The sequence below is a fragment of the Ensifer sp. Root142 genome, assembly GCF_001426785.1.
GTDB classification, from domain to species: Bacteria; Pseudomonadota; Alphaproteobacteria; order Rhizobiales; family Rhizobiaceae; genus Ensifer; species Ensifer canadensis.
In genome coordinates this window covers 603272-660034 of sequence record NZ_LMFK01000012.1, presented here as the reverse complement: position 1 = coordinate 660034, position 56763 = coordinate 603272, and the positions used below count along the sequence as shown (strand labels likewise).

The 56763-nt window shown below is 61.7% G+C and carries 51 protein-coding genes (2 of these 51 only partly in view); 20 read left to right on the top strand and 31 right to left on the bottom strand.

Features of this window, described 5'->3' with window-relative positions; translation table 11 throughout:
• Positions 1 to 2421, bottom strand: the 5' portion of a protein-coding gene (locus ASD52_RS15660; protein WP_025426131.1) for a DUF1217 domain-containing protein. It extends 30 nt beyond the left edge of the window; the window shows 2421 of its 2451 coding nt (coding positions 1–2421); its start codon is at positions 2419 to 2421; its stop codon lies beyond the left edge, outside the window.
• A gap of 327 nt (positions 2422 to 2748) precedes the next feature.
• Between ASD52_RS15660 and ASD52_RS15655 the strand changes: the two genes are divergently transcribed.
• The gene (locus ASD52_RS15655) at positions 2749 to 3315 is read left to right on the top strand and encodes a DUF6101 family protein (protein ID WP_025426130.1); all 567 of its coding nucleotides are present in this window, start codon (positions 2749 to 2751) and stop codon (positions 3313 to 3315) included.
• A 433-nt stretch (positions 3316 to 3748) separates the two neighbouring features.
• Here the strand turns inward: ASD52_RS15655 and ubiA are convergent, their stop codons facing one another.
• From ubiA to ASD52_RS15640, 3 genes are all read right to left on the bottom strand, one after another.
• Positions 3749 to 4708: a 4-hydroxybenzoate octaprenyltransferase gene (ubiA, locus tag ASD52_RS15650; protein ID WP_025426129.1), complete on the bottom strand. Its 960-nt coding sequence runs from the start codon at positions 4706 to 4708 to the stop codon at positions 3749 to 3751.
• 76 nt (positions 4709 to 4784) lie between these two features.
• Positions 4785 to 5552, bottom strand: a complete 768-nt coding sequence (locus ASD52_RS15645; RefSeq protein WP_225906245.1) for a MipA/OmpV family protein — start codon at positions 5550 to 5552, stop codon at positions 4785 to 4787.
• 205 nt (positions 5553 to 5757) lie between these two features.
• On the bottom strand, positions 5758 to 6573 hold the full coding sequence (locus tag ASD52_RS15640; RefSeq protein WP_025426127.1) for a helix-turn-helix transcriptional regulator: 816 nt from the start codon (positions 6571 to 6573) through the stop codon (positions 5758 to 5760).
• Between the two features lie 108 nt (positions 6574 to 6681).
• Between ASD52_RS15640 and ASD52_RS15635 the strand changes: the two genes are divergently transcribed.
• The 5 genes from ASD52_RS15635 to ASD52_RS15615 all read left to right on the top strand — a co-directional run bounded on the left by ASD52_RS15635 (position 6682) and on the right by ASD52_RS15615 (position 13609).
• Positions 6682 to 7881, top strand: coding sequence for an MFS transporter (locus ASD52_RS15635; protein ID WP_057211584.1), 1200 nt, complete (start codon positions 6682 to 6684; stop codon positions 7879 to 7881).
• A 170-nt stretch (positions 7882 to 8051) separates the two neighbouring features.
• On the top strand, positions 8052 to 9092 hold the full coding sequence (locus ASD52_RS15630; protein ID WP_057211582.1) for a spermidine/putrescine ABC transporter substrate-binding protein: 1041 nt from the start codon (positions 8052 to 8054) through the stop codon (positions 9090 to 9092).
• Positions 9089 to 11452: a bifunctional diguanylate cyclase/phosphodiesterase gene (locus tag ASD52_RS15625; RefSeq protein ID WP_025426124.1), complete on the top strand. Its 2364-nt coding sequence runs from the start codon at positions 9089 to 9091 to the stop codon at positions 11450 to 11452. The genes ASD52_RS15630 and ASD52_RS15625 overlap by 4 nt, the downstream gene beginning before the upstream one ends.
• Before the next feature lie 148 nt (positions 11453 to 11600).
• A complete protein-coding gene (gene purD, locus ASD52_RS15620; protein WP_025426123.1) occupies positions 11601 to 12872 on the top strand; it encodes a phosphoribosylamine--glycine ligase in 1272 nt (423 codons plus the stop codon).
• A gap of 209 nt (positions 12873 to 13081) precedes the next feature.
• Complete coding sequence (locus ASD52_RS15615; RefSeq protein ID WP_025426122.1) at positions 13082 to 13609, top strand: plant virulence effector HPE1-like domain-containing protein; 528 nt, start codon at positions 13082 to 13084, stop codon at positions 13607 to 13609.
• A 133-nt stretch (positions 13610 to 13742) separates the two neighbouring features.
• Here ASD52_RS15615 and ASD52_RS15610 read toward each other — a convergent pair whose 3' ends face one another.
• The 5 genes from ASD52_RS15610 to ASD52_RS15590 all read right to left on the bottom strand — a co-directional run bounded on the left by ASD52_RS15610 (position 13743) and on the right by ASD52_RS15590 (position 20499).
• Positions 13743 to 14246, bottom strand: a complete 504-nt coding sequence (locus ASD52_RS15610) for a DUF523 domain-containing protein (RefSeq protein WP_025426121.1) — start codon at positions 14244 to 14246, stop codon at positions 13743 to 13745.
• 14 nt (positions 14247 to 14260) lie between these two features.
• Positions 14261 to 16426, bottom strand: a complete 2166-nt coding sequence (glyS, locus tag ASD52_RS15605; protein WP_025426120.1) for a glycine--tRNA ligase subunit beta — start codon at positions 16424 to 16426, stop codon at positions 14261 to 14263.
• A 113-nt stretch (positions 16427 to 16539) separates the two neighbouring features.
• A complete protein-coding gene (locus ASD52_RS15600) occupies positions 16540 to 18480 on the bottom strand; it encodes a DUF2207 domain-containing protein (protein ID WP_025426119.1) in 1941 nt (646 codons plus the stop codon).
• A gap of 108 nt (positions 18481 to 18588) precedes the next feature.
• Positions 18589 to 19857 (bottom strand): 3-phosphoshikimate 1-carboxyvinyltransferase, encoded by a 1269-nt coding sequence (aroA, locus tag ASD52_RS15595; RefSeq protein ID WP_025426118.1) that lies wholly within the window; start codon positions 19855 to 19857, stop codon positions 18589 to 18591.
• A gap of 93 nt (positions 19858 to 19950) precedes the next feature.
• Positions 19951 to 20499 carry a LemA family protein gene (locus ASD52_RS15590; protein ID WP_025426117.1) on the bottom strand — a complete coding sequence of 183 codons (549 nt, stop codon included), beginning with the start codon at positions 20497 to 20499 and terminating at the stop codon, positions 19951 to 19953.
• 248 nt (positions 20500 to 20747) lie between these two features.
• Between ASD52_RS15590 and ASD52_RS15585 the strand changes: the two genes are divergently transcribed.
• On the top strand, positions 20748 to 20945 hold the full coding sequence (locus ASD52_RS15585) for a hypothetical protein (RefSeq protein WP_025426116.1): 198 nt from the start codon (positions 20748 to 20750) through the stop codon (positions 20943 to 20945).
• Between the two features lie 87 nt (positions 20946 to 21032).
• On the opposite strand, the gene ASD52_RS15580 is transcribed toward ASD52_RS15585, so the two are convergent.
• The 6 genes from ASD52_RS15580 to ASD52_RS15555 all read right to left on the bottom strand — a co-directional run bounded on the left by ASD52_RS15580 (position 21033) and on the right by ASD52_RS15555 (position 24998).
• Complete coding sequence (locus ASD52_RS15580) at positions 21033 to 21602, bottom strand: AAA family ATPase (protein ID WP_025426115.1); 570 nt, start codon at positions 21600 to 21602, stop codon at positions 21033 to 21035.
• Positions 21599 to 22561, bottom strand: a complete 963-nt coding sequence (locus ASD52_RS15575) for a glycine--tRNA ligase subunit alpha (protein WP_025426114.1) — start codon at positions 22559 to 22561, stop codon at positions 21599 to 21601. Before ASD52_RS15575 ends, ASD52_RS15580 begins: the two co-directional genes overlap by 4 nt.
• Positions 22562 to 22671: 110 nt before the next feature.
• On the bottom strand, positions 22672 to 22863 hold the full coding sequence (locus ASD52_RS15570; RefSeq protein WP_025426113.1) for a membrane protein: 192 nt from the start codon (positions 22861 to 22863) through the stop codon (positions 22672 to 22674).
• 141 nt (positions 22864 to 23004) lie between these two features.
• The gene (locus ASD52_RS15565; protein WP_025426112.1) at positions 23005 to 23871 is read right to left on the bottom strand and encodes a S49 family peptidase; all 867 of its coding nucleotides are present in this window, start codon (positions 23869 to 23871) and stop codon (positions 23005 to 23007) included.
• A 76-nt stretch (positions 23872 to 23947) separates the two neighbouring features.
• Positions 23948 to 24724: a methyltransferase gene (locus ASD52_RS15560; RefSeq protein WP_025426111.1), complete on the bottom strand. Its 777-nt coding sequence runs from the start codon at positions 24722 to 24724 to the stop codon at positions 23948 to 23950.
• 52 nt (positions 24725 to 24776) lie between these two features.
• Positions 24777 to 24998: a DUF2007 domain-containing protein gene (locus ASD52_RS15555; protein WP_025426110.1), complete on the bottom strand. Its 222-nt coding sequence runs from the start codon at positions 24996 to 24998 to the stop codon at positions 24777 to 24779.
• A gap of 108 nt (positions 24999 to 25106) precedes the next feature.
• On the opposite strand from ASD52_RS15555, the gene ASD52_RS15550 reads away from it, so the two are divergent.
• The 4 genes from ASD52_RS15550 (at position 25107) to moaB (ending at position 29583) form a co-directional block, all read left to right on the top strand.
• Positions 25107 to 26123 (top strand): polyprenyl synthetase family protein, encoded by a 1017-nt coding sequence (locus ASD52_RS15550; RefSeq protein ID WP_025426109.1) that lies wholly within the window; start codon positions 25107 to 25109, stop codon positions 26121 to 26123.
• 164 nt (positions 26124 to 26287) lie between these two features.
• The gene (locus tag ASD52_RS15545; RefSeq protein ID WP_025426108.1) at positions 26288 to 28120 is read left to right on the top strand and encodes a tetratricopeptide repeat protein; all 1833 of its coding nucleotides are present in this window, start codon (positions 26288 to 26290) and stop codon (positions 28118 to 28120) included.
• 7 nt (positions 28121 to 28127) lie between these two features.
• Positions 28128 to 29039, top strand: coding sequence for a 4-(cytidine 5'-diphospho)-2-C-methyl-D-erythritol kinase (locus ASD52_RS15540; protein ID WP_025426107.1), 912 nt, complete (start codon positions 28128 to 28130; stop codon positions 29037 to 29039).
• Between the two features lies 1 nt (position 29040).
• Positions 29041 to 29583, top strand: coding sequence for a molybdenum cofactor biosynthesis protein B (gene moaB / locus ASD52_RS15535; protein ID WP_025426106.1), 543 nt, complete (start codon positions 29041 to 29043; stop codon positions 29581 to 29583).
• A gap of 308 nt (positions 29584 to 29891) precedes the next feature.
• Here moaB and ASD52_RS15530 read toward each other — a convergent pair whose 3' ends face one another.
• Positions 29892 to 30419 (bottom strand): glycosyl transferase, encoded by a 528-nt coding sequence (locus tag ASD52_RS15530; protein ID WP_025426105.1) that lies wholly within the window; start codon positions 30417 to 30419, stop codon positions 29892 to 29894.
• A gap of 199 nt (positions 30420 to 30618) precedes the next feature.
• Between ASD52_RS15530 and ASD52_RS15525 the strand changes: the two genes are divergently transcribed.
• Both ASD52_RS15525 and ASD52_RS15520 read left to right on the top strand, forming a co-directional pair.
• Positions 30619 to 31776: a PA0069 family radical SAM protein gene (locus ASD52_RS15525; RefSeq protein ID WP_025426104.1), complete on the top strand. Its 1158-nt coding sequence runs from the start codon at positions 30619 to 30621 to the stop codon at positions 31774 to 31776.
• Positions 31777 to 32226: 450 nt separating this feature from the next.
• A complete protein-coding gene (locus ASD52_RS15520; protein ID WP_025426103.1) occupies positions 32227 to 32877 on the top strand; it encodes a ribonuclease HII in 651 nt (216 codons plus the stop codon).
• Positions 32878 to 33252: 375 nt separating this feature from the next.
• Here the strand turns inward: ASD52_RS15520 and ASD52_RS15515 are convergent, their stop codons facing one another.
• The 12 genes from ASD52_RS15515 to ASD52_RS15455 all read right to left on the bottom strand — a co-directional run bounded on the left by ASD52_RS15515 (position 33253) and on the right by ASD52_RS15455 (position 45239).
• Positions 33253 to 33738: a F0F1 ATP synthase subunit B gene (locus ASD52_RS15515; protein ID WP_025426102.1), complete on the bottom strand. Its 486-nt coding sequence runs from the start codon at positions 33736 to 33738 to the stop codon at positions 33253 to 33255.
• Positions 33739 to 33751: 13 nt separating this feature from the next.
• Positions 33752 to 34369, bottom strand: a complete 618-nt coding sequence (locus ASD52_RS15510; RefSeq protein ID WP_025426101.1) for a F0F1 ATP synthase subunit B — start codon at positions 34367 to 34369, stop codon at positions 33752 to 33754.
• A gap of 76 nt (positions 34370 to 34445) precedes the next feature.
• Entirely contained in the window at positions 34446 to 34673 is a 228-nt protein-coding gene (locus ASD52_RS15505) for a F0F1 ATP synthase subunit C (protein WP_025426100.1), read from the bottom strand.
• Positions 34674 to 34754: 81 nt separating this feature from the next.
• Positions 34755 to 35507, bottom strand: coding sequence for a F0F1 ATP synthase subunit A (locus tag ASD52_RS15500; RefSeq protein WP_025426099.1), 753 nt, complete (start codon positions 35505 to 35507; stop codon positions 34755 to 34757).
• Between the two features lie 60 nt (positions 35508 to 35567).
• Positions 35568 to 35927, bottom strand: a complete 360-nt coding sequence (locus tag ASD52_RS15495; RefSeq protein ID WP_025426098.1) for an AtpZ/AtpI family protein — start codon at positions 35925 to 35927, stop codon at positions 35568 to 35570.
• A 297-nt stretch (positions 35928 to 36224) separates the two neighbouring features.
• The gene (locus tag ASD52_RS15490) at positions 36225 to 37400 is read right to left on the bottom strand and encodes a cell wall hydrolase (RefSeq protein WP_025426097.1); all 1176 of its coding nucleotides are present in this window, start codon (positions 37398 to 37400) and stop codon (positions 36225 to 36227) included.
• Between the two features lie 237 nt (positions 37401 to 37637).
• Complete coding sequence (locus tag ASD52_RS15485; protein ID WP_025426096.1) at positions 37638 to 39539, bottom strand: potassium transporter Kup; 1902 nt, start codon at positions 39537 to 39539, stop codon at positions 37638 to 37640.
• Between the two features lie 17 nt (positions 39540 to 39556).
• Entirely contained in the window at positions 39557 to 40534 is a 978-nt protein-coding gene (locus tag ASD52_RS15480; RefSeq protein WP_057224785.1) for a magnesium transporter CorA family protein, read from the bottom strand.
• Between the two features lie 423 nt (positions 40535 to 40957).
• Positions 40958 to 42118, bottom strand: coding sequence for an iron-sulfur cluster carrier protein ApbC (gene apbC / locus ASD52_RS15470; protein WP_025426093.1), 1161 nt, complete (start codon positions 42116 to 42118; stop codon positions 40958 to 40960).
• A 449-nt stretch (positions 42119 to 42567) separates the two neighbouring features.
• Complete coding sequence (locus tag ASD52_RS15465) at positions 42568 to 43323, bottom strand: LuxR family transcriptional regulator (protein ID WP_025426092.1); 756 nt, start codon at positions 43321 to 43323, stop codon at positions 42568 to 42570.
• Positions 43324 to 43492: 169 nt separating this feature from the next.
• Entirely contained in the window at positions 43493 to 44233 is a 741-nt protein-coding gene (locus ASD52_RS15460) for an autoinducer binding domain-containing protein (protein WP_025426091.1), read from the bottom strand.
• Between the two features lie 193 nt (positions 44234 to 44426).
• Complete coding sequence (locus tag ASD52_RS15455; protein WP_025426090.1) at positions 44427 to 45239, bottom strand: IclR family transcriptional regulator; 813 nt, start codon at positions 45237 to 45239, stop codon at positions 44427 to 44429.
• A 167-nt stretch (positions 45240 to 45406) separates the two neighbouring features.
• Between ASD52_RS15455 and ASD52_RS15450 the strand changes: the two genes are divergently transcribed.
• From ASD52_RS15450 to ASD52_RS15430, 5 genes are all read left to right on the top strand, one after another.
• Positions 45407 to 46177, top strand: coding sequence for an SDR family oxidoreductase (locus ASD52_RS15450; protein ID WP_057211578.1), 771 nt, complete (start codon positions 45407 to 45409; stop codon positions 46175 to 46177).
• Complete coding sequence (locus tag ASD52_RS15445) at positions 46174 to 47094, top strand: 2-dehydro-3-deoxygalactonokinase (protein ID WP_025426088.1); 921 nt, start codon at positions 46174 to 46176, stop codon at positions 47092 to 47094. Before ASD52_RS15450 ends, ASD52_RS15445 begins: the two co-directional genes overlap by 4 nt.
• Before the next feature lie 16 nt (positions 47095 to 47110).
• Entirely contained in the window at positions 47111 to 47746 is a 636-nt protein-coding gene (locus ASD52_RS15440) for a 2-dehydro-3-deoxy-6-phosphogalactonate aldolase (protein WP_025426087.1), read from the top strand.
• Complete coding sequence (locus tag ASD52_RS15435) at positions 47746 to 48630, top strand: SMP-30/gluconolactonase/LRE family protein (RefSeq protein WP_025426086.1); 885 nt, start codon at positions 47746 to 47748, stop codon at positions 48628 to 48630. Before ASD52_RS15440 ends, ASD52_RS15435 begins: the two co-directional genes overlap by 1 nt.
• A 183-nt stretch (positions 48631 to 48813) precedes the next feature.
• Positions 48814 to 50538, top strand: a complete 1725-nt coding sequence (locus tag ASD52_RS15430; protein ID WP_025426085.1) for an IlvD/Edd family dehydratase — start codon at positions 48814 to 48816, stop codon at positions 50536 to 50538.
• A 61-nt stretch (positions 50539 to 50599) separates the two neighbouring features.
• On the opposite strand, the gene ASD52_RS15425 is transcribed toward ASD52_RS15430, so the two are convergent.
• Positions 50600 to 51697, bottom strand: coding sequence for a hypothetical protein (locus ASD52_RS15425; protein ID WP_057224783.1), 1098 nt, complete (start codon positions 51695 to 51697; stop codon positions 50600 to 50602).
• Between the two features lie 365 nt (positions 51698 to 52062).
• On the opposite strand from ASD52_RS15425, the gene ASD52_RS15420 reads away from it, so the two are divergent.
• Entirely contained in the window at positions 52063 to 52704 is a 642-nt protein-coding gene (locus tag ASD52_RS15420; RefSeq protein ID WP_025426083.1) for a PRC-barrel domain-containing protein, read from the top strand.
• A gap of 60 nt (positions 52705 to 52764) precedes the next feature.
• On the opposite strand, the gene ASD52_RS15415 is transcribed toward ASD52_RS15420, so the two are convergent.
• Both ASD52_RS15415 and ASD52_RS15410 read right to left on the bottom strand, forming a co-directional pair.
• Complete coding sequence (locus tag ASD52_RS15415; RefSeq protein ID WP_025426082.1) at positions 52765 to 54813, bottom strand: NADH:flavin oxidoreductase; 2049 nt, start codon at positions 54811 to 54813, stop codon at positions 52765 to 52767.
• A 95-nt stretch (positions 54814 to 54908) separates the two neighbouring features.
• Positions 54909 to 56459: a trimethylamine methyltransferase family protein gene (locus tag ASD52_RS15410; RefSeq protein WP_025426081.1), complete on the bottom strand. Its 1551-nt coding sequence runs from the start codon at positions 56457 to 56459 to the stop codon at positions 54909 to 54911.
• Between the two features lie 90 nt (positions 56460 to 56549).
• Between ASD52_RS15410 and ASD52_RS15405 the strand changes: the two genes are divergently transcribed.
• On the top strand, positions 56550 to 56763 hold the beginning of the coding sequence (locus ASD52_RS15405) for a LysR substrate-binding domain-containing protein (RefSeq protein WP_025426080.1). It continues 719 nt past the right edge of the window; only the first 214 of its 933 coding nucleotides appear in the window; the start codon lies at positions 56550 to 56552; its stop codon lies beyond the right edge, outside the window.

The following is a 56763-nucleotide window of genomic DNA, read 5'->3' as shown; positions in this document are numbered from 1 at the left end:
CGAGAACAATGCGTCGGCACTGATGCCGCCGCCGCTGCCGCCCGTCAGGATGGCAAGCCCCGGATTGACGTCGGTGTTGTTCTCGACGTCATAAAGCGCGGTAAAACGCTTCAGCAGCTTTTCGAGTTCCTCGGGATCCTGAAGGTCCTTGATATCCATGAGGCGCTCGATGTAAGCGGCCTGCATCTCGATCTTGGCGCTCGCGAGGCCCTCGGGCATGCTGTAGGCGGTCCGAACAACCTGCATCAGTGCGTTGTCGGCGAGCAGGTCGTAGGGTGTGGTGATTTCCGGCGCCTTGCGCTTGAAATAAAGCGCCAGCCGAACACCGGCATTGTCCTCGCCCTCGCTCTCCTCAAGCGTCTGGTTGAGGTAGAGGTCGAACGTCATAGTGAGCCCACGCCGCGTCTGTATCTGCCCGGCTTCGCCTGTAACTATCTTTCCGTCCTTGTCGAAATTGAAGGCGGAAACGATCTCGCGATACTTCAAGCCGTTCGGATCGGTGTTGATGAAGCTCTTGCGATCGTTGAGGTCGGAGGTGAACATCTGCTTGAGGTAGTCGGTTTTGACACCCTCCGGGTCAATGCCGGCGCCGATCAGCACGATATCGACGAGGCGCTTGTCCTTGAGGAAATCGTCAAGCGTCTCGATCTTCTGAATCTGCGTCGTGTAGTACTTGCTTTCCCCTTCCGCCTTCGCCTTGGCGGTCTTCTTTTCGTCCTCCGTGCCGAAGCGCGATTTCTCGACGATGTAGGCCTTGGCAGTATTGACGATGTCGGCCTCGTTCTGCGCCAGCTTGGGTGAGCCAAGCGTACCGTCCGCGTTGAAATTAAACGCTTTCACCAGCTTGATATAGCGTTCATCACGCAAGGAGTTGGCGTAGCTCGTCGGATTGTTGAGATCACTGGTCAGAATCTGCTTCAGCTTGCGCGGTGTCAGGTCTTCGTTTTCGAGGCCAAAGGCGCTGAGTACGAAGGACCGCAATTCGCTGTTGCCAACGAGACTATCGACGTTGCTCATGGTCTTGATCAGCAGCTTGTAGCGGCTGATCTTGCCCTCGTCCTCTGCATCGTCCGCGTCGTTGTAGTGGACCATATAGCCGCTGGTGGTGGTATTGGTCTGTTCGGCGGTCTGTGCCTTGGCGCCTGCCGGCAGCGTCCCGTCGGGCTGGAAATTGAACGCGGCATGCAGGGCCTTGTAGGCCTTGTTGTATTCACCGCCAAACTTGTTGACGTAGCTGTTCGGGTCGTTGATGTCGCTGGTGAGAATGTTCTCGATCGTCGCGCTCACGGTGGTGGTGGGCAAGCCGAAAGCCGTTCTGACGTAGTCCGCGATGCGCGGGTCGGCCACAAGCTCCGCAACGGTCGTGATCGAACCGATCTTCTGCTCGAAATAATCCCGGTTAAGGATGGCTCCCGATGGCGTCAGCCGAGGGCTGCTGAAGATATAGGCCTCATTCAGCATCTTCTTCTTTTCGTCGGTGATCGCCTTGCTGCCCGCGGCCACGCTACCATCGGCTTCGAAGTTGAAGGCGCCGTTCAATTGCCTGTAGGCATCGAGCATGCTGATCTGCCTATTCAGCATGTTCACTTCGGTCGAAAGTTGATTCATCAATGCGGTCGACTCGTTACCGACCGGCGGCAGCTTGGTGTTGAGATCGGCGACGATGGCGTTCTTGGCGTCGATCTGCGCCTGGATCCCAGGCTTGTCCGCCGCTGGCGCCTCTGCAAGCTGTGCCGTCAGCGTCGCGATGTCCTTCATCGCAGTTGCCCGCGTGTCAAAGTCAGTCAGCGTCTTCGTGGCTTCGGTAAGCCGGGTCTGCGCCGTGGTCTGGGAATTGGCAAGATCCGCCGGCTCGGCGGTCAACGCGTATCTGACCTGATCATAGGAGTAGTTGCGCGCATCGATGCCAAAGATGCCGAAGGCATAGGAACGCAAACGTTCATTTCCGAGGAACTGATCGACGTTGGTGACGAGATCCATAGCTGCGTTGAAATAGGCGTTGTCTCCTTTGAGAACAGTGTCGAGATTGGCGACCCGTTCATTATAGAGACCGATCAGTGCATCCTGTTGCGCCGTCGTCTGTGCCGCGGCTGACGATGTGCTGAAGCTGAACGCTTCGGCAAAGTTGCGATAGCGTTCGTCCGTGAGGCGGTTGGCAAAACTGTCCGTATCCTTCAGATCGCTTTCAAGCACCTTGCGCATGAAGGCCTTGGCATAGGTCATGTCTTCGAGACCGTGTGCCTTCATGGCGTAGGAATAGAGCCGGTAATCGTCGAGGAAATCGTCGACCGTTTTCACGTTGCCGATATTTTCCTTGTAGTACTGCGCTTCGCGCGCGACCAGCGGCCGGTCGGCAACACGATCGAGGCTGGTCCTCAAGTCGCTCGTGATCCGGCTGTAATTGAGATAGGTCGAAACCATGCCTGCTGCCCCGTCGCTTAACCCAGGGGCGGGTCACACCAATCCCCCGAAACAGAATTCTGACACGGCATGATTGCACGACAGGCTTGTGTGTGGCTTTTCGCCGGCCGCGACCAGGCCATTGCCAAGAATGCGAGCCACCGCGTTGACGAAACGGAAACCTTGGCTGCTCGGCTTTTGCTAACCATCGAAAAACGCAAAGTTTTCTTAACCGCGATTTTTAAGTCGGCCGGAAGGGGAGCCGCCTATTCTCCAGCCCATAGAGGACGAAAAGTCCCGAAGAGAAGACCGGAAATCGGCTCTCAAGGAAAAACAAGGGCGATTGAAATGCGCAATACACTCTCTCAACCCGCATGGGTCGAAAACACGCTCCGGCTCGATCCGAAGCGCTTTCCTCAGCAGGCAAGCTACGTCCTGCGTGGCCACACAGGCAATGTCACGATCAGCCTGGACGAGCGTGGCGCGGTTCTGCGCAAGGTGCTACCATCAAGCGGCCTGCCGCTTTCGATCGCACTGCCGGCGCGGGCATTCAAAGGGGTCGCGGCACGCGCGATCGACCACGGCGACGGAGACGTTACAGTGACGCTTGAACTTCATCATGACGATCCGGACCTTTGTGTTCCGCTGCTCGTTGCACATGATCTTTCCGACATTGCTGCCGATTGGCGCGCCTGGGCCGAAGCCTATCGCATTCCGATGCTGATGGTCGAAGCCGATGGCGTCGCTCGCGCCCTCGAAGAGCATCTCGGCGAGGTTCGCACCGCACCGCTCAAGCCGCGGCGCCGCCACTCCTTCTTTGCCGACCGCAGGCCGCGCTTCCTCGTGCGCCGCTCCACCGGCCGGCTTGGCGTCAACATGAAGATCGACGGGCGCGAAATCATCGCCCGCAGCTAGGGCTTAACCGAATACCTCCAGTGCAAAAGCCGGCCGTTCCCTGCGGCCGGTTTTTGTATGCAGCAAGTCTGAAGTGCTACAGCGTCCTTAGCGCGTCATACTTGACGCGCGGCGCTGTAACGCCAAAACGTTCACAGCCAAATCGCGGGTGTTCCTTCGGAAACAGCCGCCTCGCCTTCTTCGTGCCATATCCGACCCATAGCCAAGGTCACGAAAGAAGGAGATACCCGATGCGCAAGTCTCTTGCCGCCACCATTGACGCAATCGTTGCGATTTTCCGTGCGCGCACCGAGGCGAAGAAGCGCAAGGCTGCCAGCGCAATCAGCTGGGGCTGAGCGATCAGGCTCTCGCAGATCTCTCGGGAAAGTGCCGGCGGACGTGTATCAAACATTTCGGATAGACTGCAGGATCCTCCGCCAAAACGGAGGGTTTTTCATATCAGCCGAACGAAAAGGGCCGCGACCAGCCCGGCGAAAATGATCAATCCCACGACACCATTGAACTTGAACAATGCGAGGCATTGCGAAGGGTCGTGGATGTTCAGCACCAGGATCTGATAGATCAGCAACACGGCCGCGATCAGCAAACCGAGATAGGCAAACAGCCCGGCCCCTGCGGCGAGAAACGCCAGAAGCATCAGCGCGATGGCAAGTCCATAGAGCCCGATCAACCAAGGGCGTGGATTGTCGCCGAAGCGGCGAGCCGTCGACCGCACCCCGATAAGTTCGTCATCTTCCCTATCCTGGTAGGCGTAGATCGTGTCGTAGCCGATCGTCCAGGCGATCGCCGCGCCGTAGAGCAGCACGGGCGCAAACGAAAGCGTCCCGAACTCGGCCGACCAGCCCATGATCGCCCCCCAGGAAAACGCAAGGCCGAGGAAGAACTGCGGCCAGTCGGTAAACCGCTTGGCGAAGGGATAGATTGCGACAAGCCCCAGCGACAGGATACCGAGCCAAATGGTGACGGCATTGAATTGTAGCAGCACCACCAGCCCGACAAGTGCCTGCAGCACCATGAAGGCCTTTGCCTGAAAGCGGGAGACCCGGCCCGATGGCAAGGGGCGCGAGCGCGTTCGCGCCACTTCCATGTCGATGTCATGATCGACGATGTCGTTGAAGGTGCAGCCCGCGCCGCGCATGGCGATGGCGCCGGCGATGAAGAGGAAGCTATGAAAAACGAACCGGCCGAGCGAAAATTGCCCCGCTGCCGCCGCCGTGCCCGAGGCCAGAGCGACCGACCACAGACAGGGCCACATCAGCAATTGCCAGCCGATCGGGCGGTCCCAGCGAGCAAGTTGCGCATAGGGCCACAGCGCACGCGGCAGCACGCGGTAGACCCAGTTGTTCGACGGCGCGTCGTGGACGCGCCCGGAATCGGCGGAGGACGTGTTCATGCCTCCTGTTTGACGCTACGCGCCGGGGCGGTCAAGCGGTTCGATGCCGCACCGTCCCGCCGCTTGGCGCCACCGTTCAGGGAAGCGTGAAGTCGAAGCGATAGGTGGCCGACAGGCCAACGAGGAACTGGTTGCGGCTGCCGCGCTCGCGCACGAGGCTCGAGTCGGCCGCCGGGCCCATCAGGCGGCGATATTCGGCATAGGCACCGGTCTCAAGCTTTTCCGTTGCCTGCCAATTGATCGCCGCACCAACACCGACGGAATCAATGCCGCCATGCGGATTATAGGTGCTGAGGCCTGATGCTGCCGATTCGGCATCGTTCACGCCGTAATAGGCGCTGAAATAGTCGCTGGTGGCGGCCGTCATACGCGGACCGGCAGAAATGCGCACATTGCTGCTGATGTCGGTAAAGGCATCGGCGGTGACATCGGCGACGATACCGTGGTGGCTGCGAATGCCCTGTCGGACTTCCGCGCGCACGCGCAGCCAATCGGTCGGATAGACCTCGGCGAAGCCGCCGAGTTCTCCACCGAACTTGACGGGGGCGAGCCCCCTAAGGTCGCTGGAGGTATTCTCGTCGCGCTCGAAGATCAGCTTGCCGGCGACGCCGGCGCGGAACCCGCCCTGGTCCAGCAGCGCATAGGACATGTTGTCGTTGCGCGACGAGAAGCGAACGGTGCTGCCGGCCTTGCCGAGCGATATCAGCGGCGCGGCCTGGAACATGCGCTTGGAGGCGCCTTCGTATTTCGGGCCGAGAAAGCCGGTGGCGCCGACCTTCAAGTACCAGTCGCCCGACCAGAAATACTGGCCGTCAGCAGCCGAGGCGGTGCCTGCGGACAACAAAAGGGTTCCAGAAAGGAGAAGAAAAGAACGGATACGCAAGGAACAACTCCGGAAGAATCATTCGCCGGGGCGAAGTTTGAACGTGCCCTGCGCGCCGGCCATTGGCGCCATCTGAAAGGACACGGGGGCGACTTATTGCCCCTTGTTCCTACGATTCCGTTAACCAGGTCAATTCAACTCCCGTTTGCCATGCCGGCGACGATGCCTACCGGCCCTGGTACATTTTCAGGTAGTGACTGGGGGCGCTTCCAAGCATGCGGCGAAACATCGTGGTGAAGGCCGCAACGTTCTCGTAGCCGGCATCAAGCGCGACATTGGTGACGGATTCACCGTCCGCAAGGCGCGGCAACGATGCGAAGATGCAGGCCTGTTGGCGCCAGGTGACGAAACTGACCCCTGTCTCGTTGCGGAACATCCGCGTGAATGTCCGTCGGCTGAGACCCAGGCGATCGGCCCACTGGTCGATATTGGCGGTCGCCGACGGTGCCTCCAGGAACTGCCGGCAGAGAAGCGCCAGTTTCTGCTCACGCGGGAAAGGCAGGCCGAGCGGCCGCTCATGCAGAAGAGCGATCTCTTCGAGCAGGAGATCCATGATCAGCTGTTCCCGCCGTTCCGACATGGTCTCGCTCTCGACGCTGACAAGCGCATCGACCAGGCTGCCCGCAAGCGGGGTGATTTCCATTACCATCGGCCGTTCGGCGCGCAGCAGCGATGGGGTGAAATAGATCGAGTGCATGCGCACATCGCTGATCATCTCGGTCGAATGCTCGACCCCCGCGGGGATCAGTAAGGCGTGCCCCGGCGGGACGAGCCAACGTCCGTGGGCGGTACGCACAAGGACAACGCCTTGCCGCGCCCACCACAATTGCGTGCGGGTATGGCTGTGGAGTGGAACGGTCAGGCCCGCGCCATAATCGCGGCCGAGAGCGAGCACGGCGGAGTTTCCGGTCTCGATCCAGTCCAGGTTCCTGAAATGGTCGGCGTCGGGCAGTTCGGGCAAATTTATTCGATGGATCGGCATTGGCCCACTCGCGAAAGAACTCGACCACATCACAAAAGCAGGCCATGGGCAAGATCAGTAGAGATATCCGTCGCCGCACACAACCATCGAGACGGCAAGGAAACATCCATGGCAACGGTTACTTCAACGGGGAGCATAACCCCGGAAAAGACGGCATTCTCCGTCATCCTGGCAGTCAGCTTCTGCCACATGCTGAACGACATCATGCAGTCGCTGCTGACGGCGCTCTATCCCTTGCTCAAGGCGAACTATTCGCTCGATTTCGTGCAGATCGGGCTTCTGACCTTCACCTTCCAGTTGACAGCCTCGATGCTGCAGCCGGCCGTCGGCATCATCACCGACCGCTGGGCACTGCCCTATTCGCTGCCGGTAGCGATGCTTTCCACCTGCTCCGGCCTCATCCTGCTCGCCAACGCGCATGATTTCCCGATGCTGCTTCTGGCTGCAAGCATGATCGGCGTCGGCTCGGCGATCTTCCATCCGGAATCTTCGCGGATCGCTCGCCTCGCTTCGGGCGGGCGGCATGGCCTGGCGCAATCGCTGTTCCAGGTCGGCGGCAATGCCGGTAGCGCCATGGGGCCGCTGCTCGCAGCCTTCATCGTCATCCCCTTCGGCCAGGGCAGCCTCAGCTGGTTCTCGATCGTCGCGGTCATCGGATTCTTCGTGCTCACCTGGGTCAGCACCTGGTATGTGCGCCACCGTCGCTCGTCGATGAGCAAGCCGGCGCCGAGCCGCGCCTTGCCGCTGCCGAAGAACCGCGTGATCTGGGCCGTCGCCGTGCTGGTGCTGCTGACCGCCACCAAGAACGTCTACATGGCCAGCATCTCCAGCTATTTCACCTTCTTCGTCATCGAGAAGTTCAGCGTTACCGTTCAGCAAGCACAGCTGATGCTGTTCCTGTTCCTGGGCGCTGCCGCCGCCGGCACTTTCCTCGGCGGTCCGATCGGCGACCGTTACGGCGCGCGCTTCGTCATCTGGTTCTCGATCCTCGGCGTCATCCCCTTCGCGCTGATGCTGCCCTATGCGAACCTCTTCTGGACGGGCGTGCTGTCGATCATCATCGGCTTCATCTTCTCCTCGGCGTTTTCGGCGATCGTCGTTTTCGCGCAGGAACTAGTGCCGGGACGCGTGGGGCTGATTGCCGGTGTCTTCTTTGGTTTCGCCTTCGGCTTCGGCGGCATGGGTGCGGCTCTTCTCGGCATTTTTGCTGACCGGCAGGGCATCGAGTTCGTCTACACGGTCTGCTCGTATCTACCGCTGCTCGGCATTCTGACGATCCTTCTGCCGAGGATGCCCGCGCGGCATTAGGCAGACATCCAGCAGCAGACTTTTCAACGGGCGCCGCCATGCGGCGCCCGTTCTGTTTTTCCGCCCGGCAACGCCTTGCTCCAACCATGCTATTTCCCGCAGCCCTGCGTAATCATTCATCAATTTTTGCGCGCTACGGTCGCTGGATGGGGCTTGGGCAGGGGTAGACAATGCGAGGGCGATCGGCGATTCCCGCCTTTTTGACGACGTTGCTCCTGGCAACGGCGGGGCAAGCCGAAACGCTCAACCTGCTGATCTGGGAATCCTATATCGATCAGGCGATCCTCGACCGCTGGACGGCAATAACCGGCGTAGGAATCCATCAGGTCTACTACGACAACGGCGATACCCGCGACGAGGTGTTGGCCGACCCGAACAGCATCGTCGATCTGGTGGTGACCGGCGAGAACGGCGCCGCGCTCTTTGGGCGCAGAGGCGTGCTCGAGGCTGTCGACGAGACCAATGTCGCCTCGCTCAGGGATTATGACGAAAGCTGGCGCAAGCGCTGCTCGAACCATGGCCTGCCCTATCTCTGGGGCACGATGGGCCTTCTCTACCGATCGGACATGCTGCCTGAAGCGCCCACGTCCTGGCGCGACCTGATGCAGCCGGCTCCGGCGCTGACCAAGCACGTCGCCATGTACGACGACCACAACGAGGCCTTTGTCGCCCCCCTCATGCTGCTCGGCGAGTCGATCAACACCAACGACCAGGCAACGCTCAAGACCGCCTTCAACCTGATGAAGCAACAGGCACCGGCGGTTCTGACCTATGAATACGTCATAAGCTCGATCCAGAACCAGGCCATCGGCAAGGACATCCATCTGGCGCTTGGCTATAGCGGCGATCAGCACGTCCTAAACGAAAAGGCCGGTACACCGGGCATCTGGCGCTATGTCGTGCCCAAGGAAGGCACGCTTTCCTGGCTCGATTGCATGTCGGTCGTCGCCAAGTCGCCGAACAAGGCACGGGCGCTCGCCTTCCTGGACTATATCGGCTCGCCCGGAAGTGCCGCCGCAAACGCACAGGCGCTCAATATGCCGACGCCGAGCAAAGCCGCCTTTGCGTTGTTGCCGGAGGCGATGCGCGCGGACCAGGCGATCTACCCGTCGCCAGACATTCTGGCCAAGAGTCAGTACCAGCAGGAACTGTCAACGACGTCGGTGCAGCTGCGCCGGCGCATCATCAGCACATTGGCGAATTTCCAGTGACCCTCGGCAAGCGCGCACTCATCCTGATCTTTCCCGTGGTGCTGGCCGGCTATCTGCTGGCGGCGATCTCGGTCCATGTCACCCAGAGCCGATCGATCCGGGCGCTGGAACATGCCAAGCTGTCCCAGCGGCTGGAACATGCCGCCGCCGTCTTCCAGAACGAGATCGGCCGCAGCAAGGGCTTTCTCAATGCGCTCCTGAACAGCAATTCGCTGCGCCAGTACATCTCTGAAACCGACAAGAACTACCGGGCCAATGCGCTCGGCGTCCGGCTGCAGGAAAGTGTCAAGTCGCTCTCCGACGACCCGACGGGCTACGTGTCCCTGTCGATCCTGACATCGAACCTGCAATCAGAATACTATTTCGAAAACAGCTGGGATCCCTTCGCCGAAATCGACGAGGCGCAGCTCAATCTGGCACGGCGACTGATACGCGAAGAAAAGCTTGTCGACTGGACCTACCTCTACGACGGCGGGCACAAGGCGCGGATCGTCTATTCCTACTTCCTCGATCCCGTTACCTTCACGCGACCGCTGCCGAGCAAGAAATCGGGCGCGCTGCTTATCCAGGTGGCGATCCAGCCGGATCGTTTCCTCGACATGCAGGAAACACTCAAGCAGGAATACGGCGCCGACGTCGTCCTTCAGCCGTGGCCGCTCGCGATTACCGACGACCTTTCGGCAAGCGTGCATCTCGGGCCATCGCTCTATGCGACGCTGACGGTTTCGAGCAATCATTTCGACCGGCTGATGGCCCAGCAGAAACTGCTGCTGGCATTTGGTGCCGTGGCGATGAGCCTGTTTTCGATCTGGCTGATCATCGTTCTCATCCGTCGGTTCATCACCGACCCGATCGCCAAGCTCGACGCCAACGTTATGGCCGTCATGGTCGGCGCCCATGACGAGATCCGCAACATGGAGGAGAAGGGCGAGATCGGGCGACTGACGGAAAACATCAGAGAGCTGCATCGCCAGTCCGAACAATCGCTCAAGCTGGTGCAGCGCAGCTCCTGGACCGACACGCTGACCGGCATCAGCAATCGCGGTCATTTCAACGCGGTTGCCGCCGGCATCGTGCGCGAGGCCATTGTCTCGGGTGAAAAATGCAGCCTGCTGTTCATCGACATCGACAACTTCAAATTCGTCAATGACAAGCATGGCCACGAGATCGGCGACGAACTCTTAAAGACCCTGGCAACGCGCATCGCCGAGAATGTCGAAGCGATCACCGAGCGACGCGGCCAGAAGCCGGCGATCCTGGCGCGGCTCTCAGGCGACGAATTCGCGGTGCTGGTCCGCTCCCGACCGGGCGACGGCACGGTCCGCGAAGTCGCTGCGGCCATCCTGGCGCTGTTCGAAGATGGCTTCGAAGTCTCCGGCAAGAGCTATCCGGTGACGGCCAGCATCGGCGCTGCCATCTGCCCGGATGACGCGACCAACCTTGCCGAGCTGATTTCAAATGCGGACGCGGCGATGTATCAGGCAAAGACTAGCGGCAAGAACCGCTCTTCCCGGTTCTCGCGCGCCCTGCACGACAAGCGCACCCGTCTGCGCCAGATCCAGGACGAGTTGCGCTCGCTCGATCCGGACGAGCAGTTCCATCTGGTCTACATGCCGATCGTCGACACCGACGGTCGCGTGACCGGCTGCGAAGCGCTGCTGCGCTGGTATTCGCCGGTACTCGGTAACGTGACGCCGGACGAATTCGTGCCGATCGCCGAAAGCTCCGGCCTCTTCACCAAGATCGACTGGTGGGTGATCAACCAGGCCATGTCCGACTGCCGGCAGCTAAAGGCACTCTTCGGTCCCGATACGATCCTGGCGATCAACATTTCCTCGGCCGAACTGCATTCGAAGGCGATTGCCGACTATTTCTCCGATTGTATCAACCGCCATGGACTGCAGCCGCAATCGATCGAAATTGAGCTGACCGAGACTTTCGCGGTCAAGTTCAGCGACCAGCTCCGCCGCAACATCGACGAACTGCGCCAAAAGGGCTTCCGCCTGTCGATCGACGATTTCGGCGCCGGCTATACCTCTGTCCAGCAGATCATCGAATACACCGCCGATACGATCAAACTGGACCGGGCGCTCGTTTCTAACCTCACGGCATCGCAATCACTGCCGGTTCTGAGGGCGTTGATCGCGCTGTGCCACGCCAAGGACGTTGCCGTGGTCGGGGAAGGCGTCGACACGCCGGAGAAACTCTCGATGCTGACTGCTGCAGGGTGCGATCTCTTCCAGGGCTACCTTATCAGCAAGCCGCTACCACTTGAGGATCTCGGCATCTGGGCGCTGACGCGCACCGCCCGCTACGGCCAGGAGCAGGATGATCGCAAGAACCAGCAGGCAATCGCCTGAGCGCATGTCGGTCTACTCTCTCCCGTGACGCTCCGGACAAGGTGCACTCCGAGGCGGGAATCGTGCGCCATAGCCCCCTGCCCCCTTGACCTGACAGCCGCCTCGCCTTAACCGCAACGCAACAATTTCGGCATGTCGGGGGCAGGCAATGAAGGTTCTTCTGATCGGATCGGGTGGACGCGAACATGCGCTGGCATGGAAGATCGCGCAGTCGCCGAAATTGACCAAGCTCTATGCCGCGCCCGGCAATCCTGGCATTGCCGAGGAAGCAACGCTCGTTGCGCTCGACACCGACAATCATGCCGCCGTTGCGGACTTCTGCCTGAAAGAGGCGATCGATTTCGTCGTGGTCGGGCCGGAAGGCCCGCTCGTGGCCGGCCTTGCAGACGTGCTGCGCGCTGCCGGTGTCGCCGTCTTCGGCCCTTCCGCTTCCGCGGCCCAGCTTGAAGGTTCCAAGGGCTTCACCAAAGACCTCTGCGCCAGATACGATATCCCGACCGGCGCCTACGGTCGCTTCACCGACGCTGAATCCGCCAAGGCCTATGTGTGCGAGCAGGGCGCGCCGATCGTCATCAAGGCCGATGGACTCGCCGCCGGCAAGGGTGTGACCGTTGCCATGGAACTCGACGAAGCGCTCGCTGCTGTCGATGACTGCTTCGATGGCGCCTTCGGCGCGGCCGGCGCGGAAGTGGTGGTCGAAGCCTATCTCGACGGCGAGGAGGCAAGCTTCTTCTGCCTCAGCGACGGCAAGACCGCGCTCGCGCTTGCCTCGGCACAAGACCACAAGCGCGTCGGCGATGGCGACACCGGCCCGAATACCGGCGGCATGGGCGCCTATTCGCCAGCGCCTGTGATGACATCAGAAATGACCGAGCGCACGATGAAGGAGATCATCGAGCCGACCATGCGCGGCATGGCGGAGAGCGGACATCCCTTTTCCGGCGTGTTCTTCGCCGGGCTGATGATCACCGCCAAGGGGCCGGAGCTGATCGAGTACAATGTGCGTTTCGGCGACCCGGAATGCCAGGTGCTGATGATGCGCATGAAGAGCGACCTCTTGCCACTGCTTTATGCCGCGGCGACGGGCACGCTTGCGGGCATGGAAGCCGAATGGCGCGACGAAACGGCACTGACGGTGGTCATGGCGTCGAAGGGATATCCGGGCAGCTACGACAAGAACTCGCCCATTGCTGCGCTGCCCGAGGCCTCGCCTGAGACCAAGGTGTTTCACGCCGGCACAGCGATGAAGGACGGCAGCCTGGTTGCAACGGGCGGGCGGGTGCTGAACATCACGGCGATCGGCGAAAGCGCAAGCGCTGCCAAGGACCGCGCCTATTCGGCAGTCGACGGCGTTTCCTGGGACAACGGCTTCTATCGCCACGATATCGGCTGGCGCGCGGTTGCCCGCGAGAAGGCCTGACCGCCGCCGGTAAATGCGCCGGATCATTCAATTTTTACCAATTCTCCTGACGGGAAAGTAAGAGAGAACGCATATTCTTGCCGACTGCATGGTTCCTTAAATCGTAGCCGATTTCAGGACAAAACATGCAGCAATTCAAAGTGCTACAGCGACCTTTGCGCGTCTGATAAGACGCGCGGCGCTGTAGAACAAACTCGGAGAGAAGACCGATGCGCCTGTTGCTGATCACCACCGCCGTTGCGCTCGCCGCCGGCAGCGCCTGGGCACAGTCGATCGAAGCTGTCGTTTCCGGGGAGGCCGTCAATTCCAGCGTGGCCTCTGTCTCCTGCGCACAATGCCCGCCGCTGCAGATCAAGAAGAAGGTCACCTATGTGGTGCCTGAGATCGAGAATGGCAGCGAGAAGGTCGAGCTCAAGCAAATCAACGGTGAGATGCGGCTTGTGCGCACCGAAGCCTGGCTCGGCGGCTCGCCGGTTGTTTTCGTCAGCAAGCCTTCTGAGGAGGCTGTCAAAGCAGCCGCGAACGGAGCCGAACAGGCGGATACGGCGACCGCTGCGGCCGATATCGATATCGCGAACCCGGGCAATCATGACTTGGCTGCGTCTGTGATCGACGAGACCGCCAAAACTGCCGCGGTTCAGACCCTTACACAGGCAGAGCCGGCAGTCGCGGCATCTGTGGCCGCCGAAAGCTCACGGCAATTTGATCCGACCGGCCTCGAACTTCGGCTAAACTGAGGGCCTAAACGGGAAAGTTCCCTGCCCCGGCCAGCCTCCCCTGCATTCAAGGGCTGACGGGCAATTCGCTGAAACAGCGAGAGATTGCGCCCCTGAGAGAAGCAGGGGCGCAATCTTTTTATCTGGGCTCGTGTTATCTGGGTTGGCGTGGGCCATCGATCCGCTCGACCAAGGCTTCAATCTCCCTGTCGGAATAAACCTCGATACCGTTCCTTGCGAGCAGCGCGGCCGTAACCCCCTGCCCCGCGTGGCGTGCGCCGGAAAACGTGCCGTCGTAGACGAAACCCGATCCGCAGGACGGGCTGCCGTCGATCAACAGCGCGAAACGACAGTCCGTTTCGCGCGCGAGCGCCAGCGCATTCTCGGCGGCGTCCAGAAACTCACCGGTGATATCGCGGCCGGTATTCTCGACGACGGTTGCCCCGCCGTCGAGCACGTTGGTGCCGGACATGCCGGACGCGATCTCGGCCGGCGGACGCGGCACCGGCATGCCGGCCGACATTTCGGGACAGATGGTGACGAGCCGGCCCTCTAGGCGCCAGCGGTCGATGGCCGGATGGACGAGCGGCTTCGACGCGCCATCGTAGCGCACGGCATGGCCCATGAGGCAGGCGCTGACGAGGATCTTCGCCGTCATGCACACCTCCCCCGTCATCCCGCGATCTTGGAGAAATCGGCAACCGTGCCGGTCGCCGAGCGGATGAGACCGAGCAGTGCCAGGCGGTTTGCCCGAATCGACACGTCATCGTCATTGACGAGAACGTCGTTGAAGAACTGGTCGACCGGTTCGCGCAGCTTCGACAGGGCCTGCATGGCGGAGCGGAAGTCCTCCTTGACGATCGCCTCGCGTGCCTCGCCCGAGCCCAGCTGAACCGCAGCGTGCAGCGCCTTTTCGGCGTCGAGACGGAAGAGATCAGCGTCGACGGCGTCGGCCACGGCCGTACCTTTTTTCTCTTCGGCTGCGAGGATCTGCGTCGCGCGCTTGGTGCCGGCGAGCAGGTTCTTGCCCTCTTCGTCGGTGATGAAGGCGGTCAGCGCCTCGACGCGACGGGCGATCATCAGCAGATCGTCCGCATCCGACGTCAGCACCGCATCGATCAGGTCGTGACGGGCGCCGAGATCGCGCAGATAGACCTTGAGGCGATCGTGGAAGAAGGAGAGCAGGTCCGCCGACACATCGCTCGTCAGCGCCGGCTTCTGCGCCCGCAGGGCGGTCAGCGCGATCTCGAGGAACGGCGTGAGCGGCAGGCGCGCCTTGCCTTCAAGGATGAGGCGGATAACGCCGAGCGCGGCGCGGCGCAGGGCGTATGGATCCTTGGAGCCGGTCGGCTTTTCGTCGATCGCCCAGAAACCGACGAGCGTGTCGAGCTTGTCGGCCAGCGCCACGGTCACGGCGACGGCATCGGTCGGCGCGCGGTCCGAGGGGCCATTCGGCTTCCAATGATCTTCGATTGCCGTTGCGACGGAAGCGTCTTCGCCCTGGAGCAGCGCATATTTGCGACCCATGATGCCCTGAAGTTCGGGGAACTCGCCGACGGCTTCGGTGCGCAGGTCAGCCTTTGCCAGCACCACGGCACGATCGACCAACTTGGCGTCGGCGCCGGTTACCTTGGCAAGCTCGGCGGCAAGCGCACGGATGCGGGCAACACGTTCGCCCTGTGTGCCGAGCTTGGCATGGAAGGTGACGTTCAGCGCATCGAGTTTCGCCATGCGCTGGTCGAGCGGCTTGTGGAGATCGAGGTCGAATTTTTCAGCCGACGGCTTCAATGTTTCCAGGTCCGGCAGGTTGCCCTGGTCGCGGTGCCAGAAGTGGGCGGCGTCCGACAGGCGGGCGCGCACGACCTTGCCGTTGCCGTGAACGATCTCCTTGCCGCCGTCCTTCGCCTCGATGTTGGAAACGAGGATGAACTTGTTGGAGAGCGTTTCCGCACCCGGCGCGCGGGTCACGAAACACTTCTGGTTGGTCTTGATCGTCAGGCGGATGATTTCCGAGGGGATTTCGAGATAGCTCTCTTCAAAGCTTCCCATCAGCACCTGCGGCCATTCGACGAGGCCGGAAACCTCCTCGAGCAGGCCTTCGTCCTCGACGAGTTCGAGGCCGTTGGCAAAGGCGATATTATGTGCGTCAGCCGAGATCATCTGCTTGCGGCGTTCGCCGTCGAGCACGACCTTCGCCCGCTCCAGCTTCTCGGCATAGTCGGCAAAGCGGCGCACGGTGATCGCTTCGGGCGCGTGAAAGCGGTGGCCGTAGGTGACGTTGGAGGCGACGATGCCGTCGACCTCGAAGGGGATCACATGGGTTTCGTCGGTTTCCGAGCCGAAGGTGCAGACGATCGACTGCAGCGGACGGACCCAGCGCAGAGCGCCCGGCTTGGCCGAGGCAGCCCCGGAGCGCATCGGCTTCGGCCAGGGAAAGTTGCGGATGATCTCGGGCATCGCCTCAGCGACGATCTCTTCGGCCGGACGGCCCGGCTTGACGATATGGGCGACGTAAAAATCACCCTTCTTCGGATCGCTATGGACATGGGCCTCGCTGATCGAAGAAAGGCCGGCACCGCGCAGAAAGCCCTCGATCGCCTTTTCGTTGGCGTCGGTACGCGGACCCTTGCGGTCTTCGCGCACATCGGCGGAACGGGCATTGAGGCCGCGGATATCGAGCGTCAGCCGGCGTGGCGTCCAGTATTCACGCGCACCCTCATAGGTCAAACCCGCTTCCACCAGCGCATCGGTCAGCAGCTTCTTGAGGTCGCCGGCCGCCTTGCGCTGCAAGCGGGCAGGAATTTCCTCGGAGCGGAGTTCGATAAGAAGATCGGGCATGGGAGATGACTTTTTCTGTTCCGGACGGTTGGCGCCGACTTAGCAAGCTCTGGCGAAAATGTCACCAAGCCCGACGATGAATTTGATTTAGAGGCAGGAGGGTCGCGGTACGATCACCAGCCGCCGCCGCCGCCACCGCCGCCACCGCCGCCGGAAAAACCGCCGCCCGTGGAAAAGCCCGACGACGAGGATTTCGGCGGGGGCGGCAAGGAGGAGGTCATGGTGTCGGCCATCGAGCCGGCAAAGCCGCCGATCCGATCCCCGAACGAACTCGATCCGAAGCCATCGCCATGGTACCAGGCAGGCTGGTAGGCGGCAGTGGCAGCTGGCCCGGCAGCGGCAGCCAGCAGCCAGTGATCGAAGGTTTGCGTCCACGGCTTTTCCACCCCAAGCGCAACGGCATAGGGCAACAGGGTCTCGAAATGCCGGGGCGACATTTCGGGCGCACCTTGCATATTCATCCGATCCTTCTCGGCAAGCGTCATGTATTGCCTGAGGCCGTCGATGCCATCCATCATCCGGGTACCGAGCGGCGTCGGCGCGCCCATCAGGAAGAAGAACAGCACGTTGACAAGTACGATGCCGCCGATCGCAAACAGCAGCGGCAGCTCGTCGGTCTCGGAGGCGGAGTAGAAGACGACCGCAAGGATGCTTGAAAAGATGGTGAAGGCGACGAAGCCGATGAAGGCGATCACCACGATCGACATGATCCGGCTCATCAGGCTCTTTTCGCGCCGCAGGGATTTGCCGAAGGAAACGGCGAAGATGGAAACGAAAAAGGCGATGAAGACGGGGACGATCACCAGCGGGATGCTGTCCTCGCTCAAATCGCCGAACAGGAACACCGCGGCGATCGCAAGAACCGAAAGCAGCACCCCGGCAATGATGTAACCGGTGTTGGCCAGATAGTATTTGCCGCGGTGCTCGCGCTCCATGGCATTGCGGAAGTCGGCACCCGTCGCCTGCACCTTCGTGCCATTGGCCCTGTCGATCTTCAACTTGCCGCCGGCGGCATTGACGGCCTTCATCAGGCTCGCCTCGCCGGTCGGCAGCTTTTCGCTGCTGCCCTTGCCGGTCGCGGCAATGATGATGGCGCTCTTCAGATCTTCAAGGACGACATGGCCCTTCACCGCGAGGCTGAGCGCCGATGCCGACAGAGCCGTCCACCCCTCGCCGGAAAAGCCCCTGTTGTCGATATAGTTGACAAGCGCCGGCGAAATGCCCTCAGGCGCGTCCCAGCGCGGCACCATCACGCCGCGCGCCGGGTCCCGGCCCACCTTCAGCCAGGCGCGGCCATAGTAGAGCGCCACCACCACGAGACCTGCTCCAGCAATGACAAGCGCCATATGATCGCGCAGCCACCAGGTGTTTTCCTGGCTCGTGGTCGGCTGGTCGATGCTGCCCTTCGGCATCTTGACCGCGATCGTCAGACCCTCCTTCGGCTCGAGCCGCCGGGTGGTTGCAAAGAAGATTTCGCTGCCTTCCTCCGACGCCAGCGCGTCCTTGCCGGTTGCGCCATAACCGCCGGTGAAAACGTCGAGTGCCTCGGGCCGCACCCCTTCCGGCAGATTGACGGTTGCGCTCGCCTCGTCGATCGGGAACGCCCATTCGGTGCCGGTCACGTTCCAGTAGAGTTCGTCATGATCGTCGAAGAAGCGGATCTGCCGGCTGGTCTCATAGGTGAACTGGAACGTATGCTCGCCGTGTGGCAGAAAGACCTCGGCAGAGCCGGTGTAGATGCGGATGCCGCCCGAGATCGATTCGGTGCGGTAGGGCTCCTCCTCGCCGTCGCGTTCGACCGAAAGCAGCTTGAAATCCACCTTGCTGCGGCGGCCCTTGGCATCGGTGAAGGTCAGCGGCAGGTCACGAAAGATGCCCCGCCGGATCTGGTTTCCCTCGACATTGGCGGTGATCGTCTCGGTGACCGTCAGCGTTCCGTTCTCGGCGACATCGATCACCGAATGATAGGACGAAAACACCTCGTCCGCCCGGCCGACACCCGCTGTCGCCAGCAGGAAGAAGAAGATGCCAAGCAGGGCGACGAAACGGGTCATGCGGTCTCAGACCTTTCGATCGATCTTGAGGAGCGGTTTCATGGTTTTTCGCGTCTCATGGCGGAAAACCGCTTCGCACTCTTCCTGGAAAAGCTTTGAGGCGCGAGATCAAGGACGATCACCGGTGAAGGTAACGCCAAGCGATGCAAGCGCATCCCAATAGGCAGGATAGGTCTTGGCGACGCAGCCGGGGTCCTCGATGGCAATGCCGTGGATCTTGAGCCCGGCAAGGGCGAAGCTCATGGCGATGCGATGGTCGGCAAAGGTGTCGATCGACGCCGGCAATGTCTGGCCGGCGAGCGCCGGATCGGAGGAGACGATGAGATCGTCGCCCTCTTCGTGGGCAAGCCCCGGACGGATCGCGGTCAGGCCGAGCGACAAGGCACGGACACGGTCGCATTCCTTCACGCGCAGATTGGTGAGCCCGACGAAGCGCACGGGCGTCTCGTTGAAGGCGGCAAGAACGGCGATCGTCGGTATCGCGTCCTGCATCTGCGATCCGTCGATGACGGCGGGAAGATGCGGGAAGCTGGAAATGACGGCGTGGGCGCGTGCGTCAGGCTGCGAGAACACCGAGGCAGGAACGCCGAGATCGATGGCCCCTCCGGTCAATACTTCCGCGGCCCAGAGATAGGTCGCGGCCGACGCGTCAGGCTCGATCACGAAGTCGGCGGCGCGATAGCCCGTCGGCGCGACCTGCCAGATGGATGGGCTCAACTGCTCGACCTCGGCGCCGAACGCACGCATCGCCGCAACCGTCAGATCGATGTAGCCGCGCGCGCCGATTTCGTCGCCGGCAAGCTCGATGCGGACAGGGCCCTTGGCGCCAGGGGCAGCCATCAGCAGAGCCGATACGTATTGGCTGGAAAGGCCAGCGTCGATTTCGATCCGTCCGGCGGGAAAGCCGCCCTTGCCATTGACGGTGACCGGCGGGCATCCGGTTTCGGACGTCACCTCGACGCCGAGCGTGCGAAGCGCGTCGACGAGCGGCTTGATCGGCCGCTTGCGCATGTGCTGGTCACCATCGACGACAACCGGGCCGTCGACCAGAGCGGCGGCGGCTGTCAGGAAGCGCGTCGCAGTTCCCGCATTGCCGAGGAACAGGGGCGCGGACGGCGACGCAAGCCGGCCGGTTCCGGTAACGACGAATGTCGTGTCGTCCGGTTCGCTGACCTCAACGCCCATCGCCCGCAAGGCATCGGCCATATAGCGCGTGTCGTCGCTCTTCAGCGCACCCGTCAGCCGGCTCGTGCCCTTGGCCAGACCCGCGAGAAGCAGCGCCCGATTGGTGATCGACTTCGAACCCGGCGGGCGAACGTGGCCGCGCAGGGGGTGGTCGGTCGGCAGGATGGTCAGCTTCTTCACGGTATCACTCATGCTCGGGTCTCTTTATGCAAGTAGCGCCGAGGCTGTCGGCCTCGGCAGGCGTGTCTCTTATCAGCAGGTGGCGTAATCGGGTAACGTCCCCGATCAGAATTTGACTTGCGGCACCGCGCGATCCGCCTCGTTGGCGATCTCGAAATAGCCGGCCTTCACGAAGCGGAAGGCGTTGGCGATGAGGTTCGACGGGAAGCTCTCGACCTTGACGTTCAAGTCGCGTGCCGCTCCGTTGTAGTAGCGGCGCGACATCTGGATCTCGCCCTCGATCGTCTCCAGCGAGCGCTGCAGTTCCGCGAAGTTCTCGTTGGCCTTGAGATCCGGATAGGCTTCGGCGAGGGCAAAGAGCTTGCCGAGCGCTTGCGACAGGGCGCCTTCAGCGGCTGCCCGCCCCTCGACATCACCTGCTGGAACGGCCTGAGCGCGATTGCGCATCGCGATCACCTCTTCGAGCGTCGACTTCTCGTGCGCTGCGTATCCTTTAACCGTCTCGATCAGGTTGGGGATGAGGTCGGCGCGTCGCTTGAGCTGCACGTCGATACCCGACCAGGCTTCCTCGGCGATCTGCCGTGCCTTGACGAGGCCGTTGTAGACGAAAACGAGATACAGGATCACGGCGACGCCGATGGCCAGACCAATCATGGGATACCTCCAAAAAACTCGGCAGAGATTAGCACCGGCTTTCCAGCTTCAAAGACCTTTCTGCAGCATTCGGGCGGAGAAACGCACTCCTCCCCAAATGCAAGCCGAAGGCGCTGAACACACTGTTCACCGCTACGGCCTATCCCCAGACCAAAACACCTCGATTCCTGTTCCATCGGGAACCGCAGGGATCCGGACGATGGGCGATAGTCGCGCCATCGAACAACCCCGGATACGAAGTGAAGACCATGAAAACGCTCGCAACCCTCATCAACGTGATCGCCTTTTCGGCGCTCTTCGTTGCCTATGCGAGCGTCGGTTCGGCCGAAAGACCGACTGGTGTCCGCCGGGCGCTGCAGACCTACTCCGGTCAGGTTTACACCGGCACCTACCCCACGCTGAAGCCCGTCTGGAAGATCAGCGTCGACGCCAGCGACACGATCTGAGATCTACAGCGTCGCGCGTCTTATTAGACGCGCGACGCTGCAGCACTTTGAATGGCTGCATGTTTTTATCCTTAAATCGAATAGGATTTAAGGAAACATGCAGTAGCCTCGAGCTATCCGCGTCGCAATCGCGTCGGCAGCTTCATCTGCGCCGAGATTGGTGACGTCGAGCTCGATGAGCTGGTCGCATTTTCCTTTCAACAGAGCGTGCCGGCCTCTGAGATCGATCAGCACCTGCGGATCGGTCAGTTTGTGGACCTTGGAGCGGCCGGCGCGCGTCAGCCGCTTCAGGTTTTCCTCTATCGAACAGTCGAGAACGACCGCGACGAAACGGGCGCTGCGCTCGCTAGCCAGCGCCACATAGTCTTCGAACGCCCGGCTGTCGAATGCGTCATCCGACAGCGCATCGGTGAAGAGGAAGGATTGACCGGCATCGGCCTGGCGCACATGGTCGAGCACCGCCGTTCTGATCGTCGCCCGCAGCGACCAATAGAGCGGCGTGCCCCTGGTAAACAGTGCCTCGGCCGGATTGATCAGCGTATGGTTGTCGGCAAGCCTCGCGCCGAGATGATCGGCGAGATGGCGTGCGATGGTCAGCTTTCCGGTGCCCGGCCAGCCATTGATATGAACGATGAGGCTGGCTGGCTCGGCGATCAAGCGGCGTCCCGGTTGAGGTTCGCGCCGCCGGCATCGGTCAGCAGGAACGCCTCGCCACAGGCCTTTGCCAATGTGCGGACGCGCAGAATGTAGCTTTGCCGCTCGGTGACCGAAATCACCCCGCGCGCATCGAGCAGGTTGAAGACGTGGCTCGCCTTGATGCACTGGTCGTAGGCGGGGAAGACACACTTGTGCAGGTGGTTGTTTGTGCCGTTGCCCGGCGCGCCGGCCGCCAGCAGAGCCTGGCACTCTACCTCGGCATCGATGAAGTGCTGATGCAGCATGGCGGTGTTGGCGTATTCGAAGTTGTACCGCGAATATTCCTGCTCCGCCTGCAGGAACACGTCGCCATAGCTGATCTTCTCGTCGCCTTCGCGGCCGTTGAAGTTCAGATCATAGACGTTGTCGACGCCCTGGACATACATCGCCAGACGCTCGAGACCGTAGGTCAGTTCACCAGCAACCGGAGAGCATTCGATGCCGCAGACCTGCTGGAAATAGGTGAACTGCGACACTTCCATGCCGTCGCACCAGCATTCCCAGCCAAGGCCCCAGGCGCCCAGCGTCGGGCTTTCCCAGTCGTCCTCGACGAAGCGGATATCGTGCAGCAACGGGTCGAGGCCGATCGCCTCCAGCGAGCCAAGATAAAGCTCCTGCAGGTTGGACGGGTTCGGCTTCAGGATCACCTGATATTGATAATAGTGCTGAAGACGGTTCGGGTTCTCGCCATAGCGGCCGTCGGTCGGGCGACGGGACGGCTGGACATAGGCTGCGCGCCACGGACGGGGACCGAGCGCACGCAGCGTCGTTGCCGGATGAAACGTACCGGCACCGACTTCCATGTCGTAGGGCTGCAGCACCGCGCAACCCTTGTCGGCCCAATAGTTGTGCAGCGTCAGGATCAGAGCCTGGAACGAGCGCTTGGGGTTCATGTGGTCGGGCAGCGAGGCGGTGGTCATGGGGAACGTCCGAATTCTTCACGAAATGAGAGCCGGACAGGTGCCACGCCGGGCGACAGGGGTCAAGCGCTGAGGCGGCTCTCCGTGCACGCAAAGGTGCACGAAAAATCTCAGTCGTCTTCGCGCTTGAGCCGGTATTCGCCGGTCTCGGGATCCTTGACGAGGGTTCCGCTCGCGCCGGTCTGCTGCTCGCGGCGCGTCTGGTCGCGCTGACGCGTCAGCTTCTGGGCATCCGCAATGAACTTGCGGTAGCCGATCCATAGAACGAAGCCTGCGATCAGGAGCAGGATAAGCTGCGGCATCTTTCCTCCCTACTGCATATTTTTATCCTTAAATCGAAGTCGATTTAAGGATAAAAATATGCAGCCATTCAAAGTGCTACAGCGACATTTGCGCGTCTAATAAGACGCGCGGCGCTGTAGGCTCGTCGCACCGGTCGCGGCTCAAAGCCCGAAACGCGCCCACAATGCCCTTTCCTCTACTGCTTCGGCAAGACCCGCCATCGCAGAAGCCGCGATCGGTGCAGCGATATCGCCGGCAATCGATGCGCCGGTCTGGCGCCGCCCGAAAAGGCTGCGCGCCGGCTGGATCAGTTCGAGCCGCGCCTTCTCGCCATAGCGCTTCTTCACCTCGCCGCGCAGATCGCCGAGGCCGTCGATCAGACCCAGTTCCAATCCGCGCCGCCCAGTCCAGAAAAGCCCGGAAAAAACGTCGGGATGGTCGGCCAGCAGCTGTCCGCGGCGGGCCTTCACCATCTGGATGAAGGTGTCGTGGATATCGAGCTGCAGGCTCTTCAGGAACTCGATGTCGCGTTCTTTCTCTGGCTGGAACGGGTCGAGCATGACCTTGTTCTCGCCGGCGGTATAGACGCGCCGCTCGACACCGATCTTCTTCAACAGTTCCGGAAAGCCGAAGCCGCCGGAGACGACACCGATGGAACCGACGATCGACGTCGGATCGGCGATGATCTCGTCGCCGGCAAGCGCGATCATGTAACCGCCGGAAGCGGCCACGTCCTCGACGAAGACGAGCACGCGCTTCTTCTTTTCCTGGGCGAGATCGCGGATGCGCTGGTAGATCAGTCGCGACTGCACCGGCGAACCGCCGGGAGAGTTGATCGAAATCGCAACGGCCGGAGCCTCCTTCACCGCGAAGGCCTTCTCCAGCAGCGGCGCGACTGAGGCCAGATTGAGTGCCGGACGAAACTGGCCACCACCGGCCATGATTGCGCCGTGAAGCCGCACGACGGGGATGGCAATGCCATCCCGCCGAAAACGCCTCGGCATCAGCCTTTTGAAGAACCCGGCCATTTCAACTCCTGCAATACGAACACTTGTTCCTGCATGTATGCACTGGTCGTCCAAACGCAATGCCGGATACGGTAAATCAACGGCGCCGATAGGCAGCGCGTCCGTTGTTGAGATCGTCGACATCGCCGGCAAAGCGATGGGCGCCCTCCTCGTGCACCATCAGCGGCGCTCGCAGCACCAGCCGCTTGCGGCTCTGCTTGATCGCGGTCACGAGGATGCGCACGGCATTCTCGCCGGTGCGCGGATGCAGCGGCGTAATCTCGATACCGCCGAAGCGGCGGCCACAGGCGGCAATGATATCCGCGATCGATTCCGGCCGGGCGATCAGCGACAATTGTCCGCCCGGCTTCATGATCGCACCCGCCGTCTTGATCCAGATCTCGAACAGGCCGTCGCTCATCGCATGCGCCTCTGCCTTGAGGCTGTCCGGCGTGCGGCGGTCGGAAGCATCGTTGAAAGGGGGGTTCATGATCACGTGATCGAAGGCATCGTCGGGCAAGCCGGCGGCACGGCGCGCCCTGCCGGTAAGCGCAACGTCCGCCTCGATCACCGACACCCGCTCGGCGAAACGCCCGTTTTCGGGAAGCGCGAGGCTTCGGCGTGCAAACGCCGCCATGGTCGGCGAACGCTCCACCAGCACGACCTCGGCCAGATCGAGCCGCGAGGCGACCGCCATGCCGGCCGCACCCGCTCCGGCGCCAAGGTCGGCCACACGGCAGGCGCGGTCAGAAGCAACCAGCGAAGCGAGCAACATCGCATCCATGCCGGAGCGATGTCCCTGCCCCAGCGGCTGCACGACATGGAACCTGCCGCGGTGGAATGCATCGACCGTCTCAGACTCGACAAGCGTCATAGGTCCTTCGCTCATGGCCGATCGTCACACATAGGCGCCGACGAACCGCTGATCATGCCCGCAACTCCGCTTCCAACCCCGCTTCGACGAGGATGCGGCGCGCGGCATCGGCATCGTCGTCCGGCACGAGGAAACGGCGCGGCAGCAGGCCCAGCGATCCCTCCAGAATGCTCATGCCCTGATCGGCGATCAGGCTGTTGATACCGGCGTCCTTCATCAAGCTCTCGGCAAAAGAGAGCAGAACGACGTCGTTGGTGCGGATCAATTCCTTCATCCAGCGGTTTTTCCTGTCCTATTTCAGCAAGCGGGACAATTCGCCTCTTGCCGCACGTGCCCCCCCTTCCTATTGTCGAAAGCGACAATGAAAACAGGAGTCCCGGTGTTGGGCGTAGTGATACCGCTGGAAGACAGCAAAAACAAACTGGCGTCCGTGAAACCGCTCGTTGACTTGACGTCTCCCGACATGGAACGCGTCAACCAGCTCATCCTGTCGAGGGCCGGGTCCGACGTCCAGATGATTCCTGAGGTCGCCAACCACCTGATTTCCTCCGGTGGAAAGCGCCTGCGACCGATGCTGACGCTCGCCTCCGCCGCGATGTTCGGTTACGAGGGCGACGCTCACGTCAAGCTCGCCACCAGCGTCGAGTTCATGCATACGGCAACGCTGCTGCATGACGATGTCGTGGACGAAAGCGACCTGCGCCGCGGCAAATCCACCGCTCGGACGATCTGGGGCAACCAGGCAAGCGTGCTCGTCGGCGACTTCCTGCTCGGCCAGGCCTTCCGCATGATGGTCGATGTCGGCTCGCTCGATGCGCTCGACGTGCTGTCGACCGCTGCGTCGGTGATCGCCGAGGGCGAGGTGCTGCAGCTTTCCGTCGCCAAGAACATGGAGACGACCGAGGACGACTATCTCCAGGTCATCCGCGCCAAGACCGCAGCGCTGTTCGCCGCGGCCGCAGAAGTCGGGCCGATCGTCGCCCAGACCAGCAAATCCGACCGCAATGCGCTCAAATCCTACGGCATGAATCTCGGCCTCGCCTTCCAGCTCGTCGACGACGTGCTCGACTATGGCGGTTCTGCCAGCGATCTCGGCAAGAATGTCGGCGACGATTTCCGCGAAGGCAAGATCACCCTTCCGGTGATCCTGTCCTATCGTCGCGGCACACCGGAGGACCGCGCCTTCTGGCGTCAGGCGATCGAAGGCGGCGACAGCAGCGATGCCAACCTTGAAAAGGCGCTCGGCCTGATCAAGCGATATGGGGGCTTAAGCGATACCATCGCCCGTGCCCAGCACTATGGCACGATCGCGCGCGATGCCTTGGCACCGCTCCCGGTTTCGCCGTGGAAATCGGCGCTGGTCGAGGTCATCGACTTCTGCATCGACCGGGTCAGCTGACGCGCGCGCCCGGCCGAACCTGGACATCCAAGAGGAATTTCTTGCCGCGTTGCGCCAAAAAAGCCATTCTGTTCCTCAAGAGTTGTGCCAGGCAACACGTGGCTGATTCCAAAACAACCCTCAGTCGTGCGCAAGGCCGAGAGATCGGCAATGAAAGGTTTGACATGCGGCAAAAGACGATCCTCCGCCTTCTCAGCGGCGCTGCACTGATGGCTCTTGCCTCGGTCAGCGGCAGCTACCAGGCTTTCGCCGAGGAAAAGGCCGCCGTCGAAGAGACCGAGCCTTTCGACATCACGTCCGTCAACACCTTTGCAGGTGCGTTCCTGGCTGCCCGCACGGCCGACACGGACCGTGACTTTGCCGCAGCCAACGAGCTTTACCGCATCGCCCTGCAGTTCGAGCCGAACAACAACGAAGTCAAGCAGCGGCTGATGATCACCCTGCTGATGGCCGGCAAGTTCGACGATGGCGCCAAGATCGCCGAGCAGTTGAAATCCGATCCCGCTGTCGAGCGCATCACCACCGTCATCCGTGCGATCGAGGCGATCCGCAAGCGCGAATACCGCAACGCGCAGAAGCTCTTGAACTATGAGGGCCCGAACGACCTCGACCGGCTGATGAACGGCCTGCTTTCGGCCTGGGCCAAATTCGGCCAGGGCAAGCCCAAAGAGGCGCTGGCGCAGGTCAACGGTCTCGAAGGACCGGACTGGTTCCGCGTATTCAAGAATTATCATGCCGGCGCGATCGCCATCGCTTCCGGTGACAAGGCCACCGCTCGCGCCAAGCTCAACGACGCGATCCTCGATCGCGAAGGCGGCAGTGCTGCGCCTGACACGTTCATGCGGGCGGTCGAGGCATTGGCGCGCTTCGAGGCGCGCGAAGGCAACAAACAGAAGGCGCTCGACACGGTCGCCGTCGGCGAGAACATGGTCAACAACTACACCCCGCTCGAGGCACTTCGGAAAAACATCGAGACCGGCCTACCCCAGGAGCAGCAGGTTAAGAACGCATCGCAGGGTGCGGCAGCCGTGCTGTTTTCCATCGGCGGCGCGCTCAACCGTGAAGGCGCCGAAGACATCGTCTCGCTCTATCTGCAGACGGCGCGTCGTCTCGACCCTGACAGCGCCGACATTCTCGTGATGCTTGCCGGCATCGCCGAGAACCTGAAAAAGCCGAAGGAAGCGATCGAGCTTTACCAGAGCGTGCCCGAGGCTTCGCCGATGCGCCGCCTGTCCGAGCTGCAGCTTGGCCTCAGCCTTGCCAGCATCGGCAAGGTGGATGAAGCCAAGAAGCACTTGAAGGCGCTGATCGACGTCGACCCGAAGAATATCCGCAACTATCTCGCCTATGGCAGCGTGCTTTCCGATGCCAAGGACTACAAGGAGATGGGCGAGCTTTACGACCGCGCCGTCGACGCGATCGGCCCTGTGCCGAAGCGCAGCGACTGGACCGTGTTCTTCCAGCGCGGCATCGCCTATGAGCGCCAGAAACTCTGGGACAAGGCCGAGCCGAGCTTCCGCAAGGCCCTGGAACTCAACCCGGATCAGCCGCAGGTGCTGAATTATCTCGGCTATTCCTGGGTCGACATGAACATCAATCTGGAACAAGGGCTCGACATGATCCGCAAGGCGGTCGAGTTGAAGCCGGACGACGGCTACATCGTCGATTCGCTCGGCTGGGCCTATTTCCGCATGAACCGCTTCGACGATGCGGTGGTCGAGCTTGAAAAGGCAGCCGAGCTGATGGCCGGCGACCCGACCATCAACGACCATCTCGGCGATGCCTATTGGCGCGTCGGCCGCAAGCTGGAAGCCGTGTTCCAATGGACCCAGACGCTTGAGCTGAAGCCCGAAGAGGAAGAGATCCCGAAGATCAAGGCCAAGATCGAAAACGGCCTGCCGGCGCTTAAGGAAGTGGTTCCGGCCTCTGCCGACGCCAAGGAAACAGCGCCGAAGAAGGTCACCCCGGAGGCGCCTGCGCCGGACAAGAAGTCCTGATCACAGCATGCTTCAAGGCGAGATTGCGGGCTTCGCGCTGACACGGGCGGCGCCCGCCAAGATCAACCTGGCACTGCATGTCGTCGGCCAACGGGCCGACGGCCACCATCTTCTCGAAAGTCTCGTCACCTTTGCCGATCGCGGCGACCGGATCGGCCTGACTCCGTCGGAGCAGGACCGTTTCACTCTGTCCGGGCCATTCGCCGCCGAATTGTCGACGACGGGTGACGACCAGGATGGCAATCTCGTGCTCAAGGCGCGGGACCTGCTGCGCCAGGCTCTGGCATCGCAGGGCGTCGACACCGGCCCGGTCCACATTCATCTCGAAAAGAACCTGCCCATCGCCTCGGGCATCGGCGGCGGGTCCGCCGATGCGGCCGCAACGCTTCGCGGCCTTCTCGACCTCTGGAAGACCGGCATCGAACCGGCGTTGCTCGCCGCCTTGGCGCTGAAACTCGGCGCCGACGTGCCAATGTGCCTAGACGGCAGGTCGCTTATTGCCAGTGGCATCGGCGAAGAGATCACCCCTGCCATTGAGCTTCCCTCCTTCCCGATCGTGCTGGTCAATCCTCTGGTCGCGGTCTCGACGCCGGTGATCTTCCGGACGCTGGAAAAGAAGAACAACCCACCGCTTGTGATCCCGGATGGCCTCGGCTCCCCTGCGGCCTGGCTTTCGGCCATGGCGGCGATGCGCAACGACCTGGAGCCGCCGGCGCGCCGGCTGCAGCCGGTAATCGCCGACGTCTCCGGCGCGCTGGCAACAACCGGAGCCGCGCTGGTGCGGATGTCCGGTTCAGGCGCCACCTGCTTCGGCCTGTTCGACAGCGACGAAAGCGCGCAGCGCGCCGCCTACACTCTTTCTGCCGCCCATCCTGAATGGTACGTTCTCGCCGGCAGAACCGTGGGCAGAGGGAAATAGAATGGCCGGGATCAATGACAATCGCCCTTTCGTCCCCGTCGGCATCGCCATACTGACAGTGTCCGACACGCGCACGCTGGCCGACGACAAATCCGGCGACACGCTTGAGGCGCGGGTGCGCGACGCCGGTCATCGTCTGGAGGCACGCGCAATCGTGCCGGACGATCGGCAAAGGATCCGCGATCAGGTGGAGGCCTGGACGCTCGACGAGACAATCGACGTGGTGATCACCACCGGCGGAACAGGCTTCACCGGCCGCGACGTCACGCCGGAGGCGCTCGAACCGCTGTTCGAGAAACGCATGGATGGCTTCTCCGAAGTTTTTCACCGGATTTCCTACGAGAAGATCGGCACCTCGACGATTCAGTCGCGCGCGACAGGCGGTGTCGCCAACGCCACCTTCATCTTCGTCCTGCCGGGGTCCCCCGGGGCCTGCAAGGATGCCTGGGACGGCATTCTCAAGCAACAACTCGACTACCGGCACATGCCGTGCAACTTCGTCGAGATCATGCCGCGGCTCGACGAGCATCTGAAACGGGGCTGACGCCTCAATCGGCGACCCAATTGTGCCGCGAGACAAGCCTGTTCCCTGGGGAACTGCGAAACCCGCAACCGCCTGCTACAGCTTCCAACGTCAGCTCGCATTGAGGGATCGCAACGAGATCCGAGCAAATCCTTCGACCGGAGCAAAGACGGCCCATCGCCGATGTCCCCCCAAGCGATGGGAACAAAAACATACGACGCGCGGCTCGCCCGGTCGCTCGGACAAGACTTTGCTAGCAAGGAAATTTGGTAGCCGCTTGGAGGTGCCGTCCGCAGGACAGGCACCTTTTTTGTTGGAGCGAATTTACTCTAGGCGCTCTGCCTGCTGTCAACGGCGACCCAGGCGGGGACAAGCTCCGTCGCAAGCTTTCGAACGGCGCGGATATTCGTCATTTCGCCCAGCGGCATCTTCCCGCGCGCGATCGCCAAGGCGTCGCGCTTGTGCACGAGGAAGCCCGCCTCCAGCGGCTTTACGCGCCGCGCGAGACGATGCAGCAACGGCTTGCGGTGCATTCGCGATGGCGAGAAACGGGCCGGCCCCTTGTGAAGCGACACATACTCGACGAGCTCATCCACCCAGCGCCCTATCGGCCGAGCACCGGGCTCAAGCAGCATCAGCCACTCGCCGCGCGCGGAGCGCACGATTTCGCCCAGATCCCAATCGACGCAGAAACGGCAGCCGGCGGCATCTGCCACGCGCACCGACCCGTCCTTCGAGCCATGATCGAGGATGATGACATCGCTGACCAAACCTTCGACGGCGCCTGCCACGAGCACGGACAGCGTCTGTGCCAGTTCCGCCTCGTTGTCACGTGTTTCCATGATGATCGTCAGCATAGCTGTTCCTACCGCATTGCAGCGTAAAATGCTACATCCGCGTGGCATGACCGCGCCCGCGATTTGTCCGATCGCCAAGTCATGCCGGTCGCTCTCGTTTCAGCACGCGCGATTTTTGTTCTTGAATTGTTCTTGTTTTCGCGATAGGAAAATAATCAGAACAAAACGGGATCAAACGGGTGATCCCTCGGAGATTCCGATGAAAGAGCTGTCTCAGATCAGGCAGGGTGCGCTTGCACCCGCCAACACGGCAGAGGTTGCCGAAGCATTGATGAGCGGGACCGGTCTCAGGATCGAGAATGACCGTCGCCGCGGGCGGGGTGCCGGACTGAACATGTCGGGCCGCTTTGAGCCGCAGGCGCGCGAGGTCTTCGACGACGGTTGGGAGAGCCTTGAGGACCTGCCTCCCTTCAAGACCGAGGTGCAGGTGGAAAAGCCGCGCTCGGTGATCAGCCGCAACGATTCTCCCGACATTTCCTTCGATCGCTCGATCAACCCTTATCGCGGCTGCGAGCATGGATGCATTTATTGTTTTGCCCGTCCGACACATGCCTATATGGGGCTTTCGGCCGGCCTCGATTTCGAGGCGAAGCTCTTTGCCAAGCCCGACGCCCCACGCCTGCTGGAGCGCGAGCTCGCCCGCACGGACTACAAGGTGAGGCCGATTGCGATCGGCACCAACACCGATCCCTACCAGCCGATTGAGAAGGAATGGCGGATCATGCGCCAGATCCTCGAAGTGCTGCAGGCCGCCAACCATCCTGTCATGATCGTGACGAAGTCGGCGATGGTGACGCGCGACATCGATCTGCTTGCACCGATGGCAGAAAAGGGACTTGCACGGGTCGGCATTTCGGTGACGACGCTCGACCGAAAGCTGGCGCGTACGATGGAGCCACGTGCTTCGACCCCTTCCAAACGACTGGAAGCGATGCGCGCCCTCACCGAAGCCGGCATTCCGACCGGCGTGCTGGTGTCGCCGATCATCCCGGCCCTCAACGATCATGAGATCGAACGGGTTTTGGAAGCCTCCCGATCGGCAGGAGCGCTGGAAGCGACCTATGTGCTGCTGCGCCTGCCGCTGGAGGTCAGCCCGCTCTTTCGCGACTGGCTGCTGCGGAACTATCCGGACCGCTATCGGCACGTCATGTCGCTTATCCGCTCGATGCGTGGCGGCAAGGATTATGACGCCGAGTTCGGCAAGCGCATGAAGGGCGCCGGTCCCTATGCCTGGCAGATCGGCCGCCGGTTTGAACTTGCGGCCAAACGCCTCGGTCTCAACCTCAATCGTCGACAGTTGCGCGACGACATTTTCGTGCCGCCACTCGGAACCGGCGTCCAGCTATCGCTGCTCTAGAGCATTTCCAGGAAAAGTGCGAAGCGGTTTTCCGTCAGGAAATGCGTAAAAACAAGGAGATAGAGCGTTCCGCGATTCCGTCTAAATCGGAACGCCCTAGCGGCAATCGGTATTGCGTATGTCGCTGGAGAAGTGGAGTTTTCGACCGCTCAGGTCAGGAATGCGAGGTGTGGCCTGAAGGCAAAATAACCTCAATGGTTGGCCGGAATGGGCAGGCATCGGTCTTGAGACGCCCGGTTCCCTGGATCGGCTGCGATTTGGGAAGCAGGTCACGGCGCAAGTTCATGCGAGCAGCGTCCCTCGCGCGTCATATCTGGCGCGCGGCGACAGAATTGAATTCCGGCGTCTCCTCCGTGCCTCATCAGGATGACGCTGGCATACCCCCCGGCTGCCGCCGCACTCAGATCGGGGGACTTGAAGAGAATCGGTCGATCATGCGAGTTTCGCCGCATGTCACATCGCAGATCGACCGATTCTCCCCTTTTCCCGGATATTATCCTTGCGCCCGATTTCAGCTTTGAACTGGCTGCCAGAAGGGACGGCGCCTGGCCGGTCGCTGGCGCCGACGAGGCCGGCCGAGGGCCGCTTGCCGGACCCGTCGTTGCCGCCGCGGTCATCCTCGACCCGGATGCCATCCCCGAAGGCCTGAACGACAGCAAAAAATTGAGCGCCGCTGAGCGCGAACGGCTGTTCGATGAGATCCTGGCAACCGCCACCGTTTCCATCGCCTCTTCCTCGGCCACCACGATCGATACCATCGATATCCGCAAGGCAAGCCTCGAGGCGATGCGACGGGCCGTCGACGGCCTGTCCCTGACCGCGCGTTTCGTGCTGGTCGATGGCCGCGATGTTCCGCCCGGTCTTGGCTGTCACGCCAAGGCGGTGGTCAAGGGCGACGCCCGCTCGCTCTCGATCGCCGCGGCATCGATCGTCGCCAAGGTGACGCGCGACCGGATGATGGAACGGGCCGATGTCGCTCACCCCGGCTACGGCTTTGCGGCTCATGCCGGCTACGCGACAGTGGTGCATCGCAAGGCAATCGATGCCAAGGGCCCCTGCCCGCTGCATCGCATGAGCTTCCGTCCGCTGCGCAAGGATTGACGTTCGGCATCGTTGAAACCTCGCCGTCTGGATCGACACAAACCGATGCCGATGGCGGCCCCCCCGGAAGGTGCGCTTGACGGCGCAGCGCGTCATAGACGGAGACAGACGAGCGGTGACGCGGCAGGCTTTGCTGTAGCCATGTCTCCGCCCCCTGCCGAGCCGCTCCGGTCACCGCATCTGCGGTAATCCGCCGCCCGCCCCTGACCATCGGCCGGCGTTCCGCGGGGTTTCCCCCCTTATCGAGCCCAAACAGGTTCCGGACGTCACGGAAGACATCCCGAACTGGCGCTCGCACGCATCACCCAAGGCTATCCCAAAAACAAAAAGCCCCGCACGTGGCGGGGCCTTTAAATCGTATCTTGCAGCCGAGGCTTAGTTCAGGCGCGACTTGACTTCGCCAAGTGCCTTCTTGAACAGCTCGCTCTGGGCGCCGGCGTCAGCCTTGGCAGCAACAATCTTTTCGGCAGCGCTGATGGCCAGATCGACGGCAGCCGAACGAACGGCGTTGATCGCGTCGCTTTCGGCCTGCTTGATCTTCTGTTCCGACAGCGCGGTCCGGCGGGTGACGAATTCTTCCGTCTTCTGCTTGGCTTCGGCGGTCAGCATTTCTGCTTCGCGCTGGGCAGCGGCAACGATACCGGCAGCTTCCGCTTCGGCATCCTTGCGCTTGCGCTGGTATTCGGCAACGAGGGCCTGGGCTTCTTCGCGCAGGCGCTTGGCTTCCGCCAGTTCGTTGCCGATCTTGTCGGCGCGTCCGTCGAGCGCCTTGCCGATCATGCCCGGAACCTTGAGGTAGGCAATCAGGACGAAGAACAGGATCAAGCCGACGAGGGCATAGAAGGTCGCATCAAGATGCATGGTTCAGTGCTCCTCAGTTAACGGCCGATGCCTTGACGGCAGCGACGATCTCAGCCTTGGTGACGGTGCCACCAATGAGCTGCTTGACGACGGCCGTTGCAGTTTCCTCGGCGATAGCGCCGACGTCTGCGAGTGCCTTGGCCTTGATGTCGGCGATGCGGTCTTCCGCAGCGGCGATCTTCTTGGAAAGATCGGCTTCGACAGCGTTGCGGTCGGCGACAGCCTTGGACTTGGCAGCTTCGCGCGCGCCGTCTGCAATCTGATGACCCTTGGCCTTGGCAGTTGCCAAATCCTGCTCATAGGATGCGATGGCAGCGTCAGCTTCGCCCTTCAGGCGCGACGCTTCGTCGAGATCCTGAGCGATGCGGTCGTGACGGGTTTCAAGAATTCCGCCGATGCGCGGAATGATGACCTTCGACATCAAGAGATAGAAGAGGCCAAACGTGATCGCGAGCCAGAGCAGCTGCGATGCGAAATGGGTCGAATCAAAGGGCGGGAACACGCCGGAGCCAGCCTCGCCTTCGTGGGCCACACCCGTTTCGGTGTGCACCTCACCGGCCGCAGCGGCATCGTGTGCTTCGGCGCCTTCAGTGGTGGTTGACTGCTGGGCATAGGCCGCGGTCACAAACATGCTCACCTCCAGGTGCACTCAAGAATATGCGCGGCCGCGACCCTTTGACAGGTCGCGGCCGAAACTCCAGCCGTTATTAGACGGCGAAGAGGAGGAGCAGGGCTACGAGCAGCGAGAAGATGCCCAGAGCTTCCGTAACGGCGAAGCCGAATACGAGGCGGCCGAACTGGCCGTCAGCAGCCGACGGGTTGCGCAGCGCGCCAGAGAGGTAGCTGCCGAAGATGTTGCCGAGGCCGAGAGCCGTGCCGGCCATACCGAGGCAAGCCAGACCTGCGCCGATGTACTTTGCTGCTTCCGCTTCCATGATTGAACTCCTTCGAATGGTGTTGCGGCTTAGGATTGCGCTTCCGACGGAGGACCGGCCGGAAGCAAGCGACTGTATTCCTTAGTGGCTTCCGGGATGGACAGCGTCGTTGAGGTACATGCAGGTCAGTACCGCGAAGACATAGGCCTGGAGGAAGCAGACGAGGAATTCAAGACCGGTGATAGCGACGGTCATGATGAGCGGCAGGATCGCACCACCGATGCCGAGCGCGCCAAGGGCGCTCAGGGAGGTGACGAAGCCAGCGAAAACCTTCAGCGTGATGTGGCCGGCCAACATGTTGGCGAAGAGACGGACCGAAAGGCTGATGGGACGGGAAAGGAACGAGATGATTTCGATCGACACGACCAGCGGCAACAGGATGCCCGGCACGCCGTGAGGCACGAAGAGCTTCAGGAAGCCGAAGCCATGCTTGTAGAAACCATAAAACAGCACCGTGCCGATGACGAACAGCGCCAAGGCGAAGGTGACGATGATCTGGCTGGTGATGGTGAAGAAGTAAGGGAACATGCCGAGCAGGTTCGCCGTCAGGATGAACATGAACAGCGAGAAAACCATCGGGAAGAACTTCATGCCGCCGCTGCCAGCGCCTTCGCGCAGCATCGAAGCGATGAATTCATAGGACATTTCCGAAACCGACTGCATGCGCGTCGGGATCAGCCCGCGCTGCGATGTGGTCAGATAAAGGAAACCGGCAGCGGCACCCACGGTCGCAACCATGAACAGCGACGCATTGGTGAAGGAAAAGTCAATTCCGCCAATTTCGATCGGGACAATCTTGTTGACCAGGAACTGGTGGGTCGGATCGTTTGACACCGCGCTTCTCTTTCGTTCTGCCCGCCTTTAGAGCGGATACCGTGTTTTCCGGGCGACGCCTCAGGCGTCATCTCCGTCCGTCTTGTCATTCCCAGAACTGCGCTTGACCGAGTCGAGTGTCGCCACCATCCCCGCCGAACGCAGTACATTCAACACACCGGCGCAAAAGCCAAGGAGCAGGAAAATGATCATGCCCCACGGCCCTGTACCCGCAAAGTGGTCCAAAAGATAGCCCAGAAACGCCCCAACCACGATGCCAGCGATGAACTCGCTGGAGAGCTTCATTGCCGCCGCATAGCCTTTGCGGCTTTCAGCGGCTCGGGCTTCAGCACCATCCGGCTCACTGGGTCGCTTGGACTCAATCTTTTCGCCGAGCTGCTTCAGCCTTGCTTCCAGACTTTCTTCGGGTTTCTCCGTCACGTGGCTCTCCCCTTGTTGTCCCACACGGTCACGACCATGATTTCGGCCACACAAAAGGCTGCTGTTCAAGCCACGTTTCAGCCCCATTTGAAGTCGCGCGCAACATAGTTTTAGGCTTCCGCATAGTCAAGGCGTGCAAAGCGCTTCGGCGTGGACAATATTTTTCAATGATTTCATCCACTTGATAGCATTCGACGCCATCATACTGACAGACAAGGCCGGGAATCGGCATATCGCGAGCCAGAATCTCCGGCCCGCGATCGGTGCTTGTGCGCAAGGGGTCGGCAGCTGAACTGGTCAGCTCCAGCCGCCGCCGTAGGTCCGGTAGAAGACGTGCAGGCCGATCTTGCCGACACGCTTCATCGTCTTTGCCCAGGCCGGGTTTACATAGGTTGCGTGATAATGTGTTGCTGAGCCGACTTCGGGCAGCCAGATCTTGCCGGCGGTGACCGCCATGGCAACTTCCTTTGCTTCCTTCCAGTGCGAGCGGGAATAGATCAAATCGCGGATCATGTCGCAGGCGAATGAGAACTGGCAGCGATTGCGCCATGCCTTGTTCTGATAGACGACGCCGCAGATCGTCTTCGGATAGGTCGGATTGCGCACCCGGTTGAGAATCACCTGTGCGACGGCCGCCTGGCCTTTCAGCGGTTCGCTGCGCGCTTCGAAGTAGATGCCTTCGGCGAGGCATGTCTGCTCTTCCTTGCTGAAGACGCCCGCCGGTAGCGGGGTCGCGGCCCAGGCGTGGTCCTCGGGAGAGATATCGGGAATGAAACGTCCGGCATTCTTGTCCTCGCGCAGGATCGAATCGAAGGGCGATTCACGCGCATAGTCCGGCTCGGGCCGGACATAGGCAGTCGCAAGAATGTCGGGCTTGTCGTTGGTGACAAGCTTGGCCAGCATCGGCGAGACGCCGGGATCCGTCTTCGGCGGCTTCTTCTTGTAGAAGGCCGTGGCGATCTCGATCTCCTTGCCTTTGATCTTCGGATTGGCGAAGACCATTTTTTCGGCGCCCTCGAAGCCGGGCTCCATCAGCGAACTCGTGCGCTGCAGGATCGAACCGGCGGTAAAATCCTTGGGTGGGGTGACAGGGGTGACGGCGACGATACGGCCCTTCTTGCCCTTGCGGTTGACGCGGTCTTCATCCGGCGTGCCGGCGTGCTTGCTTTCTGCGGTCAGAGCGACGCGGCTGCCATCGGGAAGATCGATACCGGCGCCGCCATCGAGCGCGCCCGTCGTGATCGGATCGGCAAAGACCATCTCGACTTCGTGGATCGATCCCGCTGGCGACGGCGTCATGTACATCCGCCAGCGCTCACCGCCACGATTGATACCGGACAGGAAGGTCGCAAGGTCGGAATAGGCCGCGACCGTGGGGAAACCGATATACACCGCAAGGCCAATGAGTGCCGGAGCCAGCCAGGCGGAGAAGTTAACACGAGATTCGCGACGCAGTTTGCTACTCTTACGCACCAACCGACTCCACGCAACGCTGATCGAAGGCACGGCTCTGCCCTCGCCGGCGATGAGCCAGCGGACAGGTTCCGCGCAGGACGCTAGGACAATGAAGCCGCCGGACGCTGTGCCGACGATGCTTCGTTCGAGCCTTGAAAATGAAGCATTAACCTTGATGTTTGGTTAATGCGTCTTCACTGAAAGGCCGGAAGAGCGGGCCTTGCGGTCCGCCGGCCGTCTTTGCAGCCGGTATCGTCAGATGATGACGTGCGAGCCGAGTTCGACGACGCGGTTGGTCGGCAGGCGGAAGTAGTCGGAAGGGTCGATCGCGGCATTGGCGAGCGCGATGAACAGGCGGTCCTGCCAATGCGGCATGCCGGACTGGGCGTCCGGTACCAGCTTGCGCCGTCCGAGATAGAACGACGTCGACATGATGTCGAACTTCAGCCCCGACTTGCGGAAGAGCCCCAGCGCCTGCGAGACGTTTTGCGTCTCCATGAAACCGAAGCGCATTTCGAGCAGGGTGAAGCGTTCGGAAAGCGGCTGCACGCTGACGCGTTCGGCCTTTGGCACTTTCGGCGTATTGGCGGTGCGGATCGTCAGGATGAAATTCTGCTGATGCAGCACGTGATTGTGCTTGATGTTGTGCAGCAGGGCCGCGGGCGTCGATTCCGGGTCGCTCGTCAGGAACACCGCTGTGCCGGGCACCGAAACCGGCGCATGTTCGCTCTTGCGCTCGATCGACTTGACGAAGCTTGCCAGCGGAATGTCGATATGGCGGGTCTTGGCATGGAGAATTTCCGTGCCGCGTTTCCAGGTCCACATGATCACGATGAAGGTCGCGGCGATCAGCACCGGCACGTAGCCGCCGTCATGGATCTTCAGCATGTTGGCGCCGAGGAAGACGAATTCCAGCGCGAACAGCGGCAGCAGCACGGCGCCGGCCCAGAGCGCCGACCAGTTCCAGCGCGCACGCAGGAACTCGAAGGAGAGAACTGTCGTGACCACCATCGCGCCGGTGACCGAGATGCCATAGGCGGTGGCGAGCGATTCCGACGAGCCGAAGACGAAGACCAGCGCCATGACGCCGAACATCAGCAGCGTGTTGACGTTGGGCAGATAGATCTGCCCCGTGTGTGTCTCCGACGTGTGGAAGATCGCCATGCGCGGCAGGAAGCCGAGGTGGATCGCCTGCCGCGTCAATGAGAATGCGCCCGTTATCACCGCCTGGCTGGCAATGATCGTCGCGAACGTCGCCAGGATGACCACCGGCAGCAGCGCCCATTTCGGGAACATCAGGAAGAACGGGTCCGACATCGCCTCGGGGTTCTTCAGGATGAACGCGCCCTGGCCGAGATAGTTGAGCGTCAGCGCCGGAAAGACGACCAGGAACCATGCCCACTGGATGGGCCGGCGGCCGAAATGGCCAAGGTCCGCATAGAGCGCCTCTGCGCCGGTCACCGTCAGGAACACGGCGCCGAGCACGATGATGCCGACATAGCCCTCATTGAACATGAAGCTGACGGCATAATAAGGATTGAAAGCCTTGAAGATCGACAGGTCGTCGGAAATGTGGACAAGGCCGATGCCACCCATGACCAGGAACCAGACGAGCGTGATCGGGCCGAAGAAGTTGGAGACCGCGGCCGTGCCCTTGGACTGCACGGCAAACATCAAGAGCAGGATGACCACGGCAATGGGAACGACATAGTCCGACAGCGCCGGGGTCACGAGTTTCAAGCCCTCGACGGCCGAAAGCACTGACAGAGCCGGCGTGATCATCGCATCGCCGATGAACAGCGCGGCACCGGCAATGCCCATGAAGAACAGGATGGCCGTGTGGCCATTCCCCGTTTTCATCAGCAGCGCCAGCAGCGAGAGCGTGCCGCCCTCCCCCTGGTTGTCGGCGCGCAGCAGAAACAGCACATATTTGATCGTGACGATGATCGTCAGCGTCCAGATCATCAGCGAGATCAGGCCGATGATTTCGACATCGGTGACGCCGTCGTGGGACACCGGGCGCAGCGCTTCGCGAAACGCGTAGAGCGGGCTGGTGCCGATATCGCCATAGACGACGCCGATGGAGCCGAGGCCGAGGACGAGCAGCCGGCGCAGGTCTTTCGACCCTTGTGTGGAAGGGGCATGCGATTGGGTCATGCGTGTCCTACAGGCTGTTACAGCCAGCCTTTCCAGCGAAAGAAGAAAAACGGTATCACGGCGGATATCACCATGGCAGCCAGCGCCCAGGGATAGCCGAGCGGCCATTCGAGTTCCGGCATGACGCGAAAGTTCATGCCGTAGACGGAAGCGACCAGCGTCGGCGGCAACAATACCACCGAAGCGATCGAGAAAATCTTGATGATGGCATTCTGCTCGACATTGATGAGGCCGAGAGAGGCGTCGAGCAGGAAGGTGATGTTGCCGGAGATGAACGACGCATGTTCCGACAATGTCTGGATGTCGCGCGAGATCGAGCGGCAAAGTTCGCGGCGGTCCTTGTCCGCCTGGACCTCGGGAACGGTGTAGACGAAGGTCAACAGGCGCGAGAGCGACGCGAGGCTATCGCGGGTCTTGGCGACCAGCCGGTGATGGCCGGCGACATCGCGCAGGCGCGCTTCCAGAAAATGCGGCGGACGACGTTTGACGACTGCCTTGTCGCCAAAGACCTGCAGCGACAGATCGTCGATCTTGCCCACGGCCTGCTCGAGAATTTCGGCAGTGCGGTCGGCAATCGTTTCGAGCAACCGGGTCAGCATCACCACACCGTTCGGACAGCCGCCCGGAATCCGATGCATTGCCGCCTTGAAGAGGGCGAAGGCACGCGGTTCGGCGTAGCGAATGGTCACAAGACGCCCGCCATGCAGGATGAAGGCAACGTCGGTGAGATCGGGAATATCGGTTTCCGAACGATAGACCAGCGACGCCGTCATGAACACGGCATCGGCCTCGGTATAGAGCCGGCTCGACGGCTCGATGTCCTTCAGGTCGTCGCGTGTCGGGATCGAGATGCCCAGAAGCTTCTCCATCATCAGATCCTCGGCCTTGCTCGGCTCGACGAGGTCGACCCAAACGATATCTGGCCGCAGGGCAACGAGCTCATCCGCCACCGACAGGGTGACAGTCTCACCGTTGGAGCAATAGCCCGTGATCATTCAGGCGCCCTTCCCGCAGCTGCGGCCCTGGGCAGAGGTGCGAACCCGAGCGAAAGTGAGCAACCGCATCGGCGCCACAGTATTCCCACAATCGAATTCCATCGGATGAAGCGTTCCGCCAGTCAGGACAAAATCCTCAACTCGGTCGTCGCGGGAGGACAAGATCTCCAGCGAGAGGGCGCTAAGTTGGGCACCTTCGCAAGTGCGGCACGGCATATGGCGCAATACAGACGCAAAATCAATGCCCCCTCGATACATGACACAGGCGCCGTCTACTGTTCCGGCGTCACCCTACTGCATGTTTCGCCGAATCGAAATCGGGGCGCGGACAAAATTGTGCCGCTATTCCAGGGGGCTGCAGCAGGCGACCGCCAAGTCGGGCTGCCACCGCAACGATGGCGTCCGACGAAGCTGGATGAAGGCCTATTCGAAGACGATGCTCGGCATTGCACGGCTCTTGTCGTCGCGGGCAGCCAAAACCTCAGCCCAGACCTTGGTCGCGATGTCGCGATAGATGCGGGCGATCTCGCCGTCTGCATCGGAAACGACCAGAGGCGTGCCCGCATCGGATGTTTCGCGGATGCCCATGGTCAACGGCACTTCGCCGAGGAAGGGTACGCCGATGCGCTCGGCCTCCTTGCGCGCGCCGCCATGGCCGAAAATGTCGTAGCGCTTGCCGGTGTCCGGCGCGACGAAATAGCTCATGTTCTCGATGATGCCGAGCACCGGCACTTCAACCTTGCGGAACATCGCCAGCCCTTTTCGGGCATCGATGAGCGCCAGGTCCTGCGGCGTCGAGACGATCACCGCGCCGGCGAGTGGAACTTGCTGTGCCATGGTCAATTGCGCGTCGCCGGTGCCTGGCGGCATATCGACAACCAGCACATCGAGATCACCCCAGGCGACTTCGCGCAGCATCTGCAACAGCGCCGACTGGATCATCGGGCCGCGCCAGATCATCGCTACTTCCTCGTCAACGAGGAAGCCCATGGACATGACCTTGAGGCCGTAGTTTTCCATCGGGCGGATCATCCGGCCCTCGATCTGCTGCGGCCGGCCGGAAATCTTCAGGAGGCGCGGCATCGACGGGCCATAGATGTCGGCGTCGAGCAGGCCGACTTTCAGGCCGTTGGCCTTCAGCGCCAGCGCCAGATTGACCGATGTGGTGGATTTGCCGACGCCGCCCTTGCCGGAGGCGACGGCGATGATTGCGCCAACGCCGGGAATGCCTGCCTTGGCGGGCGCGCCGCCGGCCGGACGCTGGCCATGGGCATGACCGGCATGGGCGCCGGCCGGTTGCGGACGCTGTACCGGGGCTGCCGCTGGTGCTGCCTTGCGGTCGGCCGTCAGAGCGACCATCGCCGCGCTGATTCCCGGGATTTCCCGCACCACGCGCTCTGCGGCTGCGCGCATCGGCTCCAGTTCCTTGGCCCGATCGGCCGGAACGGTGATCGAGAAATAGGCCTTGCCATCCGAAATGAAGACATCCGACACGAGCCCAAGCTCGACGATGTTGCCTTCCATGTCCGGTCCGCGGACCGTTCGCAGCTTATCAAGAACCACGTCTCTGGTGACTTCCGGCATCGCGCCCTCTCATTCTCTGCTATCTCTTGGATAACGTTTGTTATCCCTTAGATAATCGAGGCAGGGCGCTTCGCCAATGCGACATAACGGAAAAAGCAGGGCCGCCACTCACCCTGGTGTCCGTACATCCGGAATCACAAGCGTGATCCAGGGATCACACGGGGTTGGGTGGCGGCCCTTTTTGTCGCGACCTTCTTGGGCGCTGTCTTGTTTTTAGTCCCCTCTGGACATGCATCTAGCAATGCAGGATGCGTGCCAGATTCGAGGAAGAACAAAAAAGCGAATATTTTCAGTGGATTAGATGCGGCGTTGGTTGCCCGAGACCCCGAGAGCATCTGCCCAGTTTATGGGCAATGGTCTCAAATCCGCACAGGATCGGTGCATCTTTCAGCTGTGACCCACGCGGAAGACGGGGCGAAAGGCTTCGGGCCCGTCGCGCCGAACGACGGCTAGCTGATGTAGCCCTTCTTCATCGCCTTGACGACGGCCTGCGTCCGGTTCACCGCGTCGAGCTTCTTGGTGACGTGGTTGAGGTAGTGGTTCACCGTGTGCTCGGAGAGGCCGAGAATGCCGGCAATCTCGGCGCTGGTCTTTCCCGCCGCCGTCCAGCTCAGGCACTGGATCTCGCGCTCGGACAGCGACGCACTGCTGTTCTTCCACACGGAACCGATCTCGGCCAACCGGTTGTAGACATGGATCGCGATCATCTGCAGTTCCATGATCACCGTCATCGGCAGTTCGGCTTCCGGCCCCATCAGGATGACGGCGCCACGGCCGCCTTCGGCGTCATGCACCGGGAAGTAGCTGGCCTGGAAGATGGCGTTCTCGCGCAGCATCGCAATGTATTCCCGGGCTGAATCGGGCTTGCCGCCCTCGCCTTCCCAGGCATCGAGCGTCACCTGGAACGGCGTCGTCGTTTCCCGCAGCCGCTTGACGCCGGTGCTGAAGCGCAGCATCGACAGGCTGTCATATTTGTTGAGCAGCTCTGCCGGCATATTGGAAATGACCGTGGTTGCCGCCAGGCGCTCGACATCAATGGAAGGGATCGAACAGATGAGAAAGGTTTTGAAGCCGAACATCTGCGTGATCCGCCGCATATAGCGGATGATGTCGAACTGGGTCTCCAGTTTTGCGATCTCGGACGCGAAATCACCGCCCCGGGGCAGATCTGCGTCAGTCGTCCCGGTGGTCATCGTATCCTGCATTCGCGCGTTCCATGGCATTCATCAACTATCAAATAGACCGACCTGCAGGCCAATGCCAACAGATGATCGAGATTCCCTGCCCTACGCGCCCAAAAGCCTGTGTATTTCCCTACAAGCGACCTGCGCCATGCCGCAGCATCCAGCTTTGATGTGCAGGATGTGCCAATTCTCAGTTGATCAAACCGGCACGCATGGCCTTGACGACCGTTTGCACGCGATTGACCGAATCCAGCTTTCGCGTCGCCCGGTTGAGATAGTGGTTCACCGTATACTCCGATAGCGCCAGGATGCGCGCCATCTCGCTCGTGGTCTTGCCGGCGGCGGCCCAGCGCAGGCATTCGACCTCGCGGCGCGACAGGCTTCCCGAGCCGCGTCGCCCGCGCTCACGCACCTCGGCCAGCTTGCTGAACAGAATACCGGCCCACAGATTGAGTTCCTGCATCTCGTCGTTCGACACCACAGGGCGGTCGCCGCCAAAGGCAATCGCAGCCCGGTGGCCGCCAGCGTCGTGCACCGGCAGATAGATGCCGCGCGGCATGCCCGCCTGCTCAAAGACGCAGATGGCCGCGTCGCCCTTGCCATCGGCGCGGCGGCGCGCCAGTTGATGGGCATCATAGGTAAACGGTATGGTGCTGCGGCGCAGACGCTGGATCACAGGGCTGCCATTGATCAGGCCAGCGCTGTCGTAGCCTTTCAGGAACTCGACCGGATAGGTCGTCATGATGGCGTTGTCCTCAAGGCTGTTACAGCCGGTATCCGGAACGGCGAGCACAAGGAAACCACGGAAGCCGTAGGCCTCCGCAACCTGGCCGATCACCCGTCTGATATCGTCCTCGCAACAAATCGGCCCCCTCACGGACCGTCCGTCAGGAAGCATCAATGACGCCATATTCGCGCTGAAATCGATCATCTTCCGCCCTTCTCCACATCCAGCTCCGGGGAGGAGCACGGCCGCTGACGCCGCATGAAGATCACGTCAAAATTTCTATCAATGTCATAATCAACTCTGTCCGCGGGAACCGCGAAGCGAGTCTGATATATTAACGTTATCGAGCTTGGAACACTACGTCCAGTCGAAGTTTCTAATTTACCGTAAAGTGAACTCAAGGTCCACCGCGGCCCGGACCGAGGCGAATCGCGGCCTCCTCCCCGATCGCCGCCGCCGCCGTCCGTACCGCCCCCGACCAGGCGGCCAGTTGCTCCATGCTCACCCGATAGGCCGGTCCCGTAACCGAGATTCCAGCCGTCAGATCGCTACCCGAAACACGGATCGGCGCAGCCACGCAACGGATCTCTATCTCATGTTCTTCCCGATCGAAAGCGTGTCCGTCGCGGCGAATGTCCGCAATCTCCGCCAGCAACGTTTCGGCCGAGCGATGCGTATGCGGGGTGAACGCGTGGAACGCCATTTTTGCAACAAGCCGCTCCAGTTCCGGTTGCGGCAACAGCGACAGCGCCGCCTTGCCGATGCCGGTGCAATAGACGGGAGAGGCCTTGCCGATCTGCGAACTCATGCGCACCGTCTGCCGGCTTTCGACCTTGTCGACATAGACGATCTCGGTTTCCCTGAGGATGCCGAGATGCACAGTCTCACCCGTCAACTCGTGCAGGCTGCGAAGATGCGGTTCAGCAACGTCGCGGAAGCGATTGCTGGACCAGGAGCGATAGGCAAGTGTGAGCAGGCGCAGGCCCGGCTCGTAGCAGAGATCGCGCCGCTGCACGAGCAGCCCTTCCTCGACGAGATGGCTGAGCAGCCGATGCAAGGTTCCGCGCGGCTGGCCGGATCGGGCAAGGATGTCGGTGAAACGCTGCGGCCCATCCGCCATCACAACGGCCTCAAGAACGGCCATGGCCTTGCCGAGCGTGCCGGTACCCGCCACCTCACCATCCGCAAACACTGCCAGGTCTTCGCTCATGTCGCTCGCATCATTCCGGTCCCATCAAGGTCCAAGGTCCGCCATCCTATCTTGACAAGATAACCGCCGTCGCCCGATAATTCCATATAATAAAATCACGTTCCACATATTGGAACAAAGAAACCTGCAAGCGTGCCGGGACGGCGCGAATGGGGAGTGCCCGACCGATGCCGTTGCCTGCGGCCCAATTTCACGACCTGAGGGATCGCTGTATCCTTGTCACCGGCGGTGGCGCCGGCATCGGTGCGGCACTCGTCGAAGGTTTCGTTCGTCAAGGGGCGCACGTCGCCTTCGTCGACATCGACGAGGCGGCAAGCCGGGAGCTCGCCGACAGGCTTTCTGTCGAGGCCGGATATAGGCCGCTCTTCATTCATGCCGACCTGCGCGATATCGAGGCATTGAGGACAGCCGCCGAAACGGCCGCGGCGACACTTGGCGCGATCCACGTGCTCGTCAACAATGCCGCACGCGACGACCGGCAGCCGCTCGAAAGCGTCACCGAAGAGAGCTGGGACGAAAGCCAGGCCGTCAATCTCAGGCACCTGTTCTTCATGAGCCAGGCGATAGCGCCGCATATGCGCCGGGCCGGCGGCGGATCGATCGTCAACTTCTCGTCGATCGCCTTCCTGCTCAACATGGCGGAAATCCCCGCCTATGCGACGGCCAAGGCGGGCATCATCGGATTGACGAAGTCGCTTGCCGGCAAGCTTGGCCCCGACAATATCCGCGTCAATGCGATCCTACCCGGCATGATCGTTACCGAGCGCCAAAAGAAACTCTGGCTCGACGAAACGGCGATTGCAGCGATGCTGGAGAAACAATGCCTGAAGCGAAGCCTGACCGCCGAGGACCTCGTCGGCCCATGCCTTTACCTGGCGTCCAACAGTTCCATGGGCATGACGGCCCAAACGATGATCATTGACGGAGGCGCACTTTGATGACCGCAGCCTATTATGCCGCAGTCGACTGGGGAACCACGAGCTTTCGGCTCTGGATCATTGCCGAAGACGGCGCGGTGCTTGCAGAGCGGCGCAGCGGCGAAGGCATGACCACGGCCGCCAAGACCGGCTTTTCAACCGTGCTGGAAGCACATCTGGCGGCGGTGGCCGCACCGACGCACCTGCCCGTCATCATCTGCGGCATGGCGGGCGCCAAGCAGGGCTGGCTGGAGGCCGGCTACCTCGATACGCCCGCCGTCCTCTCGAGAATTGCGGCAAGCGCCGTCGCGGTGCCCGATGTCGGCCGCGACATCCGCATTCTGCCGGGTCTTGCCCAGCGCGATCAGCAGCATCCCGACGTCATGCGTGGCGAAGAGACCCAGCTGCTCGGCGCTGCAGCCAGGCTTGGCGACGGCCGGCACCTCGTCTGCATGCCCGGAACCCACAGCAAATGGGTGCGGCTCGACGGCGGCAAGGTCACCGGTTTCTCGACCTTCATGACCGGCGAATTGTTCGACGTGATCGCCAGGCATTCCATTCTCAGCCATTCGGTCGCGGATGCGCAGGTTTTTTCCCGCGACCATCCCGCGTTCCTCGCCGCCGTCGCGGCGGCCTACGCCGACCCGGCGCTCGCCACCAACCTGCCGTTCGGCGTGCGGGCCGGGCAATTGCTGCACGGCACGACGGCGACGGACGCCAAGGCGACGCTGTCGGGTACGCTGATCGGGCTTGAGATCGCCGGCGCCCTGGCAGCGGCCGGAACCGTCGATAGCGTCTGCCTCGTCGCCTCCGGCTCTCTCGGTGCGCTCTATCGCGAAGCACTTGCAAGCCTCAATCTTAGCCCCCGGATCGTCGACGCCGACGAGGCCGTGCGCGCCGGCCTTTCGACTGCCGCACAGGCAATCTGGCCCCTCTGACCGAAAGACTGCTGATATGAACCGTATCCCCTTTCCGCCGATGAAATACCCGCTGGTCGCCATCCTGCGCGGCCTCAAGCCCGAGGAAACCGAAGGCGTCGTCGGCACGCTGATCGAGGCGGGCTTCACCGCGATCGAGATCCCGCTCAATTCGCCGGACCCGTTCCGGTCGATCGAAACCGCGGTAAAGATGGCGCCGCAGGGCTGCCTGATCGGCGCCGGCACGGTGCTGACGACCGCGCAGGTCGAACAGCTTGCCGATGTCGGCGGACGGCTGATGGTCAGCCCCAATGTCGAGCCGGCAGTGATCCGGCTGGCGGCGCAAAAGGGCATGGTGACCATGCCCGGCGTCTTCACCCCGACGGAGGCGCTCGCGGCCGCTGCGGCAGGCGCAACCGGCCTCAAATTCTTCCCGGCAAGCGTGCTCGGCCCTTCCGGGATCGCCGCGATCCGCACCGTGCTGCCGACCGATGTCGAAGTGGCAGCCGTCGGCGGCGTGTCGGAGGAGAATTTCGCCGACTATGCCAAGATCGGCATCAGAAGCTTCGGGCTCGGATCGAGCCTCTACAAGCCCGGAATGAGTGCCTCCGACGTCGGCAAGCGCGCCGTCGCGACAGTCAAGGCCTACGACGCCGTCTACGGAGCACGATGATGAGCGATAGTATTCCTTTTGCCGGCAGCATCCTTTGCGGAGCGACCTCGATCCTCGGGGAAGGCCCAACCTACGACCCCGGCAGCGGCACCGCCTGGTGGTTCAACATCAAGGGCCAGGAACTGCACGAACTGCACCTCGAAACCGGCCGCAAGGCCGTGCATGCGCTTCCGTTCCTCGGCAGCGTCCTTGCCGTCATCGATCCGCTCCGGCAACTGATCGTTTCCGACCAGGGGCTGTTCCTGAGAGATACGCAGACGGGCGCGTTCAGCCTCGTGACGACGCTGGAGGACAAGCCCGGCAACCGCTCGAACGACGGCCGCGTTCATGCGTCCGGTTCGCTGTGGATCGGCACCATGGGGCGCAGCGCCGAAAAGGGAGCGGGCGCGATCTATCACGTCGCCGGCACGCAGGTGACTAGGCTCTATGACCGGATCACCATTCCCAACAGCATCTGCTTTTCGCCTGACGGAACCGTTGCCTATTTCGTCGACACCGATGTCAACCACCTGATGCGCGTCGACATCGATGCCGAGACGGGATTGCCAACGGGCGAGCCCAGCCTGCTCGTCGACAGCAGCGGCGAGGCCGGCGGCATCGATGGCTCGGTCTGCGACGCCGACGGCTTGATCTGGAATGCCCGCTGGGGCAGCGGCACGGTCGACGTCTATAGGCCCGACGGCGTGCGTCTCACGCGCTATGCGATGCCGACGACGCAGCCGAGCTGCACGGCCTTCATCGGGGCGAAGGCCGACCGCATGCTGGTGACGTCGGCCTGGCAGGATCTGGACGAAGCGGCGCGCGCAGCTGATCCGCATGCCGGCAAGACCTTCGAACTCGGCGTCAGCGTCAACGGCCGGTTCGAGCCGTCCTTCCGCCTCTGATCGGAAACCCTACAGCACCGCGCGTCTTATTAGACGCGCAAAGGTCGCTGTAGCACTTTGAAGTGCTGCATGTTTTTTCCTTAAATCGAATGGGATTTTAAAGAAACATGCAGTAGCGAAGCGCCAATAAAAAGTCATACAATTCATCCACGCGATCAATCGCATGGTGAGGAGGAAGCTTGAATGAGCGACAAGAAGAAAGAACTGCGCAGTCGGCACTGGTATGGCGGCACCCACAAGGATGGTTTCATCCATCGCTCCTGGATGAAGAACCAGGGATTTCCGGACCATGTCTTCGACGGGCGCCCGATCATCGGCATCTGCAACACCTGGTCGGAACTGACCCCATGCAACAGCCACCTGCGCATTCTGGCTGAGGGCGTCAAGCGCGGCGTCTGGGAGGCCGGCGGCTTTCCGGTCGAGTTTCCGGTGTCCTCGCTTGGCGAAACGCAGATGCGGCCGACGGCGATGTTGTTTCGCAACCTGCTCGCCATGGACGTCGAGGAGGCAATCCGCGCCTATGGCATCGACGGCGTCGTGCTGCTTGGCGGCTGCGACAAGACGACACCCGGCCAGCTGATGGGCGCGGCTTCGGTGGACCTGCCGACGATCGTCGTTTCCTCCGGGCCGATGCTGAACGGCAAATGGAAGGGCAAGGACATCGGCTCCGGCACCGACGTCTGGAAATTTTCAGAAGCGGTGCGCGCCGGCGAGATGAGCGTTCAGGAGTTCATGGCGGCCGAGAGCGGCATGTCGCGTTCGCCCGGCGTCTGCATGACCATGGGCACGGCCACCACCATGGCGTCGATCGTCGAGGCGATGGGCCTGTCGCTGCCGATGAATGCCGCACTCCCCGCCGTCGATGCGCGCCGAATGGCGCTGTCGCACATGACGGGCAAGCGCATCGTCGAGATGGTGCATGAGGATCTGCGCCTGTCGAAGATCCTGACCAAGAAGAATTTCGAAAACGGGATCATTGCCAACGCCGCCGTCGGCGGATCGACCAATGCGGTCGTGCATATGCTGGCGATCGCCGGCCGTGCCGGCGTCGATCTCTGTCTCGAGGACTTCGACCGCGTCGGCGGTCAGGTGCCGTGCATCGTCAACTGCATGCCTTCAGGCAAGTATCTGATCGAGGATCTCGCCTATGCCGGCGGCCTGCCAGCCGTCATGAACCGCATCCAGCATCTGCTGCATGCGGATGCGCCAACGGTCTTCGGCATGCCGATCAGCCGATATTGGGAAGACGCCGAGGTCTTCAACGACGACGTCATCCGCCCACTCGACAATCCGCTGCGTGCGGCAGCCGGCATTCGCGTGCTCAAAGGCAACCTTGCGCCGAACGGCGCGGTCATCAAGCCGTCTGCCGCCAGCGAACATCTGCTGGCGCATGAGGGCCCGGCCTATGTCTTCGAGACGATCGAGGACCTGAAGGCCAAGATCGACGATCCGGATCTGCCGGTGACCGAAGACACCATCCTGGTGCTCAAGGGCTGCGGTCCCAAGGGGTATCCCGGCATGGCGGAAGTCGGCAACATGCCGATCCCGCGCCGGCTGGTCGAAAAGGGCGTGCGCGACATGGTGCGCGTTTCGGACGCCCGCATGTCGGGTACGGCGTTTGGAACCGTCGTGCTGCATGTCAGCCCGGAATCGAACGCCGGCGGGCCGTTGGCGATCGTCAGAACCGGTGACCGCATCCGGCTCGACGCGATGAAGGGCGAACTCAACCTGATGATCAGCGAGGAAGAGTTTGCAGCCCGCATGGCCGCCTGGCAGCCGCCGGAGCAGAAATGGACACGCGGCTACTACAAGCTCTATCAGGATACGGTGCTGCAGGCGGACAAGGGCGCCGACCTGGATTTCCTCGTTGGCGGAAGCGGCAGCGAGGTTCTGCGCGAAAGCCATTGAGGATAGCTGTTGCGCCAAGCGACACGGCAGTGGAACCCCGCCCCTTCGGCGGGGTTTTCGTTTATCCGGCCGTCGATCGGCGACCGACCAGCAACTCGGTGGCCGGCGCCAACGAGCGCAGCCGCGACCAGGTCTCATAGCCATAGATGGCGAGACCAACCGCAATGAAGAGTTCCTTGTATTCGGTCGGATCCCAGATGCGCACGAGTTCCTGCGCCTGCAGCACGAACAGTTCCTGGATCGCGACGATCAGGATCGCGCCGGCGGTGAGCACTGTGAATTCCCGCCATAAGCCGCCCCGCAGTGCGAGATCGGCGATCACCAGCAGGATGATTATCGTCATCATCACCATCATCTGGGTCGGCAGCATGCTCCAGTTGTCGCTGTTGAACGCCGCCATCGGTGCGCTTGCCGCCAACACCAAAACGCTCGGCGTGAATGCTTCGAACCGCCCGAGCGCGAAACCCTTGCGAAGGTAGAGCCAGACAAAGGGCGCTAACGTCAAAAGCACGAAGCTGCCGGTATAATAGAGCAGCTCGGTGAAACCGGTTGAGATGTTGTGCAGGTTCAGTTCCTGCTGCTTGTTGAGGCCCAGCAACGCGTCGGGCGTGGAAATGCCGAACACGCGTTGCATCCAGGATATCTCTTCCATGCCGACGATGAACAGAACAAGGCTGAAGGATGCCGCGGCACCGGCCGCCAGCCATGCGACGCGATCGGCCTCACCCCGCGCCGCGCGCAATTGACCCATGGCCGCCAGCGCGAAGAACACGCTTGAGGCAAAGATCAACAGGGCGGAAAGCCACTCGAAGATGTTGTCCTCGCGGGCCAGGGCGCTGAAGATCGCGGCATCGACGCTGAAAAGAAGGGCCGCCGCGGCTGCAAAGACCGGCATTGCGATGCAGATCCACAGTTCGCGGCGTGAGGCCATCCGAAGCGCGGGTGCGCCGAGCCAGGACGCATCGCGCGTGAACCCCTGAATAGCCGCAAGCGACAGACTGAGCGACACCCATGCATGCCAAAGATTGTAGGGTTCGATCTCAGGCATCCGCTCCGAAAAATAGCGCACGCCGAACAGGCTGCGCTCGATCCCGACAAGGCAGACCATCACCAAAACGGAAAGCAGGGAAACGGAGAGAAATCGCCGTGGCAGAAACATGGGGAACCGTCCAGATCAACAGGATGGAATATCCACGAAGAATGCTCCATCCCGTCTTCAGCAAGTATAGGCAAGAACACTCAATATTGTATGAATGTAAAGCAGAACTCAATAAACCACTAAAATACATAGCCGGAGTGATGACGCTCCGATATCTGCCGAAAGGTGAGCGACGACCACCGGCGATATTGATCTGCGACCATAGAAGTTTGGCGCATGACTGCCAGAATTCCGGCGCGATCAGTCGAATTTTTCTGGAACCGTTTCTGCCGCCAGGCGTTGCTTTGGTATCACCGGTGCGGTGGAAACCTGGCGACGATCAGGACCGCGCCTTGATCGACAACGTCAAGGAAAGGCAGTTTGAGATGACCAAGAAACTTGTATCTTCCGTTGCGGCCGGTGCGCTTATCGCGAGTGTTGCGTTCGCGCCGATGACCTTCGCTCAGGACGCCACCCAGCCTAAGCCGGCCGAGCCGCAGACGATGGAAATTCAGCCGGCTCCGGGTGCCGAAGCACCTGCAGACCAGGCGCAGACGACACCGCCGGCAACCACCGAAGCACCTGCTGTCACGGCCCAGTCTGACGGAACGTACCTGACCGAACAGGCCAGTGACCAGATCGCGACCAGCACCTATGTCGGCCAGACCGTCTATAATGCCGGCGACGAAAATGTCGGTGAGATTAACGACCTGATCATCAAGAAGGATGGCGGCGTTGTAGCTGCTGTGATCGGTGTCGGCGGCTTCCTGGGCCTCGGTGAGAAGAACGTTGCGGTCCCGTTCGATCGCATTCAGATCTCCGAACAGGCCAATACGGATGCCTTGAAGCTGACGACGACGGAAACCGCCGAAACCTTGAAGGCGGCTCCCGAGTTCAAGACCAAGGCGCAGCAGGTCGCCGAACAGCTCGCCAACCAGCCGGTTGACACGTCGACGACCTCCTCGACCACCGGAACGGCACCGGCTACCCCGATGCAGCCGGCACCGGCTGAGGGTACCCAGCAGTAAGCTGGATCGTTAGACGACCAGAAGATGGAGCGGCGGTGCTTTCACCGCCGCTCGTTTTGTTCAGAAAAGCACGCCGTAGCGCAGCGCATCATAGATGCCGGCATGGATGTTGCGGCTGGCGACGGCATCGCCGATGCGGAACATGTCGAAGCCGGCGCCCGGGTTGCGCAGTGGGATCGGGTTTTCGCCGCGAAGCAGCGCCTTGTAGTCGACGGCGCCCAGATTGCGAGAAATCGGCTTCAATTCGCGGTAGAGATCGTCCATCGGCACGGTGCCGTGCTCGACCACCACCTGCGCCACCCGGCGTTCGCTCGATGCCGTGTCAGAAAAATCGGAACCGAGCGTCGCCACCAGCCCATTGCCTTCCCGCCGAACCGACCGGAGGCGGGTGTTGATCGTCACACGCACATTGTGATCTGCAAACGCCCTGGCGTAAGGCACATGGTTCATGCCGCCGACTTCGGGCGCGAACATGCGCTCGGGCGAGATGATCTCGAGCTCGACGCCAGCGCGCGCAATCAATTCGGCCGCAGTCATGCCGCTATGGGCGCCGTTGTCGTCATAGAGCAGCACGGGTCCCTCCGGCTTCACCGCACCGGCGATGATATCCCAGCTTGAGACAACCAGTTCGTCCCCCGCCTCCAGAGCCGGGTTTTGGGCGATGCCGCCGGTAGCAACGACGACAAGATCGGGCGACCGCTCCAGAACATCGTCGACGCCGGCAAAGACGTTGTAGTGGATCGGCACGCCAAGCCTCTCCAGCTCCGACAGCCGCCAGTCGACGATGCCGATCAGTTCCTTGCGCCGCGGATTGCGCTGGGCAAGCAGAATCTGCCCGCCCGCCTCGCCGGTAGCCTCGATGATCTCGACCACATGGCCGCGCTCGGCAAGCACACGCGCCGCCTCAAGGCCGGCCGGACCGGCACCGACGACGACGGCCTTTCGCTTCGGCCCTTCGCTTCTGGAGATGACGTGTGGCACGATCGCCTCGCGCCCAGTCGCCGCATTGTGAATGCAGAGTGCGCCGCCACCCTCGTAGATACGATCGAGACAGTAGGTCGCGCCGACGCAGGGGCGTATCTGGGCTTCCCGGCCCTCTTCGATTTTCCGGACGATATGCGGGTCGGCGATATGGGCACGGGTCATGCCGACCATGTCGAGTTTGCCCTCGGCTATCGCGTGGCGTGCGGTGGCGACATCGGCGATGCGGGCCGCATGGAAAACCGGAAATTTGGTCGCCGCCCTGATTTCGCCGGCAAAATCGAGATGCGGCGAGGCGGCCATGCCCTGGATCGGGATGACCTTGGTCAACGGCGCATCATGGTCGATGTGTCCGCGGATGATGTTGAGGAAATCGACCTTGCCGGAGTTTGCCAGGCGGCGGGCGATCTCGATGCCTTCTTCCTTCGAAAGCCCCTTCTCCCAATCCTCGTCTGCCACCATGCGCATGCCGACGATGAAATCCGGCCCGACGGACTTGCGGATGGCGTCGAGCACCATGTGGGTAAAGCGCAGGCGGTTGTCGAGCGAGCCGCCGAAGTCGTCGTCGCGCTGGTTGGTGGCAGGCGACCAGAAGCCGTCCATCAGATGGCCGTAGGCCTCAAGCTCTATACCATCAAGGCCGGCGGCCTGCATGCGGGCGGCGGCTGTCGCATAGTCGCCGACGATGCGCTCGATATCCCAGTCTTCGATCTCCTTTGGAAACGACCGATGCGCGGCCTCGCGCACCGGCGAGGCTGAGAGAACCGGCAGCCAGTCGCCCTTGTTCCAGCCGGTGCGGCGGCCGAGATGGGTGAGCTGGATCATCACCGCGGTGTCGTGCTCATGACAGTCGTCGGCGATCTTCTTCAGCCAGGGCACGATCTCGTCGGAATAGGCGTGGAGATTGCCGAAGGCAGGCGGAGAATCCTCCGAAACGATGGCGGAACCCGCCGTCATGGTCAGCGCCATGCCGCCCTTGGCCTTCTCAAGATGATAGAGGCGGTAGCGATCCTTCGGCATGCCGTCTTCGGAATAGGCCGGCTCATGGGACGTCGACATGATCCGGTTCTTGAGCGTCAGATGCTTGAGGCGGTAAGGCTGGAGCAGTGGGTCTTTCGGCAGCGTCATTTCTGTTCCCTTGAGCACCGCCTGTCCGCTGAGCTGGACCGGTGGCACGGCATCATTCTTGTTATGCGCATTCTCAAAGAAGGCTCGGCGTCGGCTCAGTACCAGGCGTCCGCCATGCCGTTCTTGCGGCGAGAAACATAGTCCGTCAAAGCGTCGTCGATCACCACGTCCAGCGGCGGCGCTTCGTATTCGGCCAGCGTCTTCTTCCAACTCCTGTTGGCGCGCGCCGCCATGTCGGTTCCGCCCTCCTCTGTCCATTTTTCAAAAGGCTCGTTGTCGGACAGGGCCGAATCCCAGAAGGCGGTCTGGTAATTGCGCATGGTGTGATCGCATCCGAGGAAATGGCTGCCTGGCCCAACCTGCAGAAAGGCGTCCATGGCCAGCGTGTTGTCATCGACGACAACGCCGGCGAGGTAGGAATGCAGCGCGCCGCAGAAATCCGTGTCCATGACGAACTTTTCGTAGGACATCGCGAGCAGCCCATCGACGAAGCCGGCCGAGTGCAGGATGAAATTGGCGCCGCAATGCACCGCCGACAGCATCGACATGACGCCCTCCTGCATCGCTTGCGCGTCTGGCAGCTTGGAATTGGAAAAATTGCCGGCGCAGCGCAGCGGCAGGCCGAGGCGCCGTGCCAGTTGGCCGATCACCATGCTGCCGATCGCCGGCTCCGGCGTGCCGAAGGTCGGCGACCCCGAACGCAGCGACATGGACGACAGGAAGTTGCCGAAGATAACAGGCGCGCCCTTGCGCTCCAGCTGGGTCAAGGCGCAGCCGGCCAGCGTCTCGGCATAGGATTGCGCGATCGCTCCGGCATTGGTGACCGGACCCATGGCGCCGCCGAGAATGAAGGGCACGATGACAGCCGCCTGGTTTGCCCGCGCATAGGCGCGCAATGACTTCGTCATCGTTCCGTCCCAGACGAGCGGTGAATTGACGTTGACGTTGCCAAGAATGACGCAGTTGGCGTCGACGAAATCGTGCCCGAAGACAATGCGCGCCATCTCGATCGAGTCTTCGGCGCGATCCTCGGCGGTGATCGAGCCCATGAAGGCTCGGTCGGAATATTTGATGTGGCAATAGACCATGTCGAGATGGCGCTTGTTCACCGGAACATCGACCGGCTCACAGATGGTGCCGCCGGAATGGTGCAGCCAGGGGCTCGACTGCGCCAGCTTTATCAGATTGCGGAAGTCTTCGATCGTGCCGTAACGCCGGCCGTTGTCGAGATCGGTGACGAAAGGAGAGCCGTAGGCTGGCGAGAACACGACATTGTTGCCGCCGATTTCGACGCTGCGGACGGGGTTGCGGGCATGCTGGGTAAACTGGCGCGGCGCCGAGCGCACGATCTCCTTCAGCATGCCGGGCTCGAACGTCACCCGCACGCCGTCCAGCTTGGCGCCAGCGCGTTTCCAATGATCAAGGGATGCCGGGTCATCGCGAAACTCGATGCCGACTTCGGCAAGAATACGGTCGGCGACCTTCTCGATTCGGAGCAGGTTTTCTTCGCTCAGGATATCGTAGGTCGGAATATTGCGGACGATGTAGGGGACGCCAAGGCTCTTGGCGCTGACACCGCCGCGTTGCGGCCTTGATCCTCGTGTCCGTCTCGGTGCTTCGCCCGCTTCCACAGCCACCATTTCCATCGCCGTCCTCCCATCATTTGAGGTGATGGTATTGACGAAAAATCACGTTGTAACGCTGGAAAAAATTGAGCCATGCGATAAGCCTAAGTTATGGAAAATCTACGCCGCCTGCTCCCGTCTGCAACCAGCCTCATCGTGTTCGAGGCTGCCGGCCGTCATCAGAATTTCACCCGAGCCGCCAACGAGCTCGGCATGACGCAGGCGGCCGTCTCCTACGCCATTCGCGGGCTGGAAGAGCAGCTGGGTGTACCGCTCTTCCACCGCGTGCATCGCGCCGTCGAATTGACGGAGGCTGGTGAGAAAT

What these genes read in the sequence shown, in the direction of transcription:
- moaB (WP_025426106.1), top strand. Translation starts at nt 29,041, where the DNA reads ATGGCCGGGATCAATGACAATCGCCCTTTCGTCCCCGTCGGCATCGCC.
- ASD52_RS15640 (WP_025426127.1), bottom strand. Translation starts at nt 6,573, where the DNA reads ATGCCGATCCATCGAATAAATTTGCCCGAACTGCCCGACGCCGACCAT.
- ASD52_RS15570 (WP_025426113.1), bottom strand. Translation starts at nt 22,863, where the DNA reads ATGCCGCAGCTTATCCTGCTCCTGATCGCAGGCTTCGTTCTATGGATC.
- ASD52_RS15545 (WP_025426108.1), top strand. Translation starts at nt 26,288, where the DNA reads ATGCGGCAAAAGACGATCCTCCGCCTTCTCAGCGGCGCTGCACTGATG.
- ASD52_RS15630 (WP_057211582.1), top strand. Translation starts at nt 8,052, where the DNA reads ATGCGAGGGCGATCGGCGATTCCCGCCTTTTTGACGACGTTGCTCCTG.
- ASD52_RS15610 (WP_025426121.1), bottom strand. Translation starts at nt 14,246, where the DNA reads ATGACGGCGAAGATCCTCGTCAGCGCCTGCCTCATGGGCCATGCCGTG.
- ASD52_RS15590 (WP_025426117.1), bottom strand. Translation starts at nt 20,499, where the DNA reads ATGATTGGTCTGGCCATCGGCGTCGCCGTGATCCTGTATCTCGTTTTC.
- ASD52_RS15430 (WP_025426085.1), top strand. Translation starts at nt 48,814, where the DNA reads ATGAGCGACAAGAAGAAAGAACTGCGCAGTCGGCACTGGTATGGCGGC.
- ASD52_RS15530 (WP_025426105.1), bottom strand. Translation starts at nt 30,419, where the DNA reads ATGCTGACGATCATCATGGAAACACGTGACAACGAGGCGGAACTGGCA.
- ASD52_RS15555 (WP_025426110.1), bottom strand. Translation starts at nt 24,998, where the DNA reads ATGAAGGAATTGATCCGCACCAACGACGTCGTTCTGCTCTCTTTTGCC.
- ASD52_RS15415 (WP_025426082.1), bottom strand. Translation starts at nt 54,813, where the DNA reads ATGACGCTGCCGAAAGACCCACTGCTCCAGCCTTACCGCCTCAAGCAT.
- ASD52_RS15520 (WP_025426103.1), top strand. Translation starts at nt 32,227, where the DNA reads ATGTCACATCGCAGATCGACCGATTCTCCCCTTTTCCCGGATATTATC.
- ASD52_RS15600 (WP_025426119.1), bottom strand. Translation starts at nt 18,480, where the DNA reads ATGACCCGTTTCGTCGCCCTGCTTGGCATCTTCTTCTTCCTGCTGGCG.
- ASD52_RS15635 (WP_057211584.1), top strand. Translation starts at nt 6,682, where the DNA reads ATGGCAACGGTTACTTCAACGGGGAGCATAACCCCGGAAAAGACGGCA.
- ASD52_RS15410 (WP_025426081.1), bottom strand. Translation starts at nt 56,459, where the DNA reads ATGGAAATGGTGGCTGTGGAAGCGGGCGAAGCACCGAGACGGACACGA.
- ASD52_RS15440 (WP_025426087.1), top strand. Translation starts at nt 47,111, where the DNA reads ATGAACCGTATCCCCTTTCCGCCGATGAAATACCCGCTGGTCGCCATC.
- ubiA (WP_025426129.1), bottom strand. Translation starts at nt 4,708, where the DNA reads ATGAACACGTCCTCCGCCGATTCCGGGCGCGTCCACGACGCGCCGTCG.
- ASD52_RS15510 (WP_025426101.1), bottom strand. Translation starts at nt 34,369, where the DNA reads ATGTTTGTGACCGCGGCCTATGCCCAGCAGTCAACCACCACTGAAGGC.
- ASD52_RS15585 (WP_025426116.1), top strand. Translation starts at nt 20,748, where the DNA reads ATGAAAACGCTCGCAACCCTCATCAACGTGATCGCCTTTTCGGCGCTC.
- purD (WP_025426123.1), top strand. Translation starts at nt 11,601, where the DNA reads ATGAAGGTTCTTCTGATCGGATCGGGTGGACGCGAACATGCGCTGGCA.
- ASD52_RS15525 (WP_025426104.1), top strand. Translation starts at nt 30,619, where the DNA reads ATGAAAGAGCTGTCTCAGATCAGGCAGGGTGCGCTTGCACCCGCCAAC.
- ASD52_RS15505 (WP_025426100.1), bottom strand. Translation starts at nt 34,673, where the DNA reads ATGGAAGCGGAAGCAGCAAAGTACATCGGCGCAGGTCTGGCTTGCCTC.
- ASD52_RS15450 (WP_057211578.1), top strand. Translation starts at nt 45,407, where the DNA reads ATGCCGTTGCCTGCGGCCCAATTTCACGACCTGAGGGATCGCTGTATC.
- ASD52_RS15435 (WP_025426086.1), top strand. Translation starts at nt 47,746, where the DNA reads ATGAGCGATAGTATTCCTTTTGCCGGCAGCATCCTTTGCGGAGCGACC.
- ASD52_RS15655 (WP_025426130.1), top strand. Translation starts at nt 2,749, where the DNA reads ATGCGCAATACACTCTCTCAACCCGCATGGGTCGAAAACACGCTCCGG.
- apbC (WP_025426093.1), bottom strand. Translation starts at nt 42,118, where the DNA reads ATGCCGGAAGTCACCAGAGACGTGGTTCTTGATAAGCTGCGAACGGTC.
- ASD52_RS15565 (WP_025426112.1), bottom strand. Translation starts at nt 23,871, where the DNA reads ATGGCCGGGTTCTTCAAAAGGCTGATGCCGAGGCGTTTTCGGCGGGAT.
- ASD52_RS15615 (WP_025426122.1), top strand. Translation starts at nt 13,082, where the DNA reads ATGCGCCTGTTGCTGATCACCACCGCCGTTGCGCTCGCCGCCGGCAGC.
- ASD52_RS15540 (WP_025426107.1), top strand. Translation starts at nt 28,128, where the DNA reads ATGCTTCAAGGCGAGATTGCGGGCTTCGCGCTGACACGGGCGGCGCCC.
- ASD52_RS15515 (WP_025426102.1), bottom strand. Translation starts at nt 33,738, where the DNA reads ATGCATCTTGATGCGACCTTCTATGCCCTCGTCGGCTTGATCCTGTTC.
- ASD52_RS15455 (WP_025426090.1), bottom strand. Translation starts at nt 45,239, where the DNA reads ATGAGCGAAGACCTGGCAGTGTTTGCGGATGGTGAGGTGGCGGGTACC.
- ASD52_RS15575 (WP_025426114.1), bottom strand. Translation starts at nt 22,561, where the DNA reads ATGACCACCGCCTCGCTGCCCGACCACATGAACCCCAAGCGCTCGTTC.
- aroA (WP_025426118.1), bottom strand. Translation starts at nt 19,857, where the DNA reads ATGAGTGATACCGTGAAGAAGCTGACCATCCTGCCGACCGACCACCCC.
- ASD52_RS15420 (WP_025426083.1), top strand. Translation starts at nt 52,063, where the DNA reads ATGACCAAGAAACTTGTATCTTCCGTTGCGGCCGGTGCGCTTATCGCG.
- ASD52_RS15460 (WP_025426091.1), bottom strand. Translation starts at nt 44,233, where the DNA reads ATGATCGATTTCAGCGCGAATATGGCGTCATTGATGCTTCCTGACGGA.
- ASD52_RS15480 (WP_057224785.1), bottom strand. Translation starts at nt 40,534, where the DNA reads ATGATCACGGGCTATTGCTCCAACGGTGAGACTGTCACCCTGTCGGTG.
- ASD52_RS15465 (WP_025426092.1), bottom strand. Translation starts at nt 43,323, where the DNA reads ATGCAGGATACGATGACCACCGGGACGACTGACGCAGATCTGCCCCGG.
- ASD52_RS15560 (WP_025426111.1), bottom strand. Translation starts at nt 24,724, where the DNA reads ATGACGCTTGTCGAGTCTGAGACGGTCGATGCATTCCACCGCGGCAGG.
- ASD52_RS15425 (WP_057224783.1), bottom strand. Translation starts at nt 51,697, where the DNA reads ATGTTTCTGCCACGGCGATTTCTCTCCGTTTCCCTGCTTTCCGTTTTG.
- ASD52_RS15485 (WP_025426096.1), bottom strand. Translation starts at nt 39,539, where the DNA reads ATGACCCAATCGCATGCCCCTTCCACACAAGGGTCGAAAGACCTGCGC.
- glyS (WP_025426120.1), bottom strand. Translation starts at nt 16,426, where the DNA reads ATGCCCGATCTTCTTATCGAACTCCGCTCCGAGGAAATTCCTGCCCGC.